The organism is candidate division WOR-3 bacterium, from assembly GCA_011052815.1.
In the GTDB taxonomy this organism is placed as follows: domain Bacteria; phylum Hydrothermota; class Tepidihabitantia; order SM23-42; family SM23-42; genus DRIG01.
Genome location: DRIG01000062.1, coordinates 1 through 43,371, shown reverse-complemented (window position 1 = coordinate 43,371; position 43,371 = coordinate 1). Strand labels below are relative to the sequence as shown.

34 protein-coding genes and 3 tRNA genes are annotated in these 43,371 nt (G+C 45.5%); 22 read left to right on the top strand and 15 right to left on the bottom strand.

The features are described from left to right. The 4 genes from ENI34_05865 to ENI34_05850 all read left to right on the top strand — a co-directional run. The coding region (locus ENI34_05865) for a T9SS type A sorting domain-containing protein (GenBank protein HEC78652.1) at positions 1-964 on the top strand (964 nt) is incomplete at its 5' end. A 158-nt stretch (positions 965-1,122) separates the two neighbouring features. Beyond that, on the top strand, positions 1,123-4,092 hold the full coding sequence (gene secA, locus ENI34_05860; GenBank protein ID HEC78651.1) for a preprotein translocase subunit SecA: 2,970 nt from the start codon (positions 1,123-1,125) through the stop codon (positions 4,090-4,092). Further along, a complete protein-coding gene (locus tag ENI34_05855) occupies positions 4,068-5,189 on the top strand; it encodes an aminotransferase class I/II-fold pyridoxal phosphate-dependent enzyme (GenBank protein HEC78650.1) in 1,122 nt (373 codons plus the stop codon). Before secA ends, ENI34_05855 begins: the two co-directional genes overlap by 25 nt. A gap of 18 nt (positions 5,190-5,207) precedes the next feature. Continuing rightward, positions 5,208-6,026, top strand: a complete 819-nt coding sequence (locus ENI34_05850; GenBank protein HEC78649.1) for a tRNA (adenine-N1)-methyltransferase — start codon at positions 5,208-5,210, stop codon at positions 6,024-6,026. A 5-nt stretch (positions 6,027-6,031) separates the two neighbouring features. On the opposite strand, the gene ENI34_05845 is transcribed toward ENI34_05850, so the two are convergent. From ENI34_05845 to ftsE, 3 genes are read right to left on the bottom strand one after another with little or no spacing between them, the layout of a single operon-like run. Then, positions 6,032-7,141 (bottom strand): hypothetical protein, encoded by a 1,110-nt coding sequence (locus tag ENI34_05845; protein ID HEC78648.1) that lies wholly within the window; start codon positions 7,139-7,141, stop codon positions 6,032-6,034. Then, positions 7,138-7,986 carry an FtsX-like permease family protein gene (locus ENI34_05840; GenBank protein HEC78647.1) on the bottom strand — a complete coding sequence of 283 codons (849 nt, stop codon included), beginning with the start codon at positions 7,984-7,986 and terminating at the stop codon, positions 7,138-7,140. The genes ENI34_05845 and ENI34_05840 overlap by 4 nt, the downstream gene beginning before the upstream one ends. A gap of 3 nt (positions 7,987-7,989) precedes the next feature. Next, complete coding sequence (gene ftsE, locus ENI34_05835) at positions 7,990-8,649, bottom strand: cell division ATP-binding protein FtsE (GenBank protein HEC78646.1); 660 nt, start codon at positions 8,647-8,649, stop codon at positions 7,990-7,992. 100 nt (positions 8,650-8,749) lie between these two features. On the opposite strand from ftsE, the gene smpB reads away from it, so the two are divergent. From smpB to ENI34_05785, 10 genes are read left to right on the top strand one after another with little or no spacing between them, the layout of a single operon-like run. Continuing rightward, on the top strand, positions 8,750-9,199 hold the full coding sequence (gene smpB / locus ENI34_05830; GenBank protein ID HEC78645.1) for an SsrA-binding protein SmpB: 450 nt from the start codon (positions 8,750-8,752) through the stop codon (positions 9,197-9,199). Continuing rightward, positions 9,196-10,539 (top strand): hypothetical protein, encoded by a 1,344-nt coding sequence (locus tag ENI34_05825; GenBank protein ID HEC78644.1) that lies wholly within the window; start codon positions 9,196-9,198, stop codon positions 10,537-10,539. The genes smpB and ENI34_05825 overlap by 4 nt, the downstream gene beginning before the upstream one ends. Next, on the top strand, positions 10,527-11,336 hold the full coding sequence (locus ENI34_05820; GenBank protein ID HEC78643.1) for a glutamate racemase: 810 nt from the start codon (positions 10,527-10,529) through the stop codon (positions 11,334-11,336). The genes ENI34_05825 and ENI34_05820 overlap by 13 nt, the downstream gene beginning before the upstream one ends. 26 nt (positions 11,337-11,362) lie before the next feature. Further along, entirely contained in the window at positions 11,363-12,088 is a 726-nt protein-coding gene (gene rph, locus ENI34_05815; GenBank protein HEC78642.1) for a ribonuclease PH, read from the top strand. Then, positions 12,069-13,049 carry an RluA family pseudouridine synthase gene (locus tag ENI34_05810; protein ID HEC78641.1) on the top strand — a complete coding sequence of 327 codons (981 nt, stop codon included), beginning with the start codon at positions 12,069-12,071 and terminating at the stop codon, positions 13,047-13,049. Before rph ends, ENI34_05810 begins: the two co-directional genes overlap by 20 nt. A 29-nt stretch (positions 13,050-13,078) precedes the next feature. Then, positions 13,079-14,587, top strand: coding sequence for a DUF814 domain-containing protein (locus ENI34_05805; protein ID HEC78640.1), 1,509 nt, complete (start codon positions 13,079-13,081; stop codon positions 14,585-14,587). A 51-nt stretch (positions 14,588-14,638) separates the two neighbouring features. Next, positions 14,639-16,678 (top strand): HEAT repeat domain-containing protein, encoded by a 2,040-nt coding sequence (locus ENI34_05800; protein ID HEC78639.1) that lies wholly within the window; start codon positions 14,639-14,641, stop codon positions 16,676-16,678. 34 nt (positions 16,679-16,712) lie between these two features. Next, positions 16,713-18,221 (top strand): glutamine-hydrolyzing GMP synthase, encoded by a 1,509-nt coding sequence (gene guaA, locus ENI34_05795; protein HEC78638.1) that lies wholly within the window; start codon positions 16,713-16,715, stop codon positions 18,219-18,221. After that, a complete protein-coding gene (locus ENI34_05790) occupies positions 18,212-20,245 on the top strand; it encodes a diguanylate cyclase (GenBank protein HEC78637.1) in 2,034 nt (677 codons plus the stop codon). The genes guaA and ENI34_05790 overlap by 10 nt, the downstream gene beginning before the upstream one ends. Beyond that, positions 20,242-21,120, top strand: coding sequence for a hypothetical protein (locus ENI34_05785; protein HEC78636.1), 879 nt, complete (start codon positions 20,242-20,244; stop codon positions 21,118-21,120). The genes ENI34_05790 and ENI34_05785 overlap by 4 nt, the downstream gene beginning before the upstream one ends. Position 21,121: 1 nt before the next feature. Here ENI34_05785 and ENI34_05780 read toward each other — a convergent pair whose 3' ends face one another. From ENI34_05780 to ENI34_05750, 7 genes are read right to left on the bottom strand one after another with little or no spacing between them, the layout of a single operon-like run. Then, entirely contained in the window at positions 21,122-22,870 is a 1,749-nt protein-coding gene (locus ENI34_05780; GenBank protein ID HEC78635.1) for a DUF2723 domain-containing protein, read from the bottom strand. Continuing rightward, positions 22,854-23,177 carry a DUF1844 domain-containing protein gene (locus tag ENI34_05775; GenBank protein HEC78634.1) on the bottom strand — a complete coding sequence of 108 codons (324 nt, stop codon included), beginning with the start codon at positions 23,175-23,177 and terminating at the stop codon, positions 22,854-22,856. The genes ENI34_05780 and ENI34_05775 overlap by 17 nt, the downstream gene beginning before the upstream one ends. A 36-nt stretch (positions 23,178-23,213) precedes the next feature. Then, complete coding sequence (locus ENI34_05770) at positions 23,214-24,329, bottom strand: radical SAM protein (protein HEC78633.1); 1,116 nt, start codon at positions 24,327-24,329, stop codon at positions 23,214-23,216. 1 nt (position 24,330) lies between these two features. Then, positions 24,331-25,350, bottom strand: a complete 1,020-nt coding sequence (queG, locus tag ENI34_05765) for a tRNA epoxyqueuosine(34) reductase QueG (protein HEC78632.1) — start codon at positions 25,348-25,350, stop codon at positions 24,331-24,333. Positions 25,351-25,377: 27 nt separating this feature from the next. Further along, positions 25,378-25,605 (bottom strand): hypothetical protein, encoded by a 228-nt coding sequence (locus ENI34_05760; GenBank protein HEC78631.1) that lies wholly within the window; start codon positions 25,603-25,605, stop codon positions 25,378-25,380. Positions 25,606-25,617: 12 nt separating this feature from the next. Next, complete coding sequence (bamD, locus tag ENI34_05755) at positions 25,618-27,255, bottom strand: outer membrane protein assembly factor BamD (protein ID HEC78630.1); 1,638 nt, start codon at positions 27,253-27,255, stop codon at positions 25,618-25,620. Positions 27,256-27,293: 38 nt separating this feature from the next. Beyond that, positions 27,294-28,352: an iron-containing alcohol dehydrogenase gene (locus ENI34_05750; protein HEC78629.1), complete on the bottom strand. Its 1,059-nt coding sequence runs from the start codon at positions 28,350-28,352 to the stop codon at positions 27,294-27,296. A 93-nt stretch (positions 28,353-28,445) separates the two neighbouring features. Here ENI34_05750 and ENI34_05745 point away from each other — a divergent pair. Continuing rightward, a tRNA-Thr gene (locus ENI34_05745) sits at positions 28,446-28,518 on the top strand. Positions 28,519-28,544: 26 nt separating this feature from the next. Here the strand turns inward: ENI34_05745 and ENI34_05740 are convergent. Then, entirely contained in the window at positions 28,545-28,949 is a 405-nt protein-coding gene (locus ENI34_05740; protein ID HEC78628.1) for a hypothetical protein, read from the bottom strand. 196 nt (positions 28,950-29,145) lie between these two features. Between ENI34_05740 and ENI34_05735 the strand changes: the two genes are divergently transcribed. From ENI34_05735 to fusA, 3 genes are read left to right on the top strand one after another with little or no spacing between them, the layout of a single operon-like run. Continuing rightward, positions 29,146-29,358, top strand: a complete 213-nt coding sequence (locus ENI34_05735) for a DUF2892 domain-containing protein (protein HEC78627.1) — start codon at positions 29,146-29,148, stop codon at positions 29,356-29,358. Positions 29,359-29,368: 10 nt separating this feature from the next. After that, positions 29,369-30,745 carry an NOL1/NOP2/sun family putative RNA methylase gene (locus ENI34_05730; protein ID HEC78626.1) on the top strand — a complete coding sequence of 459 codons (1,377 nt, stop codon included), beginning with the start codon at positions 29,369-29,371 and terminating at the stop codon, positions 30,743-30,745. Between the two features lie 46 nt (positions 30,746-30,791). After that, positions 30,792-32,843, top strand: a complete 2,052-nt coding sequence (fusA, locus tag ENI34_05725; GenBank protein ID HEC78625.1) for an elongation factor G — start codon at positions 30,792-30,794, stop codon at positions 32,841-32,843. Here the strand turns inward: fusA and ENI34_05720 are convergent. The 4 genes from ENI34_05720 to ENI34_05705 are packed head-to-tail and all read right to left on the bottom strand — an operon-like array spanning position 32,832 to position 37,539. Beyond that, positions 32,832-33,971: a methyltransferase domain-containing protein gene (locus ENI34_05720; GenBank protein ID HEC78624.1), complete on the bottom strand. Its 1,140-nt coding sequence runs from the start codon at positions 33,969-33,971 to the stop codon at positions 32,832-32,834. The genes fusA and ENI34_05720 overlap by 12 nt on opposite strands. Positions 33,972-34,018: 47 nt before the next feature. Beyond that, complete coding sequence (locus ENI34_05715) at positions 34,019-36,100, bottom strand: hypothetical protein (GenBank protein HEC78623.1); 2,082 nt, start codon at positions 36,098-36,100, stop codon at positions 34,019-34,021. Then, positions 36,097-37,140: a hypothetical protein gene (locus tag ENI34_05710; protein HEC78622.1), complete on the bottom strand. Its 1,044-nt coding sequence runs from the start codon at positions 37,138-37,140 to the stop codon at positions 36,097-36,099. Before ENI34_05710 ends, ENI34_05715 begins: the two co-directional genes overlap by 4 nt. 3 nt (positions 37,141-37,143) lie before the next feature. Further along, positions 37,144-37,539 carry an NUDIX hydrolase gene (locus ENI34_05705; protein ID HEC78621.1) on the bottom strand — a complete coding sequence of 132 codons (396 nt, stop codon included), beginning with the start codon at positions 37,537-37,539 and terminating at the stop codon, positions 37,144-37,146. A gap of 214 nt (positions 37,540-37,753) precedes the next feature. Between ENI34_05705 and ENI34_05700 the strand changes: the two genes are divergently transcribed. The 4 genes from ENI34_05700 to ENI34_05685 all read left to right on the top strand — a co-directional run bounded on the left by ENI34_05700 (position 37,754) and on the right by ENI34_05685 (position 43,343). Continuing rightward, a complete protein-coding gene (locus tag ENI34_05700) occupies positions 37,754-39,976 on the top strand; it encodes a T9SS type A sorting domain-containing protein (GenBank protein ID HEC78620.1) in 2,223 nt (740 codons plus the stop codon). A gap of 58 nt (positions 39,977-40,034) precedes the next feature. After that, the gene (locus ENI34_05695) at positions 40,035-43,049 is read left to right on the top strand and encodes a T9SS type A sorting domain-containing protein (protein ID HEC78619.1); all 3,015 of its coding nucleotides are present in this window, start codon (positions 40,035-40,037) and stop codon (positions 43,047-43,049) included. A 121-nt stretch (positions 43,050-43,170) separates the two neighbouring features. Continuing rightward, positions 43,171-43,242 (top strand) — tRNA-Thr (locus ENI34_05690). A gap of 18 nt (positions 43,243-43,260) precedes the next feature. Continuing rightward, positions 43,261-43,343 (top strand) — tRNA-Tyr (locus ENI34_05685). Positions 43,344-43,371 lie beyond the last annotated feature (28 nt).

Here is a 43,371-nt window from a genome sequence, read left to right as displayed (position 1 = left end):
TCTCGAAAATGGTTCAATTGCGGTGTGGTCGGATTTTCAGAATAATCAGTGGGATATTTATGCGAGCGAGCGTAATGAGCTCGGTGGTTGGACAACTCCTCAGAACATAAGCCAATCAGGAGTTGATTCGAAATATCCTCAGGTGGCAATGTATCAGACTGTTTCTCAAACAAATATTCTGTATCTTTGGACCGAAGGAAATTCTACCCCTTACGAGGTAAAAATATATCCTACTACTACATTACGTTCAAGAGCGCTTTCACTTTACGCTTTTGATTTAGGTAAACGAGAAACATCTGTTTTCAACATTCAGCGGCTTGGATATATTGCTTATGGTGAAGATCCAGAGAAAAGCATGGATTACGATACTTCTTTCCTCAGTTACAAAATCACTGGTCTTGATTCCACAAAGAGCTATCATCTTGGTTTGTGTTTTTATCAAGACGAAATGAGTAATAGCTGGAATCAGGAGATAGAAATTGATGATTTTCTTATTGACAGAGTAGAAATTCCGCGAAAGACCGTTGTTTTCAAAAAGATTATTCTTTCGAAAGAATTACTCAAGGATGGAGTGATTAACTTGCTTATCAAGAGGTCGCCGAAAGTGGTTTGCAGTGCTTTAGCACTTTGGGAATTTTCAAAAGAAGATCGGAATATGACTTCGGTTAAAGAACTTAACAGCAATGCCTTACGGGAATTCAATACATATGCTTCACCAAATCCGTCAAAGAAGAGAATACGATTCGATTGCCAATTGCCTGAACCTGGCGAGATTAGGATCAAGATTTATACAGCGACTGGTCGGTTGGTGCGGGAAATAGGGGGCTATAGATCTGCTGGCTCGCATACGATAACCTGGAATGGAAAGGACAATTTGGGACGCGATATCTCAACCGGAATCTATTTCTATCGTGCTGAGTTGAAGAATAGAGTAAAGACGGGTAAATTGATTCTTATACGATAGATTTTAGGGCGGGAGGACATCATCCCGTCTTGAATAAATTCTCTACTGTTCCATAGTAAATTTATCCATCTCCCCTGATAACGATGTGCTGGCGCATCCACTAATTTTTCTTGACTGATTTACATTATTCAGTATAATTGAATAATTGACTGGAGCATGTGATGCTGAAATTTTTGACTAAAATTTTCGGGACAAAGACCGAACGGGAACTCAAGAATTTATGGCCTGTAGTGGAAGAGATAAATAAAATTTACCAAAAACTACAGGGCGTGGATTTAATCAAACAGACCGAAGACTTCAAAAAGAGGATTGACCAGGGGGAATCTCTTGATGATATTCTTCCTGAAGCATTCGCCCTGGTCAAGGAAGCCTGCCGTCGGCTTGTCGGAAAAAAATGGACCGTGGTCGACATTGAATCTGAATGGAATATGATTCCTTTTGATGTTCAGCTCATCGGTGCGATTGTGCTGCATCAGGGTAAGATCGCGGAGATGAAGACCGGTGAAGGTAAAACGCTTGTCGCAACGATGCCTCTGTATCTCAATGGTTTAAGCGGAAAAGGAGCGCACCTTGTAACGGTGAACGACTATCTCGCACGGCGTGACCGCGAGTGGATGGGCCCGGTCTATGAATCACTCGGTCTGACCGTGGGGGTGCTTCAATCAGGGATGGATAATGAGTTACGTAAAGAAGCATATAACTGCGACATCACATACGGCACAAATAATGAGTTCGGTTTTGATTATCTGCGGGATAATATGGTCTGGAGATTCGAGGACAAGGTGCAGCGCAGGCATAACTATGCAATCGTTGATGAAGTCGATAGTATTCTGATTGATGAAGCGAGAACCCCGCTTATCATCTCTGGCCCGGTTGAGCATGAAACCAAGGCGTTCAATGAATTGAATCCCATTGTCCAGCGTCTCAATTCAGCCCAGACCGTGCTGGTCAATAGAATCGTAGCCGAAGCCAAGAAGATGCTTGAGAACGGTAATGTTGATGAGAAGGAGATCGGTAAAAAACTGCTTCAGGCACGGCGCGGTGCACCCAAGAACAAACAGTTGCTGAAACTGGAGCAGGAACCGGGAATCAAGAAATTGATCGAAAATACAGAACTCCATTATCTACGTGAAAAGTCTTTCGCCGAGATCGACGACGAACTCTATTTTGTCATTGATGAAAAATCGAATATCATAGATTTAACCGAAAAGGGCGCACAATTTGTTTCTCCCAATAATCCCGCAATGTTCGAATTACCGAACCTGAGTGAGAAGATCGGTGAGATCGACCGGAATGACAAACTGTCTCCAAAAGAGAAGATCTTTGAAAAAGAGAAGGCATATAAGGAGTATGCGAAGAAGAGCGAGACGCTCGCCAATCTGCGGGCTTTGTTGAAGGCATATTCACTTTTTGAAAAGGATGTTGAATATGTGGTTCAGGACGGCAGGGTGATAATCGTTGATCAATTCACCGGTCGATTAATGCCCGGCAGAAGATTTTCTGACGGTCTTCACCAGGCGATTGAAGCCAAAGAGCGGGTGCGTGTTCAGGAAGAGACCCAGACCTTTGCGACGATCACGATTCAAAACTATTTCCGAATGTATGAAAAACTGGCGGGAATGACCGGTACTGCATTGACCGAGGCGAATGAATTCTGGGAGATATATAAACTCGATGTCGTCGAAATACCCACCAAAGAACCTGTCCGAAGAATCGATTATCAAGATATCGTCTATCGCTCAAGGCGTGAGAAGTACAACGCCATTGTCGAGGAGGTCGTCAAATGGCATCAGAGGAAACGGCCGATCCTCGTGGGAACCACGTCGGTCGATGTCTCCGAGGTGCTGTCGAAGTTGTTGAAACGGCGGGGGATCCCCCATGAAGTCTTGAATGCGAAACACCATCAGAGGGAAGCCGTAATCGTCGCCAGTGCGGGGCAGCCCGGTGCCGTGACCATCGCGACGAATATGGCAGGACGGGGAACCGATATCAAACTCGGCAAAGGGGTCGTGGCGTGCAAGCGGTGTTGCATAAAATGCGTGTCCCGTGATTGTGCCAATTGTGAACACGATTTTAAAAAGGAGTGCCTTCAGGATGTACCGTGCGGACTTTATATCATCGGTACTGAACGGCACGAGGCCCGTAGAATCGATAATCAGCTGCGCGGAAGAAGCGGCAGGCAGGGCGATCCGGGTTCTTCAAGATTTTTCCTCTCCTTGGAAGACAACCTGATGAGGATATTCGGATCCGATCGGGTGGCTGAAATTATGGACAGATTCGGCGGCGAAGAGCAGAAACCGCTCACCCATCCTCTGGTCACCCGGGCGATAGCGAACGCCCAGAAAAGGGTGGAGGAGAACCATTTTGAAATACGTAAGCACTTGCTGGAATACGATGATGTGATGAATAAACAGCGGGAAGTCATATATAAGATGCGTGATGAAATTCTCAAGGGTGAAAATCTGAAAGAACGCACCATTCAGTTCTTTGAAGAGGCGATCGAAGATATTATTTTAAGGAACTCAGACCCCAAGATCAATCCGGAAGAATGGGAATGGGATGCGATAAAGGGTGAATTCAATCTGCTCTTCCTTACTGATATCGCGATTCCCAAAGAGAAGATCCCCAAGATGAAACAGGAAGAACTGCTCGATTTAATGCTTAACAAAGCGAAAGAGAGATTGTCCTGGCGTGAAGAGGAACTGGGCGAAGAGGTCTTTCAGGAGCTCCTTAAATTTGTTCTTCTGGGTACGATCGACAGCAAGTGGCGCGATCACCTTTATGCCCTGGATGCCCTGCGTGAAGGAATTCGGCTTCGGGCTTACGGTCAGAAAGATCCTCTTATTGAATACAAACAGGAGTCATTCAAGATGTACGACGAATTACTGGTTGATATCGCCAAACATGCATCGGGATTGGTCTTCCGCGCTCAACCCGGTCCGCGTCCGAGACGTGTCCAGCCGACCCGGGAATACAAACCCGGAGCCGGCACCGGAAGCCCGCGCGGTGGTGCACCCATGCAGCAACGGACTGTTGCGGGAAAGAAGAAAAAGATAGGAAGAAATGATCCCTGTCCCTGCGGCAGCGGAAAGAAATACAAAAAATGCTGTGGGAGAAATGTAGCATGAAGCCGTATCAGGTTCACCTCTTTTCCGATGAAAGCAAGATTCCTGATTTCCTGCCGTCCGCACCTTTTTTCATCTACGAGAATAAAAGATATTTGAATTTTTTGGTCTTTGACTGCTTTCATTTAAAGAACAGCGAACACTTGAAAGAGGTCGCCACCTCGGAGATTGAAGCATCCGGTATTGCTCCCGCCAATGGAAGTGTGCCGGTGATGGTGGAATTACAGAAAGCAATGGCTGAGATCAAAAAGATTGATTCGATGTTGTTGTTTCCGGATGAGATTTCCGCACTCTTCGCGGTCTTCTCGATCTTCGGCCAGAAAGCGACTTTTTTCGTCGACTATGAAACGTCGCCGGCCATCAACAATGTACTGCAGTATCGCAATGTCGAATATTACGACCATAATGATCTTGAAAAACTCGACAAACTTCTCAGCGCCAAGAGTGAAAAGGTGATTGTCATCGATGGAGTCTATGAATGGACCGGAAGCGTGGGGCCCGTGAACGCCCTGATAAAAACGGCGCAGGAGAATGAATGTGTTATCATCGGTAATGAATTGAACTCCTTCGGTTTTCTGGGAAGGGAAGGTCGGGGTTTCATCGACTTATTTAATTGTTATGATGCGATAAATATCGAGATCGGCAGTTTCAACAAGTTTTTGGGCGGGTTCGGGACATATATCGGAGCGAAGAGATATCTTGTCAACAAAATAAAAGAAAATACTTCCGCCCTTATCACCGCATTTCCCCAGTTTATGCTTTCAGTGAATCTCACGGGACTCGAGCTCATCAAATCAGGCAAGAACCATAAGAACACCTTTCAAAAACTCTGGAAGAACAGCAGGTATTTCATCACCCGTCTCAAGCAGATCGGTTTTTCAACCATCAGTGATACACCGATCATCGTGGTTTCGTTCAATAACAACGAAGAGGCGGGCGAATTCACCAAGAAGCTGTTTTTTGAACAGATCATCGTGGCTCAGAATAAAGAGCGTATCAGACTATGCCTCTCTGTAGAGCACAGCAAGGATGATATTGATTACTGTCTGGAAAAATTTGAATCAGTGGGTAAGGAGCTGGGCATTCTGAGCTCCGATTGATACCATCATTACAGCATCATGTCAAGGACAGAAGAGAAGAAGAATGTAATCAATCCAGGCGCCCTCGTTCTTATCCACCTTGATGCAAAACGGGAATTTCTCGTCACGGTCGAACGCGGCTTGAAACTCTCCACAGACCATGGAAATATGGAGCTGGATGAAGTCATCGGCAAGCCGTTCGGTTACATCGGACGAACGCATCTGGGAAAAGAATTTTACTGTTTAAAACCCTGCACCGCAGACCTGCTCTTTAAACTTAAAAGGACCACGACCATTGTATACCCCAAGGATCTGGGTCCTTTACTCCTTGAGACCACAGTCGGTCCGGGGTCAAGGGTGATCGACATCGGAACCGGCAGCGGTGCAATGGCTCTCACCCTGGCGAAGTTCGTGGCACCGGATGGAATGGTTTACTCATATGAACGGCGGGAGGAATTCATTGATAACGCACGGAAGAATATCGAACGTGCAGGTTATCTGAAGAATGTGACATTCCGACATTATGATATAGGAGAGACCGGTTTCCAGGATAAGGATGTCGATGCAATCTTCATCGATGTACCCGAGCCCTGGTTTGTCATCCCGAAAGCGATCAGCGTCCTTAAGAGCGGTCACCATCTGGTGAGCTGGAGCCCGAGCATGGAACAGGTGAAGAGAACGGTCGAGACATTGAAAGAGAATGATTTTATCCGCATCACGGTCAAAGAGATAATCGAACGGGAAATACTGGTGCGTGAACGGGGTGTGAGACCACGGGAGCGCGGCATAACCCACACCGCGTATCTTGTGCGGGGTCAACTTTTGTATAGGGTAAAAACCTCTCAGTCGGATTTTTAAGGTCTTTACTTCAAATAAGCGAGGGGGTCGACGGGTTTTCCGTCTTTACGCAATTCAAAATGTAACATCGGCCCGGACAGAGAGCCGCTTTCTCCGATCCTGCCTATGATTCTTCCTGCACTTATTTCGCTTCCGGTTTCGACGAGGATCTCCGCGAGATGACCGTACAACGAGTAAAAACCGTCGAGATGGTCGATCAACACCATATTGCCGTATCCCATAAAGCGGTCTGCATATACCACTTTACCCGGCGCCACGGCATGGACATTATCTCCGTATGCGGCACGGATATCAATGCCGTTGTTTTTGGTCTTGGTATTATATTTCGGATGGATGATCTTTCCGAATTTCGTCTCCACTGTTCCACGACACGGCCAGGGAAGCGTACCCCGGTGTTTTTCCAGATAATTTGTACCCTTTTTTGCCTTGGCGCGTTTCTTTTCAAGCTCCACGATAAGTTCTTCAAGCTTACGCTGGGCGCTCTTCAGTTCTTTTTCCAGTTTTTTCTTCTCTTTTTCCTGCTTGGCGACATTATCAAGGATGTCTTTCTTCTTTTTTCTTTCTTCACTGAGACGGGCCAATTCCTTCTCTTTCTCCTGCCTTCTCTGTTCCAGTGTGGTGATCAACTCCTGCCGCATTTTTTTATCAACGAGATACCGTTCCCAATCAGACTTGAACTCGAAGAACGCCTTCTGATCGTCTTTCGCCAGAATTTGTAGATAATACGAAGACGACAGGATTTCAGGCAGTGATTTTGAAGAGAAGAGAATTTCGAGTTTGTAAAAGGGCGTCCATTTATAGAGCCGAACAAGGCGGTCACGCAGGTCCTCTTTTCTGTATGTCATCTTTTTTTCCAATTTGGCGATCTCCTGGCTCAATTCACGGACCCTGGTTTTTTCTTTGCTCTCCTGAGAGGTGAGTTCATCGATGTATTTTGTGGTCAAAGAAATGACCTCATCGATCTTTTCGATGCGCGCCAGTGTCCCCACTTTCTGCTTTTCCAGTTGTTTGATTTCATTTCTTACGGTGTTGAGTTTTGTCTTTAATGCATCCAGTTCTTTCTGTTTTTCGGTTATCTGGGAAAAGAGACAAAGGATGATGAATAGGAAGGTCATTGCAGGAATCTTCGCAGAGCCAAGGCAGAGCCTATAACACCGAAAATCATACCGGAAGCGACATTACCCAATAGAAACCACCACTGCGGGAAATAGATTTCACTGAAGAAAGAGACCGCGGCTTTATTCGTTATGACGGTCAATACGAATGCAATCACTCCACCGATAATCCCCTGGACAATTCCTTCAAACGTGAAGGGGATTGCGATGAAGGAGTTCGAAGCACCCACCAGCTTCATTATTTCGATCTCAGTGGAGCGGGCGAATATCGTTAATTTTATTGTTTGAAAAATGACGAATATTACTGAAAATATGATTATCAGAAGCAGGCCGAAATCAAATACGGTTACGATGTTGGTGATCTTTTTGAGCTGTTCGACAAGTTCGCCGCCGTAGATCGTTTCTTTAATTCCCCGCAGAAGCATGACCTTGTCGCTTATTTCTTCAAGCCCCCGGGCATTTCGGAATTTTTTCCCCAATTTTATCCGCAAAGAAGCGGGCAGAGGATTTCTTTCAAATACATTCAATACCTCTTCGGTTTCCTTCAGTTCATTCTGGAGGTTTTTCAATGCTTCATCCGAAGAGATGTAAATTACTTCCTTCACGCCGTTTATCTTGAGGATATTCGATTTCAGGGCGTCGACATCGGCATTGGTGTCGAGGAAAGCGATGATTTCTATCTTCTGATCCAGAATGTTCAAAAAATAATAGAGATTTACGGTGACGAGGGCGAACAGCGATAATAAAAAGAGTGAAATCGACGTCAGAAGTAAAGAGAGAAGGAACAGGGAACTGTTTCTCGTTATCGTGCGGAAACCTTCTCTTATGCCGATACGTAAACTCATTGGTTAATTCCCGGTGACGAGGCGGGCGTTCTCGATACGCAGCATTCTTTTCTTCACTTTCTTCACCAGTTTCAAGTCGTGGGTCGCCATCAGTACGGTGGTGCCTTTGTAGTTGATGTCGAGCAGCACCTCTACGATTTCCTGCGAACTTTTGGCATCGAGATTTCCGGTCGGCTCATCAGCCAGCAGAATATAGGGATCCCTGACCAGAGCCCGGGCGATCGCGACTTTTTGTTGTTCTCCACCGGAGAGCTGGTAAGGGAAAGAGAATTTTTTATGACTCAATCTGAGATACGTTAAAATCTCCATCATTTTTTTTCGTAAATCCCTGGGTGGGGTATCGGTGACTTCGAGGGCGAAAGCCACATTTTCTTCAAGGGTGCGGTCCTGGAGTAATTTGAAATCCTGGAATATCACCCCGATCTTTCTCCGTAACTTCGGTATATGTTTTTTCTTCACGAATCGGAGATTTTGATCCATCACTTTGATCGTTCCTTTTGTGGGTTCTTCCTCTTTGTAGATTAATTTCAAAAGGGTGCTCTTACCGGCGCCGGTCGGTCCGTTGATAAAGACAAATTCTCCTTTTTCTATGAAGAAAGAGATATCCTGGAGCGCCACCCAGTCCTTTTGATAGACTTTTGTAACGTTCTCGAATGAAATCATTTAATGTAAATATAACCAGATTTCTTATTCTGTCAATGATGGAATGAAATTGATTTCAGGTGAGCATTGACTTTTTCGTGAATTGTAGTTATAATACGCAATGAAGGTGGTTGCTACTAACCGCAGGGCTTTCCACGACTATAACGTACTCGACACCTATGAAGCGGGTATTGTGTTGAAAGGCAGTGAGGCGAAGTCATTACGACAGGGTGCTGTTTCGTTAAGTGACGCCTACGGCGAGTGCTATAACGGAGAAGTCTATCTCATCAACCTCCACATCTCACCCTATAAATTCAGTACCGTCGCCCGCCTTAATCCCAAACGAAAACGGAAGCTTCTTCTCCATAAAAACGAAATCAAAAGGCTTTACGGTTTAACCCAGCAAAAGGGTAATACATTGATACCTTTGAAGATCTATTTTAATGACCGGGGATTCGCCAAGGTTTCGCTCGGTGTCTGCCGCAGAAAGAAGTTGTACGACAAGAAAGAGAAGCTGTTGAAGCAGGAGATGGAGCGTAAGGTGGATAAGATCAAAAAGGCGGTTCGATGATACCGTTTCTCTTTTCCCTCTTTTGTCTTCTTCCCCATAAGTATGAGATAACATATAATGACAACAGTATACTTGTCGAGGCGGAAAAGGTCGACTTTCAGAATTATGTGCCGTTGAAACCGGTAGCCGATTTTTTGAATTTGAATTATGTGCTGGACAACAGAACCCAGCGACTCTATCTGACGTCAGGAGAAGACCGTCTTGAACTCATCGGCGGTATAAATACGATCTTTTATGACGGTCTCTTCAAAAATATGCCGTTTCCGCCGATTTTCATGAAAGGCGAGGTATATTTTCCCGCCGATGAAATAATACCGATAATCGGCGGGGTTTTTGAAAAATTGATCTTTATTAAAGAGATAAAAGAAGCACCGCCGATCGATAAGATATCCCTTTTGACGAGAGGGGATTCCACGATCGTGAAGTTCTCCTGGAAAACACCGGTGGATTTTGACGTTCAATTCTTCATGAAGAGCGCGGTGATTGAACTTGATGGCCGATATAAAAAGGAAAGACTGAAGCCGGTCGGTGCAATAAGCGCTGCAAAGGTTATTCCCTATAACACCTACACCCGGCTGGAATTCGACGTCAAAGATGTTAATGCATATCTGGAACGGAACAATGAGGTGGTTTTCTACCATAAGATAAGCCATAAGGTGAATGTGATTGTAATTGACCCGGGACACGGCGGAGTTGATCCGGGAGCGGTCGGCAGGCGAGGGCTTTATGAGAAGGATGCGAATCTATCGATCGCAAAATATCTGCGGAAATTGATTCTGGATTCCCTTGATATAAAGGTGATTATGACCAGAGACAAGGATAAATATATCTCTCTAAAAACGCGCACCAATATCGCGAATCGGAACAGCGCCGATCTCTTCATAAGTATCCATTGCAATGCCTCATCCAAGAAATCAAAGATGAGGGGATTTGAGACATACTTTCTTTCCGAGGCACGTACAAATGAAGCACGGGCGGTCGCAATGAGGGAAAATGCATCACTGAAATTCGACGGTATTGAACCGACAGATGTGGTCAGCAATATCCTTATCGATCTCGCACAGACCGCGTATTTAGAGGAATCAAATCGGTTCGCCGAGTACATCCAGGAGAGCGCAGAAAAACATTTATCGATTCCTTCGCGGGGTGTGAAACAGGCGGGGTTTTATGTATTGCGTGGTGCATTTATGCCGGCGGTTCTCGTTGAATGCGCTTTCATATCCCATCCAGAAGAGGAAAAACTTTTAAAACAGAAATCGTTCAGAAAGAAACTCGCCCAGTGCATATTCCAGGGAATAAAAAATTATATTATTGATTATGAAAGGAGATTGAACAATTGAGTGATGCACCGATCGGTGTTTTTGATTCAGGAATAGGCGGCTTAACGGTTGTCAAAGAAATCAGAAAGATACTGCCCGGTGAAAATATCATCTATCTTGGGGACACGGCGCGACTGCCCTATGGTACGAAGTCGACCGAAGCGATAATCCAGTTTTCTCTGGAAAACACCCGTTTTCTCATTTCAAGAGGAGCGAAGTTCATCGTCATTGCCTGTTATTCCTCAACCTCGGTCGCCCTGGATATCATCCAGAAAAGCTGTCACATTCCTGTGATGGGAGTGATAAAACCCGGTGTGAAGAAGGTCCTTGAATTGAGTACGACCGGCCGCATTGGTGTTATCGGAACAACACTCACCATTTACAGCGGGGCATACGAGAAGGCGTTCCGTGAATTGGACGCACAATGCGAGATTCTCGGCCGCGCCTGTCCTTTATTGGTTCCTCTGGTTGAAGAAGGCTGGCTCGACCATCCGGCGACTGAGCTGATCATCGGTTCTTATCTTCAACCTTTAAAAGATGATGACATCGACACCCTGCTTCTCGGTTGCACCCACTTTCCTCTATTGATGGATTCGATAAAAAAATTCATGGGTCCGATCAATTATGTGGATGCTTCCCGTGAAGTCGGCGTGGAGCTGGCTGAGAGGTTGAAAGAATTGAAGATGTATAATCAGGCGGAAAGGGGTTCACTCTCGATCTACCTGACAGACCTCTCCATGAATTTTAAAGAGATCGGGGAGCGTTTCCTGGGTGAACCAATGAAGGATTTTTCGAGGATCTCCCTCAAAGGCGGATAGGTTTTCAAACAAGGAGAGATTTAAAGATGAGAAGTGATGGACGAAAACCGGATGAACTGCGGAACATAAAGATAGAACTCGATTACCTTGAATATCCCGCAGGTTCCTGTTTTATCTCAGTCGGTAAAACAAAGGTGCTCTGCGCGGTCAGTGTTGAGAATCGGGTACCCCAATTTCTGGTCGGTCAGGGGATGGGTTGGTTGACCGCCGAGTATGCACTGCTTCCCTGCTCCACGACCGAGAGAACACAGCGTGAGGCGACTCTCGGCCGTTTAACCGGCCGCACCCAGGAGATCAGACGATTCATCGGCCGCTCTTTGAGGCCGATCATTGATCTGTCTGCCGTGGGTGAGCGTACCTTTATTATTGATTGTGATGTGATTCAGGCTGACGGCGGTACGAGGACCGCTGCAGTGAACGGCGCCTTTATCGCCCTTTACACCGTGATCAAAAAGATGATGAAGAATAATGAATTCAGGACATTCCCGATACTCGATTTCGTCGGGGCGGTCAGTGTCGGTATGGTGAATAATGAGGTGATGCTTGATTTGTGTTATGAAGAGGACAGTCGGGCGGATATTGATATGAACCTCGTGATGACGGGCAGGGGTAAGATAATCGAAGTTCAGGCGACCGCGGAGAAGATGCCGGTTTCACGTGCTATGCTGGACAGATTGCTGGATGCGGCAAGCAAAGGAATAGAAGAAATTATCACCCTGGAGAAAAAGGTAATTGGGAGAGACGGTTTATAAAGAATTCAAAAGGACCGTTGCGGAAAAGCAGCGCGGTAAACGTATCGACCACTATCTGATAATCGCCGGGCTTGGTCTTTCCCGAAGTTTGACCCAGAAGCTGATTGAACAGGGTAAGGTGCTGGTCAACAATCGGCCGGTTAAACCTTCATATCGGGTGAAGACCGATGATGAGATTTTTGTTCGTTTTGAGATAGAACCGGCGCCGGAGATCAAAGCAGAGGATATTCCGCTGAATATCATATATGAAGATGATGATATCATCGTCGTCAATAAAGACAAAGGTATTGTGGTTCATCCGGCACGGGGTAATTTTGAACACACAATGGTCAATGCCCTGCTCAACCACTGTGGTGCTTTGCCGACATTGAGTGAAAGAGTCAGACCCGGGGTTCTTCACCGTCTTGATAAAGATACCACCGGTATAATTCTCTTTGCCAAGACCGATGAGGCGCTGCGTTCTTTAAGCAGGGCAATAGAGATGCGTAAGGTGAAGAAGAGATATGATGTTCTATGCTGGAATTATCCCGGTATGCCCCACGGAGTCATTGAGGCACCCATCGGACGCAGCACCCTTGACAGGACCAGAATGACGGTGACGCCCCTTTCATCGAAATCGGCGAAGACGGAATTTGTTGTGCAGGAGCGGTTTACGATTGCCAGCTTTTTGAAGGTCGGTCTTATCACAGGAAGGACCCATCAAATCAGAGTCCATCTACAGCATGTCGGTTGTCCGGTGATCGGGGATAAAGACTACGGCGGGACAAGCCCTGGAGTGATCAAGAAAGGCAAAGACCTGCCTCTGTTTAAGGAAATTCTGAATTTGATCGATCGGCAGGCGCTCCATTCAGCCGAGATGATCTTTCGACATCCAAGGAACAAAAAAGAGATGAAATTCACCGCACCCCTGCCTCCGGATATGGAGAAGGTCCTTCTTTTTTTGAGAGCGAAGTGCAAATAATTCATTTTCGTCTGTCAGGGATATAATCCATGAACGGAATCTATGTTTTTTTATTATTGCGTGAGATAAGAGAAGAGTTGATAAACGCCTATATCGAGGGCTTCTGGATCAAAGAAAGAATGGTGCAGCTCGTTCTCGGTTCCCGGGCTTTATTTATTTCTCTCTATCCTGAAGCACCGGCTCTTTTTCTTGCTGAAAAGAGACTCAGGGGATTTGAAAAGAATCCCAGCTTTAATAATGATTTGAGCTCGGCTCGTATCACGGGAGTGGAACAGGTCCATTTTACCCCTTTTATCCGGTTCAAACTGGAAAGGGCGGAACTCAGTGAAAAGGTGGAGATTATGTTGGATATCTCTCTATATCGGGAAGCACCGAATATCCGCTGCAGAAAAAGAAGATCGCAAAGGGTGCTCTTCAGCCGCTACATTGAGAAGAGTCCGAAGGCCGCGCTTACTGATCTTAGTGAAGAGAAATTGGATTTACTTTATAAGAAGAACAGACAGACAATCAATTCGATATTGGTGAAGAGGTTTGAAGGGATTGATAAGTATCTTGCAGCAGAATTATCAAGGGAGAATATGGATAAACTTTTGATGATTCTCAGGGGAGAAAAGGCAAAACCGCGCCTGGTCGGTGTTTCCCCTTTGCGCATCAGCCTCTTTGCCGACCGCTGCTTAGGTGAGTATTCCACTTTGAACAGCGCCCTGAAGGATGGAATAAAGAGATTCAGTGAAGAACGGATGAAGCACCTGCTGCTTTCCCGGAAGAAGATTTTGATTAAGAAATTAAAAAGGCGCATTGAGAGATTGAATAGCAAACTGGTTGACGAGAGGGAGATTGAGGAGCACCGGCTGCTGGGTGAGTTGATATTGATGAACATTTCCATAATAAAAAAAGGTAGTGATAAGGTGCGTCTTTTGAACCCTTATGATGATAAATATGTAGAGATAAAACTGGATAAAGACAAATCGCCGCAGGAGAATGCTCAGAGTTACTTCAGAAAATACAAAAAATTAAAACGGGGTCAGCCGAAAATCAGAAAGAAGATTGAAAGTTTAAAACAAGAGATCAAAACACTTCAGGCGGCTCTTCCCGGTGCGCCGCAGTCCCTTGAAGTAGTGCATCACGGGCAGAAGAAAGAGGAGAAGAAATTCCGTGTCTTCAATCTTGCATCGGGCTCCACGGTCTATGTGGGAAAGAACGCCCGGTCGAACGAGGAACTGACTTTTAAATACGCAAGGCCTGACGATTATTTTTTCCATACCAGAGGTTATGGGGGTTCACACGTTCTCCTGAAGGCCCGTGTTCCTAAAGGACAGAAGCCGAGAAAGGAGGACATCGAAAGCGCCGCCGCACTCGCCGCTTATTTCAGCAAGGCGAAGAAACAGACCAAGGTACCGGTCTCTTATACCCAGCGGAAATATTTGAAAAGAAACAAGAAAGGTAAACCGGGCAGTGTAATATTGATGAGGGAAGAGGTCGTTTTTGTAAAACCCATGTTATATCCTGAAGGCGGTTCCGATACAGTCAATCCATAGATTACAACGGTTCAGTCGTTGACAAAACAAAAATTATGTTTAAAATAAATTGTGGAACAGTCGATTGTCAATGATTTCCTGAAAGAGATTGCAGTCGGTTTCCGGTCGGCAAAATCCTATCCGCCGGGTCATCCAGTGATGGATAAGGTCATCAATAACACCATCACTCACCTCAATAAACTCTTCGCTGAGATTCCCGAGTTCTCCATGTATTTCCTCGAACAGACGGTCATCTTTCAGGATCAGAAGTTTGATATGGCAAGAAACATCGCCGTCAAATCATTGCTTGATACTTTCAGAAAGATAGAGGTCAACAGTTTGACATTTGAAAGCGGGGTGTCGAGTGACGATATCAGGAATATGTACGAGGTCATCAGCAGCCCCAAATTGAAGATTAAACAGTACGGCAGTGTGGCGGATATGCTTGTTTCCAAAGGTACAACGAAGATAAAAATCAACGCCGTGAAATTCGGCATCCAGACCGGTGGAGCGGTTCAGATGACCACGGCGAAGCCGGAAGCGGTAAAGAGTCAATCAGAGATTGTCGAAGCGATAAAGAATTTAAAAGATCTTGTCGAGGCCGGGATCACCGGTCTGGAACTGAAGACGAAATTCAGTGAGGTGGCGAGGGATATTGCTTCTGCTCCTGCACAGTCACGTCAGTCTTATAGTGAAGCGGTCGCCCGGATATTGGAACAGTTGCCCGCTGAGCACAGAATTGAGTTGCTGCGTGATGTTGAATTGAAACCGTTTGTGCTGAAGCTCCTTTCAAAGTTGAAGGATGAAACTCTGGTTGAATTAATCATGGCAAAGGCGGAACAGAAAGGAGATAAGGATTTCAAAGGTATCATCAGCGGTATGGGTGAAGAAAAGTTCGCCAGGATAATGCCTGTTCTGAAAGAAAAAATTCCTGATGTCTATAAATATCTGGCGCAGCTCGGCCTGGTCTTGAGCGAGAAAATGTCAACGACCGTTTCCAAAGAAGACCTGCGTAATTCAATTATCCCGTACTATAATATGCTTGACTCTCAGAACGCCCATGTCCGAGAAGAAGGGTTGAAGTCATTGATCACCATCGCCGGCAGATTCGTCAAACAGGGAAATTACGAAATGGCCGACGAAATTATTCAGAGAATAACAGCAGCGATAGAACAGGAATCAGTAGCAATGGTCTTGACCGAGGTGATCGATCAATTAAGAGAATTGTATAATCTCTGTGCGGCGAATAAGCAAAAGAAGAGTTGTGATAAACTTCTGGAGCCGTTCAACAAGATTCTCGGACGGGGAGGGCTTTCAGTTCAGTTCAAGAAGAAGGTTATAAAATTTTTGAGTGAAACCGGGAATCGGATCGTACTGCCCATGCTCTTCTCTTTCTTGTGGGAAAGCGGCATTTATCCGGAAGTCAGAACGGCGATAGTAAAGTTCGGCAAGGATGCGGTCAGTGAAGCACTTCTCACCCTGAAAGAGGCGGAAGAGATGTTTCTCAGAACGAAACTCGTTGATATTCTTAAAAATATCGGGAAGGAGAGTATTGAGATACTGATTGAAAATCTCGACAGCGGAGAGTGGTTTCTACGCCGTAACATTATCGCAATTCTCGGTGAGATCGGCGACCAGAGCATTGTGGACCGGCTGCTACCGTACCTGGAAGACGAGGATGATCGTGTTCGACTTGAACTTGTAAGAACATTCCGCAGATTGGGATATGAATCAGGTTTATTGAAGGCGTTGAAAGACGTTTCAATAGAAGTAAAGACCGAAGCCCTCAAGGGGTTGAGAAAGAGTGTAGATGAAGAGAAGGTGAAGGAACTGCTTTCTTTGTTCAAAGAAAAAGGAGATTCATTACATACAGAACTTTTGGGATTGATCGGCCACAAAAGAGTCGCCGAGGCGGCAGAGCCGATCGCCGAATTCCTGAAATCATTAGAGTCGCGTGACGACACGGCGGCTGAAGAACTGAAAGAGGTCGGAATAATGACCCTTGCGAAATTGAAGACGAAGAAGGTCAGGATCATCCTTGAACAGCTTAAACTGTCAAAAGACAGAACTTTAAAGACGCTTGCTGCAGAGGCGTTAAAACGGATTTCATGATGTCGCATAATCGGCGTGGTTTAAAGGCATTCAGATGATTGCGGTTATTGATTTCGGTTCTCAATACACCCAGCTCATCGCCCGGCGGGTGCGGGAATGCAGGGTGTATTCAGAGATATTCAGTTGCTTCATCGAGATTGAGAAACTTCTTGACCGAGACGTGGAGGGATTGATTCTTTCCGGCGGGCCGGGCAGTGTTTACCAGGGAAGGGCCAAGCTGTTCAGGAAGTTTTTTGAATTGAATGTTCCGGTGCTCGGTATCTGCTACGGAATGCAACTGGCCGCCAAACTGCATGGCGGAGTGGTGAAGTATACGAAAAAGCGTGAATACGGCCATGCCCTGCTGACGGCCAAGAAGGCATTGCTCTTTTCCGACCAGCCGAAGAAATTCAGTGTCTGGATGAGCCACGGTGATTCAGTCGTGAAGTTACCAAAAGGCGCGAAAGTCATTGCCTCAACCGAGACCAATCCGATCGCCGGTTTCAGACTGAATAACATATACGGGATACAGTTCCATCCTGAAGTTCACCACACCCGTTACGGGATAAAGATCATAGATAATTTCCTCACAAAGATCTGTCATGCAAAGAAGAACTGGTCGATGAGCCGATTCATTGACCAGGAGGTGGAAAGAATAAGAGACCTCGTCGGTAAGGATAAAGTCTTGTGTGCGGTCAGCGGAGGCATTGATTCGACGGTTGCGGCGTCGCTGGCGGCGAAGGCAGTGGGTGACAACCTCATAGGTATTTTCGTCGATAACGGTTTACTGAGGATGAACGAACGGCAGGAGGTCGAGAAGATTTTGAGACCCCGAATCAATCTCAAAGTGGTGGATGCCCGTAAAAGATTTCTTTTGAAATTGGCGAAGGTGCGGGATCCTGAAAAGAAGCGGAAGATCATCGGCAGAGAGTTTATAAGCCTCTTTGAAGCTTCGGCGAAGAAGATAAAGAACGTACGGTTCCTGGTGCAGGGAACACTTTATCCTGATGTGATTGAGTCGGGAAAGGGTATCGGACCTTCCGCGGTCATTAAGAGCCACCATAATGTGGGCGGCCTGCCGGAAAAGATGAAGCTGGAGATCATTGAACCGCTGAGGTTATTATTCAAGGATGAAGTGAGGCGGATAGCGAAGATGCTGGGTCTGCCCAGCAGATTCATCGAGCGAAAACCGTTTCCCGGTCCGGGGTTGGCCGTCCGAATCATCGGGCCGGTCACCAGGGAACGTCTGGAGACGCTGCGGCAGGCAGACAGTATTCTACTCGAAGAAGCTCGATCACTCCGTAATTTCAAAAAGATATGGCAAATCTTCGCGGTGCTGTTACCTTTCGGTAGTGTCGGGGTGATGGGTGATAGGCGAACTTACGACGCCGTATGTGCAATCAGGGCGGTCTACAGTGAAGACGGTATGACCGCGGACTGGGTGCGTCTGCCGTATAAGTTTCTCGCCCGTGTTTCGAGCAGAATAACCAATGAGGTGAAAGGTATAAATCGGGTCGTTTTTGATATTAGCTCAAAACCGCCTTCGACGATAGAATGGGAATAAAAATTTTTTACATCTTTTCAATCATCTACGGCATCGTCAGCGGTGTTGGTATATTCAAACGGATACTTCCATCCCAATTTCTATATGTTTTTCTGGCGGTTATTCTATTCTATTTTTTATACTACTTGAATAGAAGGAAAATAATTTTGTCTCACAGTGTTGCCGGTGGGATCATTACGAATCTATCTGTTCAACTTACCGGTGGCGTCGCTTCGATGCTGTTCTTTATATACCCGCTGGTCCTGGCGATCATCGGATACAGAGAAAAGTATATAAATTACTGGGTCGTTGCATTGTGCCTTTTTGTCGTGGAAACACTTTCAGCCGTCTTCACCCACACAGTGATGTTTCCACCTTTGATCATCTTCTTTGCATCGGCGGGAGTGATCGGTTTCATAATAAAGAAACAGCAGGAAAGTGAGTCTTTCCTTAAAAAATCATTAATGAAATATGAATCACGGGATCAGTTTTTAGGACCGGCTGATTTTGAACAGAAGAAGATTGTGACGTCGGTACAGGATATTGATCGGCATCGAGGTATTGAAAGACCACTTCTTTATTTCGTTAAGTTGATACACAGAATGTTCAATGCATACACGACCGCGATCTTTTCTTATTACAACGACAACCTTACTCTTATCCAGGGATTTTCCCATTCAGAACTCTTTCGGCCCGACACCGTCATCGATGTAAAATCAGGTATTTACCGCCAGGTCATCGCCTCCGGTAAAGTGATTTTAATAAAAGAATTCGTCCAGAATCCCGATGAACTTGGATATTACAGAGGTGAAGTGAAGGTCGGTTCGGTATTGATCGCTCCGATTATCCTTCTCAACAAGGTTGAGGGGATATTGATTATGGACCGGAAAGATCAGCTGTTCGATGAGGAGGACAAGGAGAAGTTCACAGAGGCGGTCCACTCGGCGGGTTACCTGCTTGCAATGCTCAGGTTGTACGAGCAGAAGAGTTACGAGGCGAAGTATTTGAAAGAAATCTCCGAGCATATTAAAGAATTGAATAAAGAAGAACTCGACCTGGATAAGATCTTATCAGACGCCGCCCAATTCTTTAAAGAGGTAATGGAATGTAATGACGTCGGTATCGCTGCTATTGATGAATTGAATGAAGAAGGAGAAGTGCTTTATTCCACCTATGTGGAGGAGAAAACGAAATTCTCTTTTGACGACGGCCTTGTAGGTTTTGTGGCGCGCCACAGAGACTGCATTATAAAAGACGACCTGGGTAAAGGAAATGTGGTGGTTCTTAAAAAAAGTATAAAGACCAGGAACCTTTCTTTCGTCGGTATTCCGGTATTTCGGGATGAAGAACTGCTGGGAGTGATCTGGCTTGAGGATCACCGTAAGAAAAAATTCAACCGTGACAACATCGATGCATTGAATATTCTGGCTTCGCAGCTTTCTTTCGCCTGGCAACGGGCGGCTCTTCATAATAAAGTGAAAGAACTGAGCGAAAGGGACGGTCTGACGGGCCTGTATAACCACCGTTATTTTCAGGAAATCCTGGAGAAGGAACTTAAGAAGAAAAGGGAACTTGTTCTGCTTTTATTCGACATCGATCACTTCAAGCAGATAAACGATACCTACGGACATCAGGGAGGTGATAAGGTTCTGGAGTTTCTCGGAAGGTTGATGACCAAATCCAAGAATTGTATTTCGGCACGCTACGGAGGTGAGGAGTTTGTGATGATTTTTCCCAGATGTTCCCTTAAGAAAGGGATCGATCACGCCGTGCACCTCAAGGACCACCTTTTGAAATCCAGTATAAAGGTCGATCACACCAGGATAAAGATCACCGTAAGCATCGGTGTGGCACACTACCCTACTGATGCGGAGACCAGGGATGAATTGATCAGGAAGGCCGATGAGGCGATGTATTGGGCGAAACAGAACGGCAGGGATCAGGTAGCAGTGGCGAAGACTTTGGCTGATAAAAAGAAGACATCCTCAAAGCAGGAGGATAAAGATAAGAAGTCTCTTGTTTCTGAAGAGAGGAGCGGAACGTGAGCTTTGGATTGGCGTTGGGCGGCGGCGGTGCAAAAGGTCTGGCACATATCGGTGTTTTGGAAGTGCTGGAAGAACACGGCATAAAACCGAAGTTCGTCGCCGGTACCTCGATGGGTTCGGTGATCGGAGCGATCTACTGTCTTGATGGTTCGGCAAAAGACCTGAAGAGCAAGGCTGAAGAGATGATTAAATCCGAAGAGTTCAAGAATTTCGGACTCGATGAATTTTATACGGAAAGCAGGAATGTACTGGAACGGTTTAAAAAAGAGGTTTTTGAAAAGATATACTTCGGAAGGCTCTTCTTCAAAAAGTCACATATTAAAACCGAGGCGGCGAAGCGGTTGTTCACCAATCTCTTTGGTGACAAAACCTTCCGCGATTTGCGTATACGTTTTATCTGCAATGCTCTGGATATCCGTACCGGAGAAGAGGTGCTTTTTACCTCAGGGAAGATAAGGGACGGTGTATGGGCGAGTTGTGCGATTCCCGGTATCTTTCCGCCTTTCACCAGAGGGAATAAGATTCTTGTCGACGGCGGGGTGATTGATAATATTCCGGTGTTACCGGTGAAGCGTCTCGGTGCGAAGATCGTGGTGGCGTCGTATCTCGGACATCTGCCGAGATTCAACGATGAACCTGATACAGGATTTCGAATAAACCAGCGTGCCCAATCTTTTGTAAGATATTATCTCGACCAGAGAATTCTGGAACAGGCGGATTGCGTGATCAAGCCGGATATCACCGGGTTTCACTGGGCTGACTTTTCCGCCCTCGATGAGCTGGTGGAGGTGGGCAGGGAAGCGGCTGAGAAGAATATAAGAAGAATCAAAGCCGCGAATTCATTCTGGAACAGACTCAAAAAATCACTGCGCTGATCTATTGAGACGGAAAAGAATTTTCCAGCCAGTTTTTGATTTCCGCCGCTTCGGTAAATCGTTTCTGGGTTTTTAAATAAGTGATATTATAGTAAGCCATCCTTTCTACGATATTTATCATGTGGTTTAACCGTTCGTCATTGACAACCGCCGGTTTTTCAAGGGCTAATTTTGAGAAATCGAAGTGCGTATCACATGCCGTTTCTTTTTTTATTTCAAAGACCAATCCCCGCGGAATCCAATGGTAATCGATCTTTGTCTGATTCAGATCACGATCCGGAAACGGCATAATGAGATAGACGTGTTCATCTAACTTCGCTTCGATAAAGCTCTCCAGTAAATTTATGAAACGCATTTGAATCAACGCCGGGTTGTACGGTTTATCATACTCGAACTTGTACAGCTCTACGAGATATGAATTGATGGAGTTTTCCACCTTCTTATAAAATTCCGGATATTCATTCTTCAGAAATCTGATATACCATGTCCGTCTCAATAACTCTTTATCAATCAGCACCAGGTCTTTTCTGATTCCTTTCACTTTCTGGAGATAGAGCAGCGGAGAGTAGATATCCCAGAGGGTGAAGAGCACGAGACTGTTTTTCGGCAGCTCCCGAATATGGGCATAACTCAGGTCATAGGCGAAGGTGTTGTTTCTGAGGGTACAGGAGTTGTAGTTTAAAAAGGGTATGGCCAGGGCAAGAGGGATGGTTACAAACCACGGAAGTATTTTCTTCAGACGGGTCAGACCGAAACCCAATACAGATATAAAGGAGACCAATGCGGGGATATAATAGGATTCAATGTCAGGGATCGAGTAATTCACGGCGTATAGAAAGTTGAAGACTATCACCGTACTGAAAAACCAGAATTTTTTACGTTCGTTCTTGAAGAGGACGTAGAACCCGACGAAAATCGGGATGAGGAAGATATAAAGGAAATCCCGTATCAGTAGTATAAGTATGCCTTTCTGCAGATTGATGAAAATTTCAGAGAACGGCAGAGAGAACATCCAGACCCGATATTGTTTTCCGGTGATGTGCCACAGAAGACGCTGCAGATTGTAGGTGTCTCCCCAGTGCAGTTCCGCACCGCCGAGCGTTCTTATGATCAGATATAGATAGAGTGAACCGCCGAGGAGAGCGAACAACAGCCCGACGATGAATTGCTTCGCTGAAGGGCGGTATACAACAGCGGCATACAGAACAGCGGGGACCGCGACCGTGAAGACTATAACATGGTTGGTGAAGGCGAGTCCGATTACGTACATCAGGATATAAAAATCCCGTTCGTCGCGTATCTTAAAAAGTAAAAATAGTATTGCACTTGCAAATAAGACGGTCAACGGATAGACTTCATTGGTTATCGAAGTCCGCCAGATCGTCGGTGCGAATGCCAGCAGTATTGCGGGGATTATTGAGATGGGAGATTTTTTTATTACTGAACGGCTGAAAAGATAGGTGAGAAAAACAGCGGCGGCGGTGAACAACGCCGAGAGGATGTTGAGATTGAAGACCGGCTCACCCGGCAGGTGGGCGAAGAAATATGAGATGAGGGTATAAAGCGGATACCCGGTTGGATGGGCGATGCCGAGGGTATAACTGACTGCAGCGAGTTCTCCTGAATCGATGAGATATACCGTAGGACAGAGCGAAAAGAGATAAAATATTAGTGTATAGAGTATGAGCAATACACCTGTGAAGTACGGGGATTTCAGGCGAACTCTTATAGATTTATTTTTTGACAAAATTCAATCTTAAATTGGTCAACCGTGTCTGGATGTCTTTTTTCTGATCAGGGGTGAGTCCTTGTTCGATCGTTTTGAATAACGCATCCATGGCATCGATCGCCAGTTTAGCCTCGCCCATATCTTTTTTGTGTTTTTGTGTTTCAGGATGTGCAATCAAATCCATATATGCCCATGCCTTACTTTCGAGTGAAAGAAGAGTAAGATAAAGGTAATCTTTCACCTGAATCGGTTCATCCAGCAGTTCGCCTTTTTTCTGATTTCCGTCTTTATTCTCTTCTTTTTCAGTATTCTTTTCTTTCTCACTCATGCAAAATTATATTAAAAATTTTTTTGAAGTCAATAACTACATATAAAAGAAGCAGCACGCTTTGCAGACACTGAAGAATCCGCGTTTTTTAATACGACCACGCAGTTTTTTTATGGTGCTGTTGTTCCAGAGTTTGAGAATACTCTCTTTTTTACAATCGCCGATGATATAGTCGGGACATGACTCCACTTCACCGGACGGAAGGATGGTCATGGTGTTCCATAACGCCCGACATCGCCCTCTGATTGTGCCGGGAAGGTCGGTATCCTGTTGATAATAAGCTGTAAGCTGCTTTAAATCGAAAGAAGGAAATATTCTGACGGCGATATGTTTTTCACTCGCCAGTAGACACAGGGACTTGTATAATTCATCAAGATCTTTGGGCGGATTCTGAGGAATATCGGCTCCCTGCCAGTAGTTGAGATCACGCTTTATCTCTTTTTGTAAATAAAGACGATGGTTGGTTAAATCCCGTGGTTGAAGAAAGAACGGATGGAGAAATTGAACACTCTCTGCATTGGTTTCATAGGCGATTTTTAAGATATCGAACATCGCAGCCGGTCTCTTTAAATTGACCATCGAATTTATCCGAATCGACGGCAGAGATCTACCTTTTTTGAATTTATTTATCAGGGCGAGACCATTGATGATTCTATCAAAAGAGCCCTTCACACCCCTGATTGCGTCGTGGATTTCAGCCGGTCCGTCGATAGAGACCGTTACCAGATTGACCTTCATACGCACAATCTCTTCGGCGTAGTCACTCAGGAAAGTGCCGTTGGTCGTTATCGCGAGGAAGAGACCGCTTTTTTTGATATATGCTATTAATTTACCGATCGCCGGATATACAAAAGGTTCACCGCCGGATATATGGACTCGTGGTTTGAATCTTTTAAGTTGTTCGATGATTGCAAACCATTCTCCTATCTCCAGCTCGAGCCTCGGGGTTCTGAGCCGTTCGAAACACATCGAACATTTAAGATTGCATCGATCAGTGGGGTAGATATTCACCGCCTCAGGCGGTAATGCATTTCCTCCCGTCAATGCAGACAAGTAAAAACTGAATTCAGAAGCCAGTCGGTGTCCGATCAGAAACAGGGCGTTTTGCGGGTTGCGGCATATTGTCTTTATCTGTCTCGATATTCTTTTCATTTCAGAAATTGGATAATGCCCATGATGCTGTTCTGGAAAAGACCGGGTCGCTTTTTACAGCATACTCTTTTAATATGGGAATCGTTGTTTTATCACGCAGATTGCCCAGGCAAAGGAGGGCATTTCTTTGAATCGCCCGAAAATCAATCCAGGATGCAGTGATTTGATTTCGGGGAAAACGCATACGATATTCTTTCTCATCCATCTTTAGAATCGTGAGAAGGGGAAGGCTTGAGCCGACATAACCGATATCTGTCCGCGGTTCGCGCGGTTTTACATTTCTGTTCTTCGGACAGACCTCCTGACAGGTTATGCAGCCGTAAAGGCGGTTTTCCCAGACCCGGGCGATGTCGTCAGGAATTATACCGTACCAGTTGGTGAGCTCCTGGATGCATCTGCTTCGGTCAATGACAAACGGTCGGATTATTGCATTGGTCGGGCATGCTTCGATGCATTTATTGCAGTCGCCGCAGTCCAGGGATAACGGCGGATCAGGTTCAATCTCAATATCGGTTATGAGTTCGCCGAGTACAATCCATGAGCCGTAAGCGGGATTGATGATGATGCTGTGTTTGCCGTAATAACCCAATCCGCTGCGCCGGGCGATGGGTTTTTCCGCGACCGGACCGTTGGAGTAGACACAGTAATTTATATTATATTTTTCTTTAATACGACGGGCGAGTTTTTTTAATCGTTCCTTCAGGTCAAGATAATGGTTGCGCCAGGTGTAGCGGGCTATCCTGCCGTAAGGTTTACCCGGTTTAGTGAGGTCAGGGGTTTCGTCCGTCAGATAGCATTGACACGCAGCGATTATCGAACGGGCGCCCGGCAGTTTTGACCGGACATCGAAGAAACTTATAATGTTATTCAAACTTTTATATCTCTGCTGCGAGAAGATGGAGCCGTTTTCTTGATTTTTGAAACGCGCCAATGCTTCTGAAAAAGGTTCGGCGGTCGTGATTCTTATTTCATCAATACCCAGATCGCGACCGAGTGCTTTTATTTCTCCGGCATCAATCACAAAGAATAACGGTCGAGCAGAAAGTCGTTATTTTAGAAGGATACCGAGAGGGAAGAAGACCAGGTATCCGATAATCAGGAGTATCGGTGCCAGGATAATGTCTCCTGTCCTTAAAAGGATGAATCCTATGGTAATCAGTATAAGTCCTATGCCGAAAAAGAGGATATTCTTTCGGGAGAACTTCACATCGAATACCCGTTCCTGTTCTTTCACCTCTTTTTTTACTTTTTTCTGTTTTTTCTTTTTCTTTCTCATTAAAACTCCTTGTTACTCCACTATTTCAGTCAGTTTTACGAATTCACCGTTCTTTATTTGGTAGATATAAGAAAGTTTTTTTTCTTTCAGAATTTCCGCGATCATCGTCGGCAGCACGCTGCGTGTGTAGTTCTTTAATTTCTTAAGTTTCCATAATGTATAAAAAAATCTGGTTGAAAAATCATCTTCCTGATATCCGGTTTTTCTGAATTCATAGAGCGTGCTGCTGTCAATCGGTGCAGCACAGGCAAAGAGCGCTCCTTCGACATATTTTTCTCCAAAGCGGGGAACCTTCTCGTCCTTGAATGTGTCGATTCCCAGAAGAACGATTTCTTCCAATCCATAATATGCGATCTGCGGTGCGGTATTGATGATCTCGTCTTTGTCCATCGGCAGGAAGATCGCTTCAGGATTCTTTTCCGCTATCGCCTTCAACTGCCACTTGAGGGTGATGGAATCCGGATAGAATTTCACCATGGCGACCACTTCTCTGTTGTTCTTCACCACTTCGTCAGCGAACGCTTCGGCGACCCCTTTATATTTCGTCTGCTCAGGATAGAGGATTGCGAATTTCGTGATACCCCGCTCAGTGGCGGCGTAGCGCGCAATCAACCGTGCCTGTTCTTCATGGCGCTGGCCGGTTGTAAAGACAAGGGGTAGTTTTTCAAGCCGTTCTTCAGAAGTGATCGGCAATATTACGGGGATGCCTTTTCCATAGGCGAGACCGCAGACTCCGAAGGCGCTGTATATCGAACTCAAACAGATAAGGAAATCGACACTGATGCTGTTCATCAATTTTTCCGCCGCAAGCATTGCATCGATGGGATCGGACTTTGTGTCCAGGTAATGCATTGAAAACGGCAGTAATTTGTTCTTTTCAAAATACTCGATGATACCCACCAGCTTCTGTCCGACGTTCGCCCACTTGCCGGTCAGGGGTAATATTATACCGACGCGGCCTGATGTTTCACCGAGGTTGATGAACCGCTGGTATTCCTCCACTTCATAGGCGTAGATTGTATTGGGAAAACGCCTCATGAGCAGATTGAGGTCGCGCTTTGCCTCTTCTTTTTTACCTTCACGTGCTTCGATCTGGGCGAGATTATACAGGATATGTTCATCGATCGGTTCCGCCATAAAAACCCGATGGAGTTTTTCCAGTTGCTTTATGGAGAGTTCCGGCAGTACTTTTATGATACGATCAAAGGCTTTTTTGCGTGCCGAGGTGTCCTCGCTCTGGGTGTAAAATTTTGTTAAATAATATGCCGCTTTATAATCTTCGGTGAGTTTAAAATATGATTCGCCGACCAATGAGACCGCATTAAGGAAATATTGAGAACTGGGAAACGCCTTTATGAATCTCTCTCCCAATGACGCTGCTTTTTTGAATTTGTTTAATTTATAGAATGAAAAGGCGGTGAGATAAAGAGCCGGCTCATAGGCATCGGTCTTTTCATAACGGTCGAGAATCTCCGAGAGTGTCTTTATCGCATTTTTGTAATCCTTCTGTTTGAAATAATCATTCCCTTTTTCATACAGGACCGCTGCTTTCTCCGATGCCGCCGCCGATTCAAATTTATCCAGCACCACAGGTCTGAAACCCGCGCAGGAAAGCAGGATGAATAGTCCAGCAAAATACAGCTTTTTCATAGCTATATCTTAATCAAAAAAATATCTATGTCAACCAGTTATAATTTCGTCGTTTGTAATAATTTTATTATATCTTTTCGTGTCAGATTTTTTTCTTCAAGGATTGTGTAGCGGTCGGGTCTTATCTTTACCGCTTCAATGACCGCCTTGATGAATTGATCTTTGTTGAGGTAGAGTTTTCTTATCTTTCGGGGGAAAGAGACCCGCGAATATAAAGTTTTTACTCTGTGAAGAAGCTGATTTTCCTGGAGCGCCATTGTAAAGAGTGTGGCGATTCCTGTTTGTTCTCCATGCAGGTTTTTTCGGGGTGCATAGAGGTGGTCGATCGAATGACTGATTTTGTGCTCACTGCCGCTGGCAGGCCGTGACGAGCCGACGATACACATCGCAAATCCGCTTTTTATCAGACCGCGTGTCAACGTCAGCAGAAAATCGTCATCTTTGATATAATCGGTTTTGTGTTCCAGAAGGGCGAGTGCACCCGCTTCGGCGAGTGATAGAGCGGTGTCATTCACCTTTTCCAACCCTTTTGAACGGGCAAGCCGGGCGTCGAAAACAGCCGACAGATTTGATATGAGGTCACCGATGCCTGCCTTGATGTGTCTTATGGGAGCTTTCTTTATTATGTTGATGTCGACAATCACTCCATAAGGGGCGGTTGTAATGTGGCTTACAGGTATATTGTTTTTGCCCTTGATTACTGAAACAGGTGAAGAGATGCCGTCGTTTGAGAGGGTCGTCGGAATGCTGATGAACTTTATTTTACACTCTCCGGCGGCCAGTTTGGCGACGTCAAGGACTTTACCTCCACCGAATCCCAAGATCAAGTCAGGTGTTTTCCGGGTGATTATTCTTTTTACCTTCATCACATTCGCCTCGTCACTGTTTGTCACAAGATGCCTGGTGACCTTGATATTTTCCTTCTGGAAATTTTTCGAAATCGGGGTGCCGCCGATGAGGAAGGTTTTGCGGTCTCCCATAAGCAGGATGTGCTTGAATTTCAAGTCATGCGATTTGAGGATATTGAATATCTTTTCGATTTTATTTTCACCTACCTCAAAAAAAGAGGGAAGTTCGATCTTCAGCGACACAGCCATTTGTTAAGAGTAACTAAAAATTTGAATAAGTCAATAATATTTCTTCTTAATTATTGATTGACAGAACGCCTGCGGTCAATATAATATGGTGATGCCAGCGTAGCTCAGTCGGTAGAGCAGCTGTTTCGTAAACAGCAGGTCAGCAGTTCGATTCTGCTCGCTGGCTTCTTTGTTTTTTGACTCCGTTTGAACCTATGGATGATAGGTACAACGTACCTGGTGACTTTCCACCTTTTGCTCAGTACCGTCTTCATCCTGCCAGGATATCTCCACCCAGAAATAGTCATTAAAGACATAACCCGGCGGAGCGGATAGGGTTGTCGTGACTTCTTCACTTTTTTGGCTGTCAAAGGTATGTTCTTCACGATGCTGGCACTCTTTCTGGGCGGTGCTTCCATAGGTCCACCACCATTCAATCGTTGCCGTGATTGGAGTTGTTCCGTTGATCAATCTTCCTTCAAAGGTACAGCTCAGTTCACTGATATTCTCTCCGCCGACAGGATGTTCGGTGATGGTTATCTCCAGTTGGGTCTTCCCGCCGCAGGTAATGAGACAAAGAGATAATAACAGACAAAAAATACCGATATTTCTCTTCATGATTCCTCCTACAGTTATAATTATATTAAAAGTGTATTTAATGTCAATATATAATTAATTTTGTATTTTAAACCGCAACTGCAAAAAATTAACATTTCCGCTTAGTAATAACTATTAACATTTCCGCTTGGTAATATCAATCTTATTATAGGGATTGACAAACGGCTTATTCTCGATAAAATGGAATGGGTGACTTATGAAGATTAATATGACGCCAAAGGATCGATTTATCCGTTTTATCCTCGTAATCGTGATAATTATTTTGTTGTGGGCGCAAGTACTGAAGGGTGCGCTGGCGACGATTCTGGGGATTCTGGGGATTATTCTCGTTATCACAAGCGTTTACGGCTTTTGCCCTTTTTACGCCGTTTTGAAAGTTTCCCCCGGTAAGAAAAAAAAGCAGAAGTAGATTTATAAAAATGACAATCGAGAAACTGTTCTCACGGTACAGATCAATCATTTCCGATTTCAATGATTTCATTGAAGCCGTAAAGAAGCCGACGGTCCAGTCGTTTCGAATAAATACACTGAAGGCAAAAAGGGAAGAGATCCTTCTGTTTCTTAAAGACCTGCAGATAAAAGAGTTACCTTTTTATACGGATGGTTTTTTATCAAAGAGCAGGATACGGATAGGCAATCATCTCACTCATGGTCTGGGTTTGATCTATGTGCAGGAGGTCGCTTCGATGATTCCGGTTCTTGTTCTTGAACCGAAACCGGATGAATTTATTCTGGATATGTGCGCCGCACCCGGTTCCAAGACGACCCAGATCGCCCAGCTTATGGGAAACACGGGTTTGCTCGTCGCCAACGAGATGAACAGAAAGAGGGTTCACGGTTTGATATACAACATCAAAAGATGCGGTTTATTGAATGACGCCGTCACCTGTTTAAGAGGTCAGAAGCTCGATAAGTTTTTACCGAACTATTTTGACCGTGTTCTGATCGACGCACCGTGCAGTGCCGAAGGGACAATCAGAAAATCGAAGGCTGTTTTATACCACTGGGGCTTGAAGAATATCCAGAAGATGGCGAGGGTCCAGAAGGGTCTACTTACCGCAGGCTTCAGGGTTTTACGTCCCGGCGGTACGCTGGTGTACTCGACATGTACGATTGCCCCTGAAGAGAACGAAGCCGTTGTCTCTTATCTTCTGGAAAAATTTCCAGAGGCAGAGGTTCTGCCGATTACAATACCGCACTTCAAGATACGGTCGGGGATTAAGAAGTGGCAGAATGAGATATTCGACAGAAGAGTGGAACAGTGTGCGCGAATTCTTCCCCAGGACAATGATACAGCACCGTTCTTCATCGCCAAATTGACAAAGAGGGGGGTGTATCAGAGGCGTGTCGGTTATATGGGCAGAATTGAGTTTCAGGGGTCTGCGGTGGAACTCTTTACCCGAAGATTCGGTATCAGTAAGAAAGAGTTCGATGGTTATTCCGTATTTCAGAACAGAACGGGGTCTTATATTGCCACTCCGCAGGTATATTCTTTCTGGGAAATAAAGACGATGAGGAAAGGACTGGAGATGGCGCGGATCTATGACAATGATATAAAACCCGATAATGATTTTGTACAGCTTTTCGGCAGAACCGTGAAAAAGAATTATTTCGAAGCCAAGGAATGGCAGTTGAAAAAATTTTTAAAAGGAGAATCAATCAGAGTGGATTCTTCTTCTTTAATGGAGCCGGGTTTTGTTATAATGACTTACAAAAAGTTGCCGGTCGCCTTAGGTAAATACAACGGCAAAGAGATCAAATCCGCCGTAAAACGCGATAGAAGAACTCCATTGTAGTCATGTAGTGGATTGACTAAAGGTCAAAATTTAATATACTAACACGATGGTTGATCTTAAGAAGATTAGAAATATCGGGCTCGCCGCACATATTGATGCAGGAAAGACGACGACCACCGAGAGAATTCTATTTTACACCGGTAAGATAAGACGAATGGGTGAGGTGGATGAAGGATCAGCGACAATGGATTGGATGGCACAGGAAAGGGAACGCGGTATTACGATAACCTCTGCCGCCACCACTTCTTACTGGAAAAAATATCGTATTAACATAATCGACACCCCGGGCCATGTTGATTTCACGGTTGAAGTGGAAAGATCGATGAAGGTGCTGGACGGTCTGATCGCCATTTTCTGCGCCGTCGGCGGAGTGCAGCCGCAGAGTGAAACCGTCTGGCATCAGGCGGACAGGTATAAGGTTCCGCGGATCGCCTTTGTCAACAAGATGGACCGTGTGGGTGCTGATTTCTACCGCGTCATAAAGCAGATGCAGGACAAGTTGTCTTTGAAACCGTTGATCCTTCAGATTCCGATTATTGATGAAGAAGGTTTTTATGGTGTGATAGATCTCATTGAGAAGAAAGCGTTTTACTGGGAGGAAGAGACGCTCGGTGCGACTTTTCGGGAAGACGAGATTCCTGAAAAATATCAGGAGATAACCGAGCAGTATCGTACTGAGATGTTTGAAACGATTGCAGAATACGATGAGTTTATTTTTGAAAGTTACTTTGAAAAGAAAGAAATTCCGGTGGAGAAGATAAAATCGGTCATCAGACAGGAGACCATAAATCTGAATCTGTTTCCGGTCTTCTGCGGTTCCGCATTGAAGAATAAAGGGATACAGAAACTGCTTGACGCCGTTCTCGACTATTTGCCTTCGCCTCTTGACATGCCGCCTGTAAAGGCGTTTAATCCCAGTACTTCAAAAGAAGAAATCAGGAAGCCCTCGGTCGATGAGCCGTTTTCGGCTTTTCTCTTCAAGGCGCAGACCGATCCGCATCTCGGTTTACTCTATTATATTAGGGTCTATTCCGGCGAGGTGAAGACAGGAGATAAGGTGCTTGTCTTTCCGCCGAAACGGATTGACCGGGTCGGTAAGTTGCTCCTAATGCACGCCAACAAACGAGAGCAGAAGAGCTCTCTTGTTGCGGGTGAAATCGGTGTAATCACCGGACTGCGGGAATGCAAAACCGGTTATACAATATGTTCCCGTAAAGCCCCGATCTCCTTTGAACCGATGAAATTTCCGGAGCCGGTGATTTTCGTATCACTCGAGCCGAAGACAAAGATGGATGATGCGAAGCTCGATAACACCCTGAAATATCTTCAAATTGAAGATCCGACGTTTAAGGTGCGGACCGACGAGGAGACATCGCAGCGTATCATTTCAGGAATGGGGGAATTGCATCTTGAAATAATCGTCGATAGACTAAAGAGGGAATTCGGCGTTGAATGTAATGTCAGCAAACCGCAGGTTTCCTATCGTGAGACCATCACCGAACCAGCAAAGGCAGAGGGAAGATTCATCAGACAGACTGGTGGCAGGGGACAATACGGTGTTGTCACGCTTAATGTCGAGCCTGCAGAGAGAGGAGAAGGGATTGTTTTCCAGAACAAACTCAAAGGCGGCGTTCTTCCGGAACAGTTCATCCCGCCGATTGAAAAGGGAATCCGTGAACAGAGTGAGGTGGGTGTGTACTGGGGTTATCCGATTATCGACATCAAAGTGACCCTGCTTGACGGTGCATATCACCCGATTGATTCGTCAGAACTGGCGTTCAAGATCGCTGCACAGATGGCATTGCGGGAAGCGTTTATGCAGGGTAAACCGATCTTATTGGAACCCATTATGTTGTTGGAGATAATCGTGCCCGAGCAGTATCTCGGTGATGTCATCAACGACCTCAATTCAAGACGGGGTAAGATATTGAATATCGAGACAAACAAGAAAGAGAAGATTATCACGGCAAGCCTTGCCCTGGCGAAATCATTCGGCTATGCCACTGATTTGAGATCGGTCACACAGGGGCATGGGCTTTATACGATGCAGTTTTCACACTACGCCCCCAAAGAAGAAAAATCTCCATCAGAAATATAGAGAATATTTGATCTTTATCTGGGTCGCCGGTGTTATCCGCCAGCAGAGCGGTTTTTTCTGGATGTAATCTTTGATCGTAAGCACATCACCTTTTTTGATTTCATCAAATTGATTGTTTAAAGAGCTCTTGAATCTATTCAGACGGAGTAGCTCCACCCTGCCGTTTCGGGTGCAGAGAAAACATTTTTTCTTTCCCTTTTCCTTGAGAAGCCGACTTACCACGAGGAAGTCATTTTCATAATCATCCGGTGGTTTTTCTCTGCCGAGCACCAGATATGAAAATTTCAATAATTTGATTTCCCGATTGAGTTCCTGGTCGATGATTTTCATATAGTCCGGAGGGTTCCAGAAAAAGGAATGGTGACACCATTCCTTATGTTTTCTGAGTTCAAAAAGGGGACAGATGTTGTTATGGAGGCATGGCAGCAGAATGTGGAATTTTTCTTTCCTTATTAATATATCCCGCAATTTCATAAGTCTGCGGCTGGTGTGCCTCAACGCCGGTTCCAGGATAATAACGAGGCCGTCTTCAGAGGTATTTTTGAATATACGTTCGATGAACCTTACAGGAATTTCTTGTTGCGGAAATATCTCCGCGAGGGAATTGGCGAGAACCACGATATCATATTTTTCCTTCATTTTTATCAAACCGTCTGATATTTTACGTCTCAACAACTTTACCGACAGGGCGGGATTCTTTTCTTTTATACGGCTCATCACCGTATAACATTTTTTCAACATATTTTTTGAATCATCGAGACCGACCATTAGGGTTTTCTTCGACTCGCCCAGGCCGTAGTAGACGCCGAGCATCCCGGCTCCTTCACCGCAGCCGACATCGAGGATATTCAAACTTTCTTTCTTCTCAAAGAGAAGAGGATAAAAAATTTTTATTCTTTTTGTAACAGCCATGACCTTTACAAGATTCATCGGGAAGTTGTAGGCGAAATAGGCATCCGGATATCTGTCTTCGGTCGGCTTTCTGCGGAAAAAATCTTCGGAGAGTTGTACCATCTCTCTCTTCAAACGGTTGATCCTCTTTCTGTTGGCACGTACGGTCTTCCAGGAGAGGGATTCCAGATTCAGAAGTTCAAGTATGATCTGTTCTATTTCATTCGGCAGATTCATATCTCTTTGAGTATACTCCGAAGATCCCGATTTTCAAGATGCGGATTTTACAATGTCGTCACCGCCGCCCCCTCTTCTTTGAGAAGGTCGCGGGTATGATCATCAGACGTCAGGTAAATCACCTGATTGCCTTTGTTTATGAAATTTTTCAATAAGGCGGTTAATTTTTTCCGACGTTGCCAATCGGCAAAGATGAAGGCGTCGTCGAGAATCAGAAAAACACCGTCGGGATAGAGCCTTTCCAGGGCGGCGATCCTGAAACATATCAGAAGCTGATCTTTTGCACCGCTGCTGAGTTCCTCGATCTTATACTTGTTCCCCTGATCGTCTGTGACCGTGAAGTCTTTATCTTCAAGGTTTACTTCTTTATAACGTCCAGTGATCATATTGAAGTATTCACTCAAACTGTTACTACCCGAAAAGAGGGTCCGGATATGTTCTTCCAGTTCCTGCCTCATCTCTTCGAATATCTCCCGCGCCGCCAGAGCCGCCTTTTTTTCCAGTTCATAATTATCCAGGGTCTCCTGCAGTTGCCGGTATTCAACGAATACACCACGGGGTTCAGTGATGTTGTGCTTGGTCCGCTGCACTTTTTCAAATACGGCGATCTCTTTCTCCAGGTCATTAATCTGTTCTTCGATTTTTTTCAACTCTTCCCTTAATTCTTCTTCTTTTCTGTGTTCCGGTTCTTCGTCGGGCGGCGCTGTCTTCATCGCGGCTATCATGCCGCTCCACTTCTTGTCGTTTTTCTCCGAAAGTTCAGTGGAGATCTCGATGCTCAGCTTCTGAAGTTCATTCAAATGTCTTCTCTTTTCCGACAATTTCTTTTCCAGGTCAGAGATCTCGGCGAGGCCTGTCTTACTCCGCAACTCTGAAATTTCTTTCTCGATACATTCGATTGTTTGTTCGGAGGTTAAATCCATCGCTGTTTTTTCCTTCTCTTTCCGTAAGGTCTTTTTCTCGAGGAGCGCCTTTTCGACGTCTTCTATATTTTCAGCCAGTTCTTTAATGCTTGAAACATCGGGGAAGAGCACGCTTGCTTTTTTCAATAATTTTTTTCTTTCTTGTTCCCGGTTTTTTATTCTGCTCTTCGCGATGAAAAAACGGCTCAAAAAGAGAATAAAGATCACAAATACAGTCAGGGGAATGAATTTCGGTATCTTTAAGAAGAATGAAAGGACGAAGAGAACAATGCTCCCGACCAACAGGGCGACGGGATATTTTAATGATAATTCCCTTTTTTCTTCTTCTATGGTACGGATTTCAGAGGCGAAGTCTTCGATCTTTATGATCTCCGCTTTTTTCTCAAGTTCAATGATCTCTTTTTCGAGGTCGTTTATCTCTTTTTTGATCTCTTTGAGTTTCTTGCCGGTGTTCAGAAGAGATTCCTTCTTCGCGGTCAGGCTTTGCCATCTTTTCAAGTAATCATCCGCATACCGCTCATATTCCTGGAGATATATTTTCTTTTCGACGTAAGAATCGTAGAGCTTCGAGAGCCTTTTATACCGTTGGTGCTTTTTGTAATCCTCGATTATTTTCAGTTTCTTTTCCAGAAGTTTTTTTCGTTCCGACGCCGCAGCCAGTTCTGTCCGCTTCTTTTCTATTCCGTCGATCTCCTCTATATATTCTTTCAATTCCAAGGCGCGTTGTTTCATCCCTTCGATATGCTGATATTTTCTCTTTTCCCATTCGAGTTTCACCGGTTGAAGTTCCACGGCTTCAAAGGTTTTGTCGATGAGTTCCTTAAAGGTCATCTTCCTGCCCTCGCTGCTGAAGAGCGCCTTGAGCGCATCCCAGAATTTTTCTTCCTTTCGTGGTTCGTAAACAGCCGAATCCGAGGCTTGAATATAGAGGAGATTTGAAATAGATTGCTCGAGGAACTGGAGATTACCTTTTTTCGCAGGAAGCGTATAGACCGCTCCTTTGTCCTCGAGCCTGACGGTGATATCTTTTGGTTTGCCATATCGTAGTCTTGCAGCATTCTTTTTGAACAGGATATAACTCAGCGCCTCGATGATGGCGGTCTTTCCTGATTCATTCAAACCGAAGATACATTCAAACTTTTCCGGCTCCAGAGAAAATCTTTTTATGGGTCCGTAATTATTAATCGTAATCTTCTGTATCTTCATTTCAGCATTTTACTGAAGACGGGAAAGACGATTTCAAATACCTTTTGCCGTAAAGTGTCTTCCAGGGCTCTGCTTTTATCTATGAATTTCTCAACCACTTCATTCTGAATGATCGTCCGCCAAGATTGAATTTCCGCAAAATTGAATTTCATATCCGGGAATTTATTTTGAAACTCTTTTTCGAGTTTTTCGAGTCGGTCTTTGAACCCGCGGTCACTTTCTTTGATAAATCCTTTGATGACGATATTGGGCATGATTTTGGTGCTCTTTATGCCGAGTAAGTGATTTCGGATTTTATCGAAGATTTGTTCTTCATTACCCGGAAATACGAAGAACTCCCTTCGCTGCCAGTAAGGGGCGGCTTCCACTACCCGTTGTTCTATCTTCAATTGAGTTTGATCGATCTCCACGACAAAGAAGACCCGTTCACCATCGCACTTTGTATCCAATCCGATCGGTGAACCGGGATAGACAACTCGGACTCCTTCGTACTCTTTTTGAAAACTCCTGGAGTGGAAGTGGCCCAGGGCGACATAGCGGGCTTTTTTATGTAAATTCGCGGGATAGATGGGCATGTATTCTGCCTCGATCTCTTTTAAGGATGAAACGATGAATGATTTATCGTATAATGTTCCGTGTGCAATGAGGATGTCGACGCCTGAAGGAATATTTTTTATGCATTCACTGAACTTTCTGTTTTGATATGGGACGGCGCATATTACGATCTTATCCAGTTCGATTATATGAAAAGGTTCTGTCGTCAGCTGAATCACGTTTTCGCCGTAATCGTATTCATCACTGAAAGATTTTTCATCGTGATTCCCCGGCACCAACAGAAATTTAACGGTTGTTTCCTTAAAGAGCATCCTCAGGTTGTTCCGTAGGATCACCGCGTCTGTATCCGAGTTAAAGAGGTCTCCTGCAATGATGAAATAATCGATCTTCAATCTGCCGGCTTCTTCTATCAACCACCTGAAGATTTCCATTCGCTTTCTGTCTTTACCCTTCAGATGCAGATCCGCGGTATGGAGGAATCTCATAGTTTAATATCTGCCGTGGAAATAGTCTTCAAGGATTTTTCTGTGGTCAAAGGCGAGTTGTTCCGGAAGGGTGTCTTTTGTGAATATACCGAGCTCCGCGGCATCGTCGCCGGCGATCGGTCGTCCTTCCGCCTTTGCCGTAAAGACCACCGAGATTGTGTGGTGCCTCGGATCGCGGTCAGGTGCCGAATAGGTATGGAACTGTTTTAATTCTTTGATTTCAAGGCCGGTCTCTTCTCTGGCTTCCCGACGGGCCGCCTCTTCGGCGGATTCTCCGTAATCGATGAAACCGCCGGGAATCGCCCAGCCGTACGGCGGATTTTTTCTTTTTATGAGAATCACTCCATCCGCCGACTCGATGATTATGTCTACAGTAGGTATTGGATTACGGTATTGCATCCATCAATTATAAATAAATCCCGCGGGAAATCAATAGCGTATTCGGATGGATTCTGTTTTGAAGATTGAAGATCGACCCCCAGAGACTGCTTGACAGAACCGTATATTTGTTGTATTATAAAGACATAGGTAGGGAGTTCTACCAAGAGATTTAAGTCTATCTAATAATTTTATTGAGAGAAACTTGCGGTAATAACAACAATGAGGAGGTAATATGAAAAGGCTTTGCATTATGGTCGTCATAATATTCAGTTTAAGCCTTGCCCAGGACATGATCGTCCGGGTCTATGTTTCTTCGTGGCAGGAACTTCAGAAGATATCTGATAAACCGATGGACATCGCGGCCGGCAGATACGGAGAGTGGTATGATCTGGTCGTTGACCGCGAGGGTCTGAACAAAGTTATAGCATCGGGTCTGCCGTATGAACTCACCGTGCCGAGCCTGGAGTACGAGAAAGAAAAAGTGCGTGGGTCGTATTGTTCCTATTCTGAAATGGAAGATTCACTCAGGGCACTGGCGTCGAATTATCCCAGTATCTGTAAATTTGATTCTCTTCCCATTCCGACATATGAAGGAAGATGGATTTACGGAGTGAAGATTTCAGACAATGTGGGTGTTGAAGAGGATGATGAACCGAAATTCACGATTGACGGCTGTCACCATTCACGGGAGTGGGCAACGCCTCAGGCAGTACTCTTTTTCGCGGATTCCATGCTCAGATCTTACGGGGTGGTCAGTGAAATAACGGAGATCATAAATACAACGGAGATCTATTGTTTTCCGGTTATTAATGTCGACGGTTATTGTTATGATTATCCCGGCGGTAATTACTGGCGTAAGAATCGTGAGCCGTTCGGCGGCGCGATCGGCACTGACCCGAACCGTAATTACGGCGGCAGCTGCAACGGAGAAGTCGACGGATGCTGGGGGGCGGCGGATGAAGGACAGGTAAGCCATTATCCTTCACAGCAGACCTTCTGCGGTGCTTATACATTTTCAGGAGATGAAATCCAGGCATACACGACGTTCATCCGTCAGCATAACATTTCCACGGGGTTTTCCCTGCACAGTTATGGTGAACAGGTGATGTATCCGTGGGGATACAAGGGGCAGGGAACACCTGATTCCACCCTCTACGACGACAAAGGCGCACATATGGCGGGGATGATGCAACGGCTCAGCGGTGGGACCTATACCCCCGGTCAGTCGTATAATAATCCTTATCCGACATGCGGTAATACGCGCGATTGGGTTTATGGCTATAATAAATGGGTCGCAGGTCAGTCTGCTCTGTTTTACGGCGCAGAGATCGGCACATCGTTTTATCAGGCGCAGGGTGATCTCGATTTTATCTCGCGTCAGGTCTTCAAGGCGGCAAAGTACCTTGCAGGATTTTCTGATTCTTTGATCCTGGTTGCTGAAGGATATGTGGCTCCGCCGCAGATCTATTCTCTGGGAACGGTCAACGAGGACTTCACCATAAGCTGGCATCCGGTAAATGCCTTTGACAACAATCCGACACACTGGGAACTGGTTGAGTTGTCCGACCCCTCGATAATCGAAGACGACCTCGAATCCGGTACAACGAGATGGATCCTTGAAGGTTTTACCCTTTCTACAAGCCAATCCCATTCCAGCTCACACAGCTTCTTTTCCGGAAACCAGAATAATATGAACCATGCGGTTCGTACTGCCCATCCGTATCTGGTGCAGTCTGGAGATTCTCTTACCTTCTGGTGCTGGTATAATCTTGAAAGCAATTATGACGTCGCGGTGGTTGAAGTCTCTGAGAATACAAAAGAGTGGTTCTGTCTCGATGACAGATATTCAGGGAATTCCGGAGGCTGGGTGAGAAAGGCATACTCGCTTGAACCATGGGTGGGTAAGTCGCTCTATTTCAGATTCCGTTCAATGACCGACGGTAATACACTGGCGACGGGATTCTATGTGGATGACATCTATCCGACCTGTCTGTTCCAGACCGTTACCACGGTCTCTTCATCCATCAGCGACACCTCTTATACGTTCACCGGTCATCCTGAGGGAATTTACTACTATTATGTCAGAGGAAATAACACCACCTATGGCTGGGGTGATTACTCCTGTCTGGAAAGAGCGAATGTCATCGTCGGTGTGGTTGAGTCTGATCCCGGAGATGCCGTCAATACCAATGGTATTTCAGTCTTCCCCAATCCATTTTCAGATGCATTGAAGATCGACCTCAATGTGCAGAATAGAACCGGTGATGTAAGTTTGAAGATCTACAGTCCGTCAGGACGACTGGTTAAATCCTTTACCTGTACAGGCAGTGACACATATCATATCGTCTGGCATGGAGAGGATGAAGCCGGCCGTACGCTTCCCGCTGGTGTGTACTTTGTTAAAGTCGAATCTGATAATTATCGGGTGATAAAGAAAATTACATTATTGAGATAATTAAAAGGAAGAGAAGATAATCATACCCTCAGGATTTTGATGTAACCCAGGAGGGAGAATGAAAAAAATAATATTATCTTTGTGCCTGCTGTTCTGCATGCGGGCGTCGCTGGCGGGCCAAACAATCCGTCTGGTTGAAATCGGACTTCCTGAGCACGATGAAGTCTATAGATTGAAAAAGTTTGATCTGACAATCATCGATGCAGGTCCTGATTTTGCAAAGGCATTGGTCAATGACCGTCAGATAGCCGAATTACAGAAATCCGGCTATGAAGTCCAGATACTCATCGAAGACTATAAGGCGTATAAGGATCAAATCTTTCAACGCGGTTTTTATCATACATATGACCAGGTGTATGCGGTGCTTGATTCTTTCGTCACGAATTATCCGGAGATCTGTCGGCTCGACACCATTGGTTTCAGTGTTCAGGGCAGAGCGATTTGGGCGATGAGGGTTACGGATAATCCCCAGGTTGAGGAGAATGAACCGGAGATAAGGCTTGCCGGAAATATGCACGGAGATGAGCATATCGGAACAGAGATAACCCTTTACTTTTTACGATATCTGCTTACGAATTACGCTTCAAACAGTCAGGTGCAGGCGCTTGTCGATAACCGTGAGTTCTGGATTCTGCCGGTTTTAAATCCCGACGGTAAAGAAGCCAATACAAGGGTCAATGCAAACGGAGTGGATTTGAATCGGGATTACGGATACTTCTGGGATTCGTGGGGCGGCAGTACCAGCCCGTCGTCCCAGATTGAGAACCGGGCGATGATGCAGCATCTTGAGGAAAATAATATCACACTTGAGTATAATTATCATTCAGCGGCACTCTATGTGAACTATCCTTGGGATTATCATCCGGCCGACCCTCCGGACAGCCAGTTGATTATTGACATTTCCGAGGTATACGCCGACTCAGCGAACTTGACCGCGATCAACGGATATGACTGGTATCAGGTGACCGGTTCATTGCAGGATTACACAATCGGAGTGAGCGGCGCATTCGCCACGACGATAGAAACCGAGGAACCTTCAGCCTCTTCAGCCATTGATCAGATCTGCTATGACAATCGGGATGCCTTGATGGACGTGTGTGAACGTGCCGGCTGGGGAATGGAAGGGGTGGTCAAGGATTCGAGTACCGGCGTTTCTTTATATGCCAGGATAGAATTCAATAATCCGGATAGAATAGACATCTATACTGATCCGGTCCTCGGTGATTTTCACAAGATGATCGGACCAGGCACCTATGATGTAAGGGTTAGTGCCAACGGTTATGCACCGAAGACCATAACCAATGTGACTGTTCCTTCGACGGGTTCTGTTTCCCTCGGGGATATCTTGCTCGTGCCTGATTCGAACTATTATTACGCCTTCAAACATGTGGTGTGTCGTTATTCAAATCACGCCGAGCAATCGAATAAGACAAGGCCCCGTGCAGCACTGGGAGAGGAAGACAATAACTTTTTCTCTCTGGGACAGAATGGTTTTATAGTTCTTGATATGGGGGCGAACACTCCGATAAGCAATTCATCAGGCGACGACTTTACTGTATATGAAGGAGATGACGGAACTCCGGAAGGGTATGAGGTTTTCGCATCCAATGATTGGAGCGGTCCGTGGTCTTCGTGCGGTAGTGCGACGGGTACGGCAAGCTTTGATCTTTCCACCGCCGGTTTGAGCCAGGCACGTTACATACGGATCGTCGATGATGGAAGTTCTTCAAGCGGTCAGTACGCCGGCTTCGACCTTGATGCAGTGAAAGGTACACCGCCGGTGAATGCACCGAGTTTATATGTGAGTGACTATCAGATTCTCGACGGCGGAAATGGAATTCTGGAACCCGGTGAAACGGCGGATTTCGTCGTGACGTTACATAACGCTGGACTTCTCACCGCGACGAATACACAGACCATTCTAAGAACGGCTGATACATACATCACGATTACTGATTCACTCGGGGATTTCGGAGATATTTTACCGGATTCAGAGAAGACGAATACTGCAGATCCTTTCACGATTTCAGCTTCCGCATCGACGCCGTTCGGCCATTCGGTTCACTTTGAATTGTTTGTTACTGCAGACAGCTACTTTGACACGCTCGGGATTGATATCGTCGTCGGTAAGAAGCACTACTACATCTGGAATCCGGATCCCACGCCTTCTTCAGGTCAGATCTGTGATTCGCTTTTACAGGATATCGGTTACAGCGGTGATTATGGTACTTCCCTGGCTGCGGATTTGACGTTATATCAGGCGGTCTTGGTGTTTGCGGGAATCTATTCGAACAACTACATTATCAGCAGCGGCAGTCCTGAGGCGGCGGCGCTTGTTGATTATCTGCAGAATCAGGGTGGTCGGATGTACTTAGAAGGCGGTGATGTCTGGTATTATGATCCGTTGTACAGTGGTGGTTATGATTTTGGTCCGCTTTTCGGGATCGATGCGACGGCTGACGGTTCAGGAGATTGTGGTCCGGTTGCCGGGCAGGCGAGTACGTTTACGGTCGGGATGGACTTCAGTTATGGTGGTGAGAACAACTGGATTGACCATATTTCGCCGACCAGTACCGGGTTTTTAATCTTCCGGGATACGGACGATGCTTATGATTGCGGGGTTGCGAATGATGCCGGTACGTACAAGACCGTTGGTTTATCGTTTGAGCTTGGTGGGTTGACTGATGGTACGCCGCCTTCGACGCGTGAAGTATTGCTGGATTCAATCATGAAGTTCTTCGGATGTCAGCTTAACCCCGGAGTAAAAGAGAATACAGAATTCAGCACCGTCGGATGGAAGACAGAACTGGTTCCTTTGTATCCGAATCCCGGGACCGGAGAGATACGCATTAAATATCAGCTTGGAGACAGGGCAAGACTCTCTTTAAAGATTTATGATGCAGCCGGTCGATTGGTACGTACCCTTGTCAATGGTCGATATAATCCGGGAACTTATTCCGTGGTCTGGAACAGAATCGATGATCAGGGCAGAACTGTTCCTGCGGGCGTATATTTTATCCATTTCACTACGACGGAGCAGAATCAGATTGAAAAGGTGATATTGGTGAAATAGCTCTTTTATTCGGGCTTCCAAGGTTCTTGACTTTTTTCATTTCTTGAATATCATTAGTGCGGAAAACAATAAAAATAGATCTGTTCGACTTTCGTCGAAATAAAGGCGAATCCTGTTGCGTGCCGGTGTAACTCAGTGGTAGAGTAGCTGTTTTGTAAACAGCAGGTCGCCAGTTCGAATCTGGCCGCCGGCTTTGGTCGGAATCGATTTCGGGTAGGTACCCAAGTGGTCAAAGGGGGCAGACTGTAAATCTGCTGGCGGAAGCCTTCGGAGGTTCGAGTCCTCCCCTGCCCATTCAAAATTGAGTGAAAGAATACCCCTG

Coding starts and splice junctions, on each gene's coding strand:
- ENI34_05855 (HEC78650.1), top strand. CDS start 4,068: ATGCTGTGGGAGAAATGTAGCATGAAGCCGTATCAGGTTCACCTCTTT.
- ENI34_05850 (HEC78649.1), top strand. CDS start 5,208: ATGTCAAGGACAGAAGAGAAGAAGAATGTAATCAATCCAGGCGCCCTC.
- ENI34_05845 (HEC78648.1), bottom strand. CDS start 7,141: ATGACCTTCCTATTCATCATCCTTTGTCTCTTTTCCCAGATAACCGAA.
- ENI34_05840 (HEC78647.1), bottom strand. CDS start 7,986: ATGAGTTTACGTATCGGCATAAGAGAAGGTTTCCGCACGATAACGAGA.
- ftsE (HEC78646.1), bottom strand. CDS start 8,649: ATGATTTCATTCGAGAACGTTACAAAAGTCTATCAAAAGGACTGGGTG.
- smpB (HEC78645.1), top strand. CDS start 8,750: ATGAAGGTGGTTGCTACTAACCGCAGGGCTTTCCACGACTATAACGTA.
- ENI34_05825 (HEC78644.1), top strand. CDS start 9,196: ATGATACCGTTTCTCTTTTCCCTCTTTTGTCTTCTTCCCCATAAGTAT.
- rph (HEC78642.1), top strand. CDS start 11,363: ATGAGAAGTGATGGACGAAAACCGGATGAACTGCGGAACATAAAGATA.
- ENI34_05805 (HEC78640.1), top strand. CDS start 13,079: ATGAACGGAATCTATGTTTTTTTATTATTGCGTGAGATAAGAGAAGAG.
- guaA (HEC78638.1), top strand. CDS start 16,713: ATGATTGCGGTTATTGATTTCGGTTCTCAATACACCCAGCTCATCGCC.
- ENI34_05790 (HEC78637.1), top strand. CDS start 18,212: ATGGGAATAAAAATTTTTTACATCTTTTCAATCATCTACGGCATCGTC.
- ENI34_05775 (HEC78634.1), bottom strand. CDS start 23,177: ATGAGTGAGAAAGAAAAGAATACTGAAAAAGAAGAGAATAAAGACGGA.
- ENI34_05770 (HEC78633.1), bottom strand. CDS start 24,329: ATGAAAAGAATATCGAGACAGATAAAGACAATATGCCGCAACCCGCAA.
- ENI34_05760 (HEC78631.1), bottom strand. CDS start 25,605: ATGAGAAAGAAAAAGAAAAAACAGAAAAAAGTAAAAAAAGAGGTGAAA.
- bamD (HEC78630.1), bottom strand. CDS start 27,255: ATGAAAAAGCTGTATTTTGCTGGACTATTCATCCTGCTTTCCTGCGCG.
- ENI34_05750 (HEC78629.1), bottom strand. CDS start 28,352: ATGGCTGTGTCGCTGAAGATCGAACTTCCCTCTTTTTTTGAGGTAGGT.
- ENI34_05740 (HEC78628.1), bottom strand. CDS start 28,949: ATGAAGAGAAATATCGGTATTTTTTGTCTGTTATTATCTCTTTGTCTC.
- ENI34_05735 (HEC78627.1), top strand. CDS start 29,146: ATGAAGATTAATATGACGCCAAAGGATCGATTTATCCGTTTTATCCTC.
- ENI34_05730 (HEC78626.1), top strand. CDS start 29,369: ATGACAATCGAGAAACTGTTCTCACGGTACAGATCAATCATTTCCGAT.
- fusA (HEC78625.1), top strand. CDS start 30,792: ATGGTTGATCTTAAGAAGATTAGAAATATCGGGCTCGCCGCACATATT.
- ENI34_05720 (HEC78624.1), bottom strand. CDS start 33,971: ATGAATCTGCCGAATGAAATAGAACAGATCATACTTGAACTTCTGAAT.
- ENI34_05715 (HEC78623.1), bottom strand. CDS start 36,100: ATGAAGATACAGAAGATTACGATTAATAATTACGGACCCATAAAAAGA.
- ENI34_05710 (HEC78622.1), bottom strand. CDS start 37,140: ATGAGATTCCTCCATACCGCGGATCTGCATCTGAAGGGTAAAGACAGA.
- ENI34_05705 (HEC78621.1), bottom strand. CDS start 37,539: ATGCAATACCGTAATCCAATACCTACTGTAGACATAATCATCGAGTCG.
- ENI34_05700 (HEC78620.1), top strand. CDS start 37,754: ATGAAAAGGCTTTGCATTATGGTCGTCATAATATTCAGTTTAAGCCTT.
- ENI34_05695 (HEC78619.1), top strand. CDS start 40,035: ATGAAAAAAATAATATTATCTTTGTGCCTGCTGTTCTGCATGCGGGCG.